Origin of the sequence: Halonatronum saccharophilum DSM 13868 (genome assembly GCF_000517025.1) — a bacterium.
Lineage (GTDB): Bacteria > Bacillota > Halanaerobiia > Halobacteroidales > Halobacteroidaceae > Halonatronum > Halonatronum saccharophilum.
The window spans coordinates 8,843-66,513 of sequence record NZ_KI912097.1 but is presented as its reverse complement, the minus strand read 5'-3'; the positions used below and the strand labels follow the sequence as shown (position 1 = coordinate 66,513).

At 33.5% G+C, this 57,671-nt stretch carries 52 protein-coding genes and 1 riboswitch (1 of these 53 cut by a window edge); of the genes, 9 read left to right on the top strand and 43 right to left on the bottom strand.

What is annotated here, in order from left to right; translation table 11 throughout:
• Together HALSAC_RS16600 and HALSAC_RS0111595 are read left to right on the top strand one after the other, a co-directional pair.
• Positions 1-515, top strand: the 3' end of a protein-coding gene (locus HALSAC_RS16600) for a restriction endonuclease (RefSeq protein ID WP_051412203.1). It extends 706 nt beyond the left edge of the window; only the last 515 of its 1,221 coding nucleotides appear in the window; the start codon falls outside the window, past its left edge; it ends in the stop codon at positions 513-515.
• A 173-nt stretch (positions 516-688) separates the two neighbouring features.
• The gene (locus tag HALSAC_RS0111595) at positions 689-1,951 is read left to right on the top strand and encodes a hypothetical protein (protein WP_027340390.1); all 1,263 of its coding nucleotides are present in this window, start codon (positions 689-691) and stop codon (positions 1,949-1,951) included.
• A gap of 43 nt (positions 1,952-1,994) precedes the next feature.
• Here the strand turns inward: HALSAC_RS0111595 and HALSAC_RS0111590 are convergent, their stop codons facing one another.
• A complete protein-coding gene (locus HALSAC_RS0111590) occupies positions 1,995-2,711 on the bottom strand; it encodes a class I SAM-dependent methyltransferase (RefSeq protein WP_027340389.1) in 717 nt (238 codons plus the stop codon).
• Positions 2,712-2,895: 184 nt separating this feature from the next.
• Between HALSAC_RS0111590 and HALSAC_RS17140 the strand changes: the two genes are divergently transcribed.
• Positions 2,896-3,054 (top strand): hypothetical protein, encoded by a 159-nt coding sequence (locus tag HALSAC_RS17140; protein WP_156924189.1) that lies wholly within the window; start codon positions 2,896-2,898, stop codon positions 3,052-3,054.
• A gap of 1,120 nt (positions 3,055-4,174) precedes the next feature.
• On the opposite strand, the gene HALSAC_RS0111555 is transcribed toward HALSAC_RS17140, so the two are convergent.
• Both HALSAC_RS0111555 and HALSAC_RS15845 read right to left on the bottom strand, forming a co-directional pair.
• Positions 4,175-5,410, bottom strand: a complete 1,236-nt coding sequence (locus HALSAC_RS0111555) for a divergent polysaccharide deacetylase family protein (protein WP_027340388.1) — start codon at positions 5,408-5,410, stop codon at positions 4,175-4,177.
• A complete protein-coding gene (locus tag HALSAC_RS15845; RefSeq protein WP_035571858.1) occupies positions 5,407-6,147 on the bottom strand; it encodes an N-acetylmuramoyl-L-alanine amidase family protein in 741 nt (246 codons plus the stop codon). The genes HALSAC_RS0111555 and HALSAC_RS15845 overlap by 4 nt, the downstream gene beginning before the upstream one ends.
• A gap of 179 nt (positions 6,148-6,326) precedes the next feature.
• Between HALSAC_RS15845 and HALSAC_RS0111545 the strand changes: the two genes are divergently transcribed.
• The gene (locus HALSAC_RS0111545) at positions 6,327-7,433 is read left to right on the top strand and encodes a tyrosine-protein phosphatase (protein ID WP_027340387.1); all 1,107 of its coding nucleotides are present in this window, start codon (positions 6,327-6,329) and stop codon (positions 7,431-7,433) included.
• Between the two features lie 169 nt (positions 7,434-7,602).
• Here the strand turns inward: HALSAC_RS0111545 and HALSAC_RS0111540 are convergent, their stop codons facing one another.
• The 4 genes from HALSAC_RS0111540 to nadA all read right to left on the bottom strand — a co-directional run bounded on the left by HALSAC_RS0111540 (position 7,603) and on the right by nadA (position 12,320).
• Positions 7,603-8,613, bottom strand: coding sequence for a PTS sugar transporter subunit IIC (locus HALSAC_RS0111540; RefSeq protein ID WP_027340386.1), 1,011 nt, complete (start codon positions 8,611-8,613; stop codon positions 7,603-7,605).
• A gap of 339 nt (positions 8,614-8,952) precedes the next feature.
• Positions 8,953-9,789 (bottom strand): carboxylating nicotinate-nucleotide diphosphorylase, encoded by an 837-nt coding sequence (nadC, locus tag HALSAC_RS0111535; protein WP_027340385.1) that lies wholly within the window; start codon positions 9,787-9,789, stop codon positions 8,953-8,955.
• Positions 9,776-11,395, bottom strand: coding sequence for an L-aspartate oxidase (nadB, locus tag HALSAC_RS0111530; protein WP_027340384.1), 1,620 nt, complete (start codon positions 11,393-11,395; stop codon positions 9,776-9,778). Before nadB ends, nadC begins: the two co-directional genes overlap by 14 nt.
• Before the next feature lie 13 nt (positions 11,396-11,408).
• A complete protein-coding gene (nadA, locus tag HALSAC_RS0111525) occupies positions 11,409-12,320 on the bottom strand; it encodes a quinolinate synthase NadA (RefSeq protein WP_027340383.1) in 912 nt (303 codons plus the stop codon).
• Between the two features lie 343 nt (positions 12,321-12,663).
• On the opposite strand from nadA, the gene HALSAC_RS0111520 reads away from it, so the two are divergent.
• Entirely contained in the window at positions 12,664-14,073 is a 1,410-nt protein-coding gene (locus tag HALSAC_RS0111520; protein WP_027340382.1) for an aspartate ammonia-lyase, read from the top strand.
• 152 nt (positions 14,074-14,225) lie between these two features.
• Here HALSAC_RS0111520 and HALSAC_RS0111515 read toward each other — a convergent pair whose 3' ends face one another.
• Positions 14,226-14,888, bottom strand: a complete 663-nt coding sequence (locus tag HALSAC_RS0111515) for a LiaF transmembrane domain-containing protein (RefSeq protein WP_027340381.1) — start codon at positions 14,886-14,888, stop codon at positions 14,226-14,228.
• A gap of 686 nt (positions 14,889-15,574) precedes the next feature.
• Between HALSAC_RS0111515 and HALSAC_RS0111510 the strand changes: the two genes are divergently transcribed.
• On the top strand, positions 15,575-16,057 hold the full coding sequence (locus HALSAC_RS0111510; protein WP_211231345.1) for a potassium channel family protein: 483 nt from the start codon (positions 15,575-15,577) through the stop codon (positions 16,055-16,057).
• 59 nt (positions 16,058-16,116) lie between these two features.
• Here the strand turns inward: HALSAC_RS0111510 and HALSAC_RS0111505 are convergent, their stop codons facing one another.
• The 8 genes from HALSAC_RS0111505 to HALSAC_RS0111465 form a co-directional block, all read right to left on the bottom strand.
• Positions 16,117-16,293, bottom strand: coding sequence for a small, acid-soluble spore protein, alpha/beta type (locus tag HALSAC_RS0111505; RefSeq protein WP_027340379.1), 177 nt, complete (start codon positions 16,291-16,293; stop codon positions 16,117-16,119).
• A 46-nt stretch (positions 16,294-16,339) separates the two neighbouring features.
• The gene (locus HALSAC_RS0111500) at positions 16,340-17,713 is read right to left on the bottom strand and encodes a CCA tRNA nucleotidyltransferase (RefSeq protein ID WP_027340378.1); all 1,374 of its coding nucleotides are present in this window, start codon (positions 17,711-17,713) and stop codon (positions 16,340-16,342) included.
• A gap of 96 nt (positions 17,714-17,809) precedes the next feature.
• Positions 17,810-18,463, bottom strand: a complete 654-nt coding sequence (locus HALSAC_RS0111495; protein ID WP_027340377.1) for a hypothetical protein — start codon at positions 18,461-18,463, stop codon at positions 17,810-17,812.
• Between the two features lie 326 nt (positions 18,464-18,789).
• On the bottom strand, positions 18,790-19,152 hold the full coding sequence (locus HALSAC_RS0111490) for a putative signal transducing protein (RefSeq protein ID WP_027340376.1): 363 nt from the start codon (positions 19,150-19,152) through the stop codon (positions 18,790-18,792).
• A 44-nt stretch (positions 19,153-19,196) separates the two neighbouring features.
• Positions 19,197-20,654 (bottom strand): hypothetical protein, encoded by a 1,458-nt coding sequence (locus HALSAC_RS0111485; RefSeq protein ID WP_156924188.1) that lies wholly within the window; start codon positions 20,652-20,654, stop codon positions 19,197-19,199.
• 201 nt (positions 20,655-20,855) lie between these two features.
• Positions 20,856-22,040: a DUF58 domain-containing protein gene (locus tag HALSAC_RS0111475; RefSeq protein WP_027340374.1), complete on the bottom strand. Its 1,185-nt coding sequence runs from the start codon at positions 22,038-22,040 to the stop codon at positions 20,856-20,858.
• Between the two features lies 1 nt (position 22,041).
• Complete coding sequence (locus HALSAC_RS0111470) at positions 22,042-22,989, bottom strand: AAA family ATPase (RefSeq protein ID WP_027340373.1); 948 nt, start codon at positions 22,987-22,989, stop codon at positions 22,042-22,044.
• Positions 22,990-23,334: 345 nt separating this feature from the next.
• A complete protein-coding gene (locus HALSAC_RS0111465; protein WP_027340372.1) occupies positions 23,335-23,514 on the bottom strand; it encodes a hypothetical protein in 180 nt (59 codons plus the stop codon).
• Positions 23,515-23,715: 201 nt separating this feature from the next.
• Between HALSAC_RS0111465 and HALSAC_RS0111460 the strand changes: the two genes are divergently transcribed.
• Positions 23,716-24,174 (top strand): flavodoxin family protein, encoded by a 459-nt coding sequence (locus HALSAC_RS0111460; RefSeq protein WP_027340371.1) that lies wholly within the window; start codon positions 23,716-23,718, stop codon positions 24,172-24,174.
• 142 nt (positions 24,175-24,316) lie between these two features.
• Here HALSAC_RS0111460 and HALSAC_RS0111455 read toward each other — a convergent pair whose 3' ends face one another.
• From HALSAC_RS0111455 to HALSAC_RS0111335, 24 genes are all read right to left on the bottom strand, one after another.
• Positions 24,317-24,763 (bottom strand): OmpH/Skp family outer membrane protein, encoded by a 447-nt coding sequence (locus tag HALSAC_RS0111455; protein ID WP_027340370.1) that lies wholly within the window; start codon positions 24,761-24,763, stop codon positions 24,317-24,319.
• A gap of 27 nt (positions 24,764-24,790) precedes the next feature.
• Positions 24,791-24,949 (bottom strand): hypothetical protein, encoded by a 159-nt coding sequence (locus HALSAC_RS17135; protein ID WP_156924187.1) that lies wholly within the window; start codon positions 24,947-24,949, stop codon positions 24,791-24,793.
• A gap of 436 nt (positions 24,950-25,385) precedes the next feature.
• A complete protein-coding gene (locus tag HALSAC_RS0111440) occupies positions 25,386-27,185 on the bottom strand; it encodes an ATP-binding protein (RefSeq protein ID WP_027340369.1) in 1,800 nt (599 codons plus the stop codon).
• Positions 27,160-27,849 carry a response regulator transcription factor gene (locus tag HALSAC_RS0111435; RefSeq protein ID WP_027340368.1) on the bottom strand — a complete coding sequence of 230 codons (690 nt, stop codon included), beginning with the start codon at positions 27,847-27,849 and terminating at the stop codon, positions 27,160-27,162. The genes HALSAC_RS0111440 and HALSAC_RS0111435 overlap by 26 nt, the downstream gene beginning before the upstream one ends.
• Positions 27,850-27,952: 103 nt before the next feature.
• Positions 27,953-28,513 carry a phosphodiesterase gene (gene yfcE, locus HALSAC_RS0111430; protein WP_027340367.1) on the bottom strand — a complete coding sequence of 187 codons (561 nt, stop codon included), beginning with the start codon at positions 28,511-28,513 and terminating at the stop codon, positions 27,953-27,955.
• Between the two features lie 24 nt (positions 28,514-28,537).
• The gene (locus HALSAC_RS0111425; RefSeq protein WP_027340366.1) at positions 28,538-30,592 is read right to left on the bottom strand and encodes a sensor domain-containing diguanylate cyclase; all 2,055 of its coding nucleotides are present in this window, start codon (positions 30,590-30,592) and stop codon (positions 28,538-28,540) included.
• A 216-nt stretch (positions 30,593-30,808) separates the two neighbouring features.
• Positions 30,809-30,943 carry a hypothetical protein gene (locus tag HALSAC_RS17695; protein WP_281172357.1) on the bottom strand — a complete coding sequence of 45 codons (135 nt, stop codon included), beginning with the start codon at positions 30,941-30,943 and terminating at the stop codon, positions 30,809-30,811.
• Positions 30,944-31,015: 72 nt separating this feature from the next.
• The gene (locus HALSAC_RS0111415; RefSeq protein WP_027340365.1) at positions 31,016-31,561 is read right to left on the bottom strand and encodes an NUDIX hydrolase; all 546 of its coding nucleotides are present in this window, start codon (positions 31,559-31,561) and stop codon (positions 31,016-31,018) included.
• Positions 31,562-31,703: 142 nt separating this feature from the next.
• On the bottom strand, positions 31,704-32,600 hold the full coding sequence (locus HALSAC_RS0111410) for a YegS/Rv2252/BmrU family lipid kinase (RefSeq protein ID WP_027340364.1): 897 nt from the start codon (positions 32,598-32,600) through the stop codon (positions 31,704-31,706).
• 180 nt (positions 32,601-32,780) lie between these two features.
• Positions 32,781-33,218, bottom strand: a complete 438-nt coding sequence (locus HALSAC_RS15840; RefSeq protein ID WP_051412202.1) for a pyridoxamine 5'-phosphate oxidase family protein — start codon at positions 33,216-33,218, stop codon at positions 32,781-32,783.
• Positions 33,219-33,311: 93 nt separating this feature from the next.
• Entirely contained in the window at positions 33,312-33,686 is a 375-nt protein-coding gene (locus tag HALSAC_RS0111400) for a hypothetical protein (RefSeq protein ID WP_027340363.1), read from the bottom strand.
• Between the two features lie 346 nt (positions 33,687-34,032).
• Positions 34,033-35,688, bottom strand: coding sequence for a hydroxylamine reductase (gene hcp / locus HALSAC_RS0111395; RefSeq protein ID WP_027340362.1), 1,656 nt, complete (start codon positions 35,686-35,688; stop codon positions 34,033-34,035).
• Between the two features lie 311 nt (positions 35,689-35,999).
• Positions 36,000-36,632 (bottom strand): hypothetical protein, encoded by a 633-nt coding sequence (locus HALSAC_RS0111390; RefSeq protein ID WP_027340361.1) that lies wholly within the window; start codon positions 36,630-36,632, stop codon positions 36,000-36,002.
• A 161-nt stretch (positions 36,633-36,793) separates the two neighbouring features.
• Positions 36,794-37,369, bottom strand: a complete 576-nt coding sequence (locus tag HALSAC_RS0111385; protein ID WP_245579470.1) for a hemerythrin domain-containing protein — start codon at positions 37,367-37,369, stop codon at positions 36,794-36,796.
• Positions 37,370-37,567: a DUF1858 domain-containing protein gene (locus tag HALSAC_RS0111380; protein ID WP_027340359.1), complete on the bottom strand. Its 198-nt coding sequence runs from the start codon at positions 37,565-37,567 to the stop codon at positions 37,370-37,372.
• A gap of 122 nt (positions 37,568-37,689) precedes the next feature.
• Positions 37,690-39,234 carry a Na+/H+ antiporter NhaC family protein gene (locus HALSAC_RS0111375; RefSeq protein WP_027340358.1) on the bottom strand — a complete coding sequence of 515 codons (1,545 nt, stop codon included), beginning with the start codon at positions 39,232-39,234 and terminating at the stop codon, positions 37,690-37,692.
• A gap of 90 nt (positions 39,235-39,324) precedes the next feature.
• Positions 39,325-39,501: riboswitch (Lysine riboswitch) on the bottom strand.
• A 76-nt stretch (positions 39,502-39,577) separates the two neighbouring features.
• Entirely contained in the window at positions 39,578-39,904 is a 327-nt protein-coding gene (locus HALSAC_RS0111370) for a rhodanese-like domain-containing protein (protein ID WP_051412201.1), read from the bottom strand.
• Between the two features lie 74 nt (positions 39,905-39,978).
• Complete coding sequence (locus tag HALSAC_RS15835; protein WP_035571857.1) at positions 39,979-41,640, bottom strand: FAD-dependent oxidoreductase; 1,662 nt, start codon at positions 41,638-41,640, stop codon at positions 39,979-39,981.
• Positions 41,641-41,771: 131 nt separating this feature from the next.
• On the bottom strand, positions 41,772-42,059 hold the full coding sequence (locus tag HALSAC_RS0111360) for an ArsR/SmtB family transcription factor (RefSeq protein WP_027340356.1): 288 nt from the start codon (positions 42,057-42,059) through the stop codon (positions 41,772-41,774).
• Positions 42,060-42,216: 157 nt separating this feature from the next.
• Positions 42,217-44,247: an EAL domain-containing protein gene (locus HALSAC_RS0111355; RefSeq protein ID WP_245579496.1), complete on the bottom strand. Its 2,031-nt coding sequence runs from the start codon at positions 44,245-44,247 to the stop codon at positions 42,217-42,219.
• Between the two features lie 203 nt (positions 44,248-44,450).
• A complete protein-coding gene (locus HALSAC_RS0111350; protein ID WP_027340354.1) occupies positions 44,451-45,140 on the bottom strand; it encodes an ABC transporter ATP-binding protein in 690 nt (229 codons plus the stop codon).
• Positions 45,133-46,350: an ABC transporter permease gene (locus HALSAC_RS0111345; RefSeq protein ID WP_027340353.1), complete on the bottom strand. Its 1,218-nt coding sequence runs from the start codon at positions 46,348-46,350 to the stop codon at positions 45,133-45,135. Before HALSAC_RS0111345 ends, HALSAC_RS0111350 begins: the two co-directional genes overlap by 8 nt.
• Positions 46,351-46,390: 40 nt before the next feature.
• Positions 46,391-47,662: an efflux RND transporter periplasmic adaptor subunit gene (locus HALSAC_RS0111340; protein WP_027340352.1), complete on the bottom strand. Its 1,272-nt coding sequence runs from the start codon at positions 47,660-47,662 to the stop codon at positions 46,391-46,393.
• A gap of 234 nt (positions 47,663-47,896) precedes the next feature.
• Positions 47,897-49,153, bottom strand: a complete 1,257-nt coding sequence (locus tag HALSAC_RS0111335) for a DNA/RNA helicase domain-containing protein (RefSeq protein WP_169730096.1) — start codon at positions 49,151-49,153, stop codon at positions 47,897-47,899.
• A 260-nt stretch (positions 49,154-49,413) separates the two neighbouring features.
• Here HALSAC_RS0111335 and HALSAC_RS0111330 point away from each other — a divergent pair, with 260 nt between their 5' ends.
• Both HALSAC_RS0111330 and HALSAC_RS0111325 read left to right on the top strand, forming a co-directional pair.
• Positions 49,414-50,544 (top strand): aldo/keto reductase, encoded by a 1,131-nt coding sequence (locus tag HALSAC_RS0111330; RefSeq protein WP_027340350.1) that lies wholly within the window; start codon positions 49,414-49,416, stop codon positions 50,542-50,544.
• A gap of 148 nt (positions 50,545-50,692) precedes the next feature.
• On the top strand, positions 50,693-51,559 hold the full coding sequence (locus tag HALSAC_RS0111325; RefSeq protein WP_051412199.1) for a DUF4349 domain-containing protein: 867 nt from the start codon (positions 50,693-50,695) through the stop codon (positions 51,557-51,559).
• Positions 51,560-51,615: 56 nt separating this feature from the next.
• On the opposite strand, the gene tkt is transcribed toward HALSAC_RS0111325, so the two are convergent.
• The 3 genes from tkt to HALSAC_RS17285 form a co-directional block, all read right to left on the bottom strand.
• Complete coding sequence (gene tkt, locus HALSAC_RS0111320; protein ID WP_027340348.1) at positions 51,616-53,586, bottom strand: transketolase; 1,971 nt, start codon at positions 53,584-53,586, stop codon at positions 51,616-51,618.
• A gap of 295 nt (positions 53,587-53,881) precedes the next feature.
• Positions 53,882-56,995, bottom strand: a complete 3,114-nt coding sequence (locus tag HALSAC_RS0111315; protein ID WP_027340347.1) for an efflux RND transporter permease subunit — start codon at positions 56,993-56,995, stop codon at positions 53,882-53,884.
• Positions 56,995-57,671: efflux RND transporter periplasmic adaptor subunit (locus tag HALSAC_RS17285; RefSeq protein ID WP_035571855.1), on the bottom strand; the 677-nt coding region annotated here is incomplete at its 5' end. The genes HALSAC_RS17285 and HALSAC_RS0111315, both read right to left, overlap by 1 nt.

Genomic DNA, 57,671 nt, shown 5'->3' with positions numbered 1-57,671 from the left:
TAGATGAAGAGGAGCTTGAAATAAAGATTGAAGAGGAAATTGAATATATATCCCTTACAAGAGAGGCTCAATCTATTTATAGAGCTATGGCAGAAGGAAGAACAAAGAAGGTGACTCCTATTACCCTCTCAACTATTGATCAACTTTCTGGGGAAGAATTTGAATTATTCCTTAAATTATTATTTACAAAACTAGGTTATAAAACAACCTTAATTGGGTGTCGTGGAGACCAAGGCGCAGATTTAATAATAGAAAAAGAAAATGATAAGATAGTAATTCAAGCTAAGAGGTATAAAGGTAATGTTGGAAATAAAGCAGTGCAAGAGGTTTTAAGTGCAAGAGCTTATTATGAATGTAACGGAGCTATGATAGTTACAAATAGTCACTTCAGCCCTGCTGCCATTGAGTTGGCCCGAAGCAAAGGAAATAAAGTTACCCTTTGGAATAGAGAAAATTTAAGCAAAGAGCTCTCCAAAGTATCCATCTTTCTTGAAGAGATAATAGATCCAATTTAATCAGACAAAATCAAGAACTACAGTTTCCAAATCTTTTAACTTATGACTGATTACCAGTAATAAAATCACACTTTATACTCTGTTATAATAAAGCCTCCATATTAAGAGTAATGTAGAGCTATAATAATGCATAAATATTATAGTAACTAAGATTTAATAAAGGAGGCTTTATTATGAACTTGCTAGAATATTTAGAGAGAAGCGATAAAAAGAATCTATCTCTTATCTCCAATAAGCATAATATTTGTTTTGATCCCAAATTCTCAAAAAGATGGATAAGTAAAAAGATAAGTCAAAAATTACTAAACCCTAATTATCTAGATTATATAATCAATGAAAACCTATCTTCTAAGTCAAAAGATTTAATCAAAAGGTTAACATTGACCCAATCAATTAATAAAAATAGTTTAGACCAAGAGGTATATGAAGAACTAAGGAAGACAGGGCTGATTTATGAAGATAAAGAATTCTGCCACCTCCCTTGGGATCTAAGAAATATCTTAAGCAAAAAATTCAAAGGCAAAGAAAAAAAATCTCTACCCTTTACTAAAAAAGTTAAAAAGATTAATTTGTCTACACAAAATAAAAGAGCAACAATTAAAGTTCCCTTCTCTACTTACTTAGTACTATCTTTTGCATACTTGGATAGATTAAATGAAAGTAATAAAAAAGCACGAAAAATAATGCTTTTGGATTATTTAAAAGATATCAACCAAAGTGAGATTTCATCTGAACAATTATTAAATTGTATCCTTTACTATAGTAATAAAAAAAGCTTATTGAGTGAAAATTTAATGTTAAATGATAGTTTTAAAAAATGGTTAACTAAGAAAGATCAAGAAATAATATTTGACCTTCTAGAAGTATTTTTCCCTAAAAAGTACCTACAATTAAAGAAAGTAATAGCTGTATTACTATATTACCCTCCAGGTAAAAGCATACCCTTAAGCTTTTTAAATAAAGAGTTTGGGATTTTATTTGCTAAAAAAGAAGGTAAAATGATACATATGTTGAATATTATTGATATAAGCAAGGATGAGCTAGCCTTGAATAATTTCATTTGGCACCTGTTCAATAAGAAGATTGACTCTTACTCTAAACCACTTCAAATCTTAAAAAATGAAGTTCTAATAGATCCAGAAATAAGAATAAAAACCTTGTGGACGATAGCCAAGTACTCCACCTTAACCGATATTAATAATCAACTTAAATTTAAAGTTAACGAAAGGAGCTTTCAGATGAGCCAAAACCTAGAGAAGAAATATCCTTCATTAAAAGAATTACGCCTTAAAAGAATTAAAGGGGAATACCAGTCAATGTCTGATGATAACTGGAAGAATCTCTTGAATCAATTTAAATTAGAACATAATATCGAGGGAAATGAAAGTCTAAGAATAGATTTGGCTTATCGTAGTTTGCCTCATACATTAAATTAAAGAGGAAATTAGACATATGTCTAATTTCCTCTTTAATTTAATGTTATCTTTTAGCTTTTATAACTAAAGGAAAAGATTCTAAAGGTTTATAGCTACTCCTATCAAAACCACCAAATAACTTTATATTATCAAAACCTATTTCACCTAAGATTTCCTTTAATTCTTTAGATCTTAAAGGAAGCAGAGCTACAGAATTTTCAAAATTGCCCTCTTTGCTCTTTAACTCCGTCTCAAATTCTACCTTTTCCACTCCTAGTTTATAATTTCTAATCAATTTAACCCCAGTTTCTTGATTACTTATTGTAGGTAGTTTATTTATTTCTAAATCCAATATTCTATCATAATTAACTATTTGTATTATCAAATTTCCATCCTGCTTCAAAAGAGAATATATACTCTTTAATACCTCTTTAATCTCCCTTCTGCTGTCTAAATGCACTAAAGAATTTCCGATACAGAAAATAAAATCAAATTTCTCTCCACTATAGAGAGTTGATATCTCCTTCATATCTCCCAATTTAAAGTCAATATCTAAACCTTCGGATTTACTTTTGGCTAAATTAATCATTCCAGAGCTTAAATCTATCCCCGATACCTTATACCCATCTTGGGCCAACGCTATCGAATAATTTCCGCTCCCAGTAGCGATATCTAATACCCTAGCATTTTCTTTTAGATCTTCTTTTAAAAAGTCATAGGTTTTCTCTTTAAAAGGGAATATATCATCATAATATTTAGTAAACTCTTGATAAAATTTCATTTGAACCCCTCCTAAATAAAATTAATTCAAATTTATTTTTACTAACTCTCACCTCATTATTCCATTAATAGTACCTCTTGTCTTTGATTTAAATCACATAAAATTAAAATTCTTCTCTTTAGTCATTGAATATTATGCTCTATTTTCGGTAATTATAATAATAGCTTGGAAGGGAGGATAAAAAATGAGACCTAGATCCGTCTTTGAAACAAAAAGGAGAATGGATGAAAGGCTTCTAAATACCGATCCTAGCAGATTCTATTCTAAGGTCGCAGCTGTAGCAGCTGGTGCCTTTATGTTAGGCAAATTGAGTCAAAAGATGATGGATTGGTATAAACACTAATCTGCTTTCAAGTCCAAAAGCCAAGGCAAAATTGCCTTGGCTTTTTTTAATAAAGAAGAAGATATGTAGGAGAGAAGAGTTAATACTTCTCTCCTTTTTAATATTATTACCAAACTCCTAATATTAATAATATTAAAATTAGGAAGAGAACAAAGGCAATCTGACCATGATATTTTTTAAGCACTCCTTGCAGATCTTCCATCATTCACCCCTCCTTTCTTCTTCTCTATAGTTTATGTGATTAAATAAATTCTGTTACATTTTTTATTGAATATAATTAAATATTAGAATCATTATCCTATAAAAAAGAAGAGGAATTTTTCCTCCTCTTTTCTCAATTTATTGCTCTTACCATACTCCTAATACTAATAATATCAAGATTAAAAAAAGAGTAAAAGCTATTTCACTACGATATCTTCTTATTAAACCTTGTAACTCTTCCACCTTCTAACTTCCCCCTTTCCTTATTTCGATATATATTATGCTTTAAAATCAGTTATGTTACAATATTTTAAAAAAGCCTCTGGTCCAATTTAAATAACCTAGAGGCTTTTAGAGAAGAAAAACGGATATGTAGAAGAGCAAAGCAGAGAAAAACTATCCTCCCCCTAACTTTGCTAAACGATTACTAAGCTCCTAATACCAATAGGATCAAAATTAAAAAGATAAAAAAAAGATTTTATTTAAGAGAGGGGAGACTTTTCCCCTCCTTAACGTAGATTAAAACATACCTAATATTAATAAAATTAAGATTAAGAAGAGCACAAAAGCAAGTTGATCATAAACTCCTACTCCACCTTTACATGTCATTTTTAATCACTCCTTTCCTCTTCTTTAATACAATTTATGCACAATTAATAGAGACTGTTACTAATTTTTCTTTCAAAAAATATAAAGATAAGAAGAGCCCCTAATAGAGCTCCTCCAGTTTATGACAATATACATTGTGAAAATTTACCATAAGCCTAGTACTAATAGAATCAAAATTAAAAAGATAACAAAGACATAGCTTCCTCCTAAGTAAGGCTGTGCTCCTGCTCCTTGATAATCTTCCACCTTTATCCCTCCTTTTAGCTCTTCTAATACAATCTATGTTTTAGGAAGGATTTTGTTACAAAATTCAATAACCTACCAGCTTACTTACCCCAACTACTTCGATTCCAATCTCCTCTAAAGAGGGTAGTAACTCCTTTAAGACCCTACTTGTTACATCGCCACCATGCGGGCCAACATGGCCAATCCCTATAGCACTTCCTCTTTTTATGGCCTGACCTGTCAATAAGAGTGTCGCATCTCTAACCTCACCATAATCTCTTCTACCATCTAAGAAGATATCCCTTTCTAGATACCTGACTCCAAGTTCTTTGCATACCTCTTCTACTACAGACTCTCCACTGGTCTTGCTATCTATAGCAATTAAATCATACTCCTTTGCCACCTCTAAAACAGCCCTCATCACTCTTCTATCTGCTGTAGCCTTAGAACCTGTATGATTATTAAACCCTATAGCTACTCCAAGATCCTCAATAGCAGCTTCCATCCTCTTCTTAATCTCATCATCAGATAAGGATGTTAATATAGGTTTACTCCCAAGCCAACTCATCTTCCCTTTATTTGGCTCCATAGGTAGATGAATTATCACATCAAAACCCTTCTCCTTAGCTATTAAGGCTTCCTCTCTAGACCGCTCCTTAAAGGGAATGACTGCTGCTGTAATCTGTTGGTCTAACTTAAACATATCCTCTGTCCCTTTAGCATGATTACCAAAGTCATCAATAATAATTGCTACCTTAGCACCTTTAGTCCTTCTTGCCTTAATTGGTTTTTTTAAATTTAGATAAGGTGATAGGTTACTCTCCACCCCATCAACTAAAAACTGAACCAACTCTACCTCATTAAAACTGGCTGTTAGCTTTAAAAGAGAATTGACAATAAAAAAATGTTCCATAACCTCAAATTTATCTACCTTAGGTGCAAGATTAAAATAAACGACCCCTTCTTTATAACCGATATTTTGAATTATTTCTTCAACATCATTTATTAATAAACCTTCTGGAACTGAAGTAGCAAATACCCTCTCTACCCCTTCTTCTACCTTCTTTTTAACCTTATAATCCTTAGTATTAAATATGTAATCTACTCCAGTGCTAAAAGGAGAGTATAATAAAAAATTTCTCAATCTAACGCTGCCTTTAGAGATATAACTATCATCCTCATAAAAGGAAGATACTACTTCCTCACAAAATAAAATATCATTGCCCTTTATAACCAAAGTAGCAAAAGAGGATCCTACTAATAATAAAAGAAAGACAGCAACTATAATTAACTTTATCTTAGTACTGGAAAAACAAATCAAAAACTCACCTCCTTAAAGAACTTAAATCCAGAAAAATACTCTTCAATTCCCCGATAGATTCCCTCTACTAAAGCTTGCTGGTAATGGGTCTTTTGAAGTAGCTCCCAATCTAAAGGATTTGTAATAAAACCTACTTCTACTAATACCCCAGGAGTATTTTGAGATTTGAGTATATAAAGATCATTGCGTCTCTTTATATTGTGCTTTGTATCCTCAACTCCTTGGTAACCTAAATTATTTAGATGCTTTTGTAATGTCTCTGCAATTGTCTTATTCTCCTTATGACGAGAGCTGTAAAGAACGACAGGGCCTCTCATAGATCGTTGGCCTAACCTATTATCTACATGAATACTTATAAATAGATCTACTTCTTTTTGGTTAATAATATCTATCCTTGCTCTAATATCACGAGTATGTCTACTTCTAGAGTAATTATTGAGATGGTCTAAGGAGATATCCTCTTCTCTAGTCATAATAACCTTAGTATCACTTTTTTCAAGAAGATAGTCTTTTAACTTTGAAGCTATCTTTAAGTTGATATCCTTTTCCAGTATCCCACCATAGGTGGTCCCACCATCTATACCTCCATGACCTGCATCAATAACGACTACTCGTTGGCCTAAAGGTGGTGTCTTTACTATAATATTACTTAAATTCAACTCTTTAGGTAGAAAAAAAATTAAATAAATAAAAAGTATACTTAGATATATCTTCCACTCAGAAATTTTTATAATCACTTTTCCACTTCCTTAAGATTATCAATCTTTAAATTAAATTTATTCAAGGCTATCTTTGATTATCACTTTTAAACTAATAAAGCATAGCGTTATTAGTAAAATTAAATAAAAGGACTTTTATCTTGTTATAGCTAATAACTATAATAATCACTTAAATTAAGGAGATGATTACTATAGTTATGGAAAATTTAATTTATAATGAAGAAGCTATAAAGCTAGGATATCTAAAGAACGAGGATGAAGTGATATTCTTATTTAATCCCCAAATCTATCAGGATAAATTGGGAGATAGGGAGATTAAGAGTGTAAAGTTAATTGGAAGTTTTACTGCTTGGAAGGTTAAATGGGACCTTAAAAAAGAGAACGATCAGCTTTGGACTTTAGAGAAAAAGTTTGAAGATATTAATATACCAGGAAATTCTGGGTACCCTGAATTTAGATTTGTAATTAATGATGAGACGTACTTAGGAGCTCCTAAAGAGTTATCTTTAGAAAACAAATTCTATGATAGCCATAGCGGAGGCTATAAACTCATATTATTAGAAGATAAAAATAAAGCAAAAAAGATAAAAGAAATTAATGAAAAAATCAAAGATTATAAGATAGAATACTCTTCAAGAGAAGAACTTGCCAATTTTCGCGAGATAAAAGGTGGTGATTTAGGAGAAGGCGTACTTTATAGGTCTTATCATCCTTACAAAAAATCTCGACCTGACCACCCTAAAGAAGATGAGAGACTAACAGCAGTTAGAGAATTAATTAAAAGAAAAGGGATAAAATCAATAATCAACTTATCTGATACTGATGAAGATATCCCTACTCATGCTAAGTACTATAAAGAATTATCTCATCTAGGAAATATTATCTTTACAAATAAAGGTTATAACTATGATGTCTTTTATTATCTAACTTCTAACAAAGAATTTGCCCAATTATTAGGAAGGATAATAAACTTTATAATAGATACTAATAATAAGGCACCTTTTTTAATCCATTGCCGAATTGGAACTGACAGAACAGGAGTTCTAGGTGCTATCTTGGCTGCAACCATGGGGGCTAGCTGGGAGGAAATCTTAAAAGATTACCAAGAATCTAACAGACTGGGTATTGGTGAATATAGAGATGAAAAGTTGTTGGCCTATGCCTTTAAAGGTCTTGTTGGTGATTCTTTTAAAGAGGATCTACCAAAGAAGGTTAATAGATATCTTTTACAAGAAGTTGGCTTAAGTGAATATGAACTCTTAAAATTAAAAGATAATTTAAGTGGAAAAAATACTAGGGGTTAACCCCTAGTATTTTTTAGTTCTCCTCAAAAAAATAAAAAAACTAGCAAAAGTTTGTTTTAACAAACCTTTGCTAGTTTAATCTGCTCTTAAAAGCAATGCGTTTTAAAGTTTTGGTCAATTACCTTTATTATTATAACCTCTTATTAATCTTATTTCAAGTCTTTTAAGGTTATAATTCTAATTTTAAGTCATTACCCTTAATTAAATTTGCCTTACGCATAATATTAGCTATAGAAAGAGTCAAAAGGGCAGGAAGAATAAAATGTAATAGTAAAATTGGAGTTAAAGCTCCTGTACCCATAACTTCAACAGTTCCAAATTGACCTACTAAACCTGCTGTTCCCATCCCTGAACCGATAGAACTATTCTCCATAGGGATTAATGTAGTGGCAATTGGCCCTAATATAGCTCCGGTTAAAGTTGGCGGTATCCAAATATAAGGATTCTTAACGATATTAGGTATCTGTAACATTGAAGTTCCTAAGCCTTGACTTATTAAACCACCAAATCCATTCTCCTTATATGACATAACTGCAAAACCAATCATTTGAGCACTACAACCAACAGTTGCTGCCCCAGCAGCTAAGCCACTTAAACCTAACATTATCCCAATTGCTGCACTACTAATTGGTAAAGTTAAAGCCATACCCATTAAAACTGAAACTATAATACCCATAGGGATTGGATGTAATTCAGTAGCTTGCATAATAACCTCTCCTAACCCAGTCATAAAAGCTCCAATAACCGGGCCAACAAATCTAGCAGTCAATAATCCAGTAATTATCACTGTAGCTGGGGTTAAGACTATATCAAGCTTTGTCTCCTTTGAGATTGCCTTACCAAACTCAGCACCTACTACAGCCGCTAAGAAAGCCCCTACAGGACCACCTAGGTCGGCTCCAGCCATACCAGTAACTACTGAAGTAAAGACTACCAAAGGTGGGGATTGGAGTCCATAAGCAATAGCTACACCAATAGCCGGCCCCATCATCCCCTTAGCTACATCACCAAATTCAACCAAGGCAGGTATACCTAACTCTCTACCTAAAACCTCTAAGATTAAACCAACAATTAAAGAAGCAAATAAACCTTGAGCCATAGCTCCTAAAGCCCTAATACCGTATCTATCTAAAGAGAACTCTATATTCTTTCTAGCTAAAAACCCTTTCTTCTCTTCCATTTTTCACACCTCCACAAAATTTCTATAATAAAATAACCTTTAAACTTTTAAAATCAAAGTCAAGAGCTAGTTGAAACCACGAATGTAGACGAATGGACACAAATAAAAAATTTAAAAATTAATCTTTAAAAATCATAAAATGCAGTTATCTAAGCAGTAATCCACACTAACTTTCTAAAGCATTTTATTTTAATCTGTATTAGTGCAAATTCCTGTTAATTAGCACCCCAAGAGTACTTCCTCAAGAAAAGCACTTTCGGGGCGTGGTAAAAAACGCCTTTAGGGTTTTGAATTTTAAACATCATCTTGAGATAAAATAACACTAGTTTCTGATGCGATTTAAAGAAGATTCAAACTTATATCCAAGGAATTTATCGTATGGGTTAGGGTTCCAAGGGAGATTATATCTACCCCTGTCTTTGCCACCTGGACTAGATCTTTTCTTTCAATTCCTCCAGAAGCTTCTATTATTGCACTATCTCCAATTAATCCTACAGCCTTCTCCATCTTCTTTGGAGACATATTGTCTAACATAATTATATCTGCCCTAGCCTCTAAAGCTTCCTTGACTTCTTCTAAAGATTCTACCTCAACCTCTATCTTTGTTGTATGGCTAACTCTCTTTCTAGCCAAGTTTATTGCTTCTTTAATACTACCTATGGCTTTAATATGATTATCTTTGATCATTACTGCATCACAAAGGCTAAAACGATGATTATAAGCTCCTCCTAAGGCCACACCATACTTCTCTAAAATTCTCAACCCAGGAGTGGTCTTGCGAGTATCAACAATTTTAACACCATATTCTTCAACCAAAGACTGGTATCTATTAGCTTTGGTAGCTATACCCGAAATTCTCTGTAAAAAGTTTAAAGCTACCCTCTCTCCAGTTAAAATTGAAGCCGTTGATCCCTTAATCTTTGCAATAACTGTACCTGCTTCTACCTTTACTCCTTCTTCTACTAAAGCAATAAACTCAATACTTTCATCAACAGATTCAAAGACCCATCTAGCAACATCTAAACCTCCAACAACTCCATCTTCCTTTACTAAAATAGATCCTTCTCCTCTTTGAGCAGGATCTATTAAAGTTTGAGTAGTTATATCTCCCCAACCTATATCTTCCTTTAAAGCACCTTCAATTACCTCTAATATCTTTCTTTTATTCAAATTCAACCTTTAACTCCTCCCATCTCTGCTCTAGCTTCATCACTATATGCCTTTTCCATCTTTCTTTGCTTTTATTAAAATCCAAACGATAATGTGCTCCTCTACTCTCTTCTCTCATTAAAGCCCCTTTAGTAATTAGATAAGCTAATGTAATTAAATTCTGTAATTCAAAACCTTCAACTTTCCTTAAATCCTTCTCTAGTATCGCAAGTAGATCCTCCAACTTATCTAGAGCTTCCTTAAGACCTTCTTTACTCCTTATTATACCTAATTTTTCCTCTGTCAATCCTTGTAACTCTTCTCTGATATCCTTAAAGCAAATATTATCCCCAATATCCTTTCTTAAGTTCAAATCCAACCTAGCCCACCTAATCTTAGCTTTCTTTGTATAATCTAGGGCTCCTTTAGCAACCCTCTCTCCATAGACTAAGGTCTCTAAAAGGGAGTTACTTGCCAATCGGTTGGCCCCATGCAAGCCAAAGGAGGCTGCCTCTCCGCAAGCAAATAAGCCCTTTAATGAACTTCTTCCGAATAAGTCTACCTTTATCCCCCCCATAAAATAATGAGCTGCTGGTGTAATTGGAATTTGATCTTTGCTAATATCTAAACCTAAGCTTAAACACTTATTATAGATAGTAGGAAACCTCCCCTTAATAAAATCATTATCTAAATGACTTAGATCCAAATAAAGATTTGAGCTCCCTTCTTTCTCCATCTGATGGTAGATGGCCCTAGCTACTATATCTCTAGGGGCCAACTCCTTTAAAGGATGATACCTATCCATAAAGATCTCTCCCTTAGAGTTTCTTAAGATTCCTCCTTCACCTCTAAGAGCTTCTGATAGTAAGAAGTTGTTGGCCCCTTCTAAGGCTAGAGTAGTAGGGTGAAACTGAATAAACTCCATATCCATAACCTCAGCCCCAGCTCGATAAGCCATAGCTACTCCATCACCAGTAGCTAATTGGGGGTTAGAAGTGTTTTTATACAGCTGACCAATACCTCCAGTAGCTAAGACAACAGCCTTAGCCAGATAAAGTAAGTACTCTCCTTTTAATTTATCATAAGCCAATAGCCCATAGACTCCATTTTCATCACTAATTAAATCTACTGCAAAGGTATTCTCAAAGATCTCAATGTTTTTATTATATAATGAATTATAAATTAAAAAATCACTTAACTCTCTTCCTGTAGCATCTCCACCAGCATGAAGAACTCGCCTATGGCTATGCCCACCTTCTTTAGTTAAAGCAACTTTACCTTTTTTTCTATCAAATTTTGCCCCTTCTTCTATTAACCTTTTAATAACTGTTGGCCCCTCTTCGACTAAAGTCTTAACTGCCTTAGGGTTACAGAGGCCATCACCAGCCAACAAAGTGTCTCTATAATGAAATCTAGTCCTATCCTCAGGGGAAAAGGTTGCTGCTACCCCACCTTGGGCATACTTGGTATTAGATTCTTTAACTTCTCCCTTAGTTAATAGAGCAACTTGCCCTTGTTGGCCCAATTCTAAAGCAGCAGTCAACCCTGCTGCTCCACTCCCGACAACTATAAAGTCAAAGCTCTTCTTCTTTATCTCATTTAAATCAAAGTTAATCAAATACCTTGGAACCATAACCTTACCTCCATTAATTATTCAATTCCAACATCCGACCTAAAGCCTTCTTGGCTTTAACTCTAACCTCTTCTTCAACACTTATCTGATACTTCATCTCTTCTAAAGCAGAGGCTACATCCTCTAAAGAGGTCATCTTCATATTCTGACAAATTAAACCTTGGCTTAATAAATAAAATGTTTTTGGGGGACTCTCTTCTTTTAACTTATATAAGATACCCATCTCAGTACCTATAATCAACTTCTCATCTTTACTATTACGAGCAAATTCTAATATCTGAGCCGTACTTCCTACAAAGTCAGCTTTCTCTACTACCTCTGGTCTACATTCAGGATGAACAACTATAGGTGTATTAGTATGGATTTTACTTACCTTCTCAATATCTGCTGCCCTTACCCGATGGTGAGTAATACAAAAACCTTCCCATAAAATGACCTCCTTATCAGTTCTCTTGCTTACATAATCGCCTAAATTCTGATCTGGAGTGAAGATAATCTGCTCTGCCTCAATATTGTTTACAATATCTACAGCATTTGATGAAGTACAACAGATATCACTTTCAGCCTTAACAGCAGCTGACGAATTGACATAACAGACAACCTTAGCTTTAGGGTGTTTTTTCTTTAACTCCCTTAACCCTTCTACATCAACCATATCTGCCATTGGACAGCCAGCATTTCTCTCAGGTAATAAAACTGTCTTTTGAGGAGATAGAATTGCTGCACTTTCAGCCATAAAGTCAACACCACAAAATACTATCACATCCTCCTTAGCATTAGCTGCTTTACGGCTTAAACCTAAAGAATCACCTGTATAATCAGCAACTGCTTGAACCTCATCATTTTGATAATAATGGGCTAATATAATAGCATTGCGTTCTTTTTTTAATCTCTTTATCTTATTTGCTAAACTTTCGTTAGTCATTTTATATCCTCCTATGTAAGATCTTCATAATATTTGAAAATATCACTCTTATTTTATAATTGTAATCTTGTAATGTCAAGTGTAAAGACACCCTTTCTTTTTGGTCATAAGTGACTATATTTGAAGTGAACCAACCTTCTGTCCCTTAAGTCTAATAACTTTTGTGAGGCTAAATTTTAATTTATTCTAACTATTTTTACCTTCTTTTTTAGATGAAATAGTACTTTTTATTTATTTTGCAATTTATAGGGATATGTCTACTGTTATTTTAGCAATTAATAAAGGATTTAATGATATTATCAATAATTATATTATATATAGGTAATTAAAGGAGGTTGTAATAATGCCAAGAATCGAAGAAGATCTTATCGGTAAGATGGAAATCTCTGATGCTGCTTATTATGGAGTACAAAGCTTAAGGGCTGCTAAAAATTTTAAGATAACAGGTATTAGAGTTAATACTAAGCTAATTAGGGCTATTGCTATGGTGAAGATAGCTGCTGCTAAAGCCAATTTGAGCTTAGGATACCTTGATAGAAAAAAAGGAACAGCAATTATACAAGCAGCAACTGAATTAATGGATGGTAAGTTAGACGATCATATCATTGTAGACTGCCTCCAAGGTGGAGCAGGAACTTCAACTAATATGAATGTAAATGAAGTCATTGCTAATAGGGCTTTAGAGATTTTAGGATATGAGAAGGGAGATTATACCAAGGTCCATCCAAATAATGATGTTAATATGGCTCAATCAACCAATGATGTAATACCAACAGCTATTAAAATAGCAGTTATAAAAGATATAGAGAATTTAACCCAATCACTTATACTGTTAAGGGATAGATTTAAAGAGAAGGAAGAAGAGTTTGATGATGTTATTAAGATGGGTAGAACCCAGCTACAGGATGCCGTTCCTATTAGATTAGGACAACAGTTTGGTGCCTATAAAGAGTTAATAGATCGAGATATAGAGAGAATAAGGCAAACCTTAGAAGAAGAGAAAGGAATTAATTTAGGAGGAACAGTTATAGGAACTGGTTTGAATGCCGACCCAGAATATATAAGGTTAGTAGTTAGAGAGATAAGAAGAATTACAGATTTGAATTTGAAATCAGCTGTAAATTTAATTGATGCTACTCAAAATGCAGATACTTTTGTTGAAATCTCTGGTAGCTTAAAGACTTTAGCAACTGGATTATCTAAGATATCCAATGACCTTCGTTTATTAAGCTCTGGGCCAAGGGCTGGGTTAAATGAGGTTAATCTGCCAGCAATCCAACCTGGCTCTTCTATTATTCCAGGAAAGGTAAACCCTGTAATGCCAGAAGCGGTTAATCAGGTGGCTTATCAGGTCTTGGGTAATGATCTAACTATTAGTATGGCTGTAGAAGCAGGACAGTTAGAGTTAAATGTTATGTTACCTGTTGTAGTATTTAATCTATTGCAATCAACGAGTATGCTAACTAATATTTGTAATTTGTTTGCCGAAAAATGTATTAAGGGAATTACCGTCAACCGTGAAGTCTGTGAAAGATCTGTTGACCAAAGTATTGGAATTATTACAGCTATTAATCCCCATATTGGATATTCTAAAGCAAGTCAAATTGCTAAAAAGGCTTTAAAAGAGAATAAATCAGTTAAGGAAGTTGCTTTAGAAGAAGGTATCTTAGACGAAAAGAAACTATCTCGAATATTAGACCCTTATGAGATGACTAAACCGGGTATCTCGGGGAAGGATTTACTGGAAGATTGAGCTTTAATTATAGCTATTAGCTAAAAGTTCAAAATCTTCTTGAGAGATAAAAATTTATGGCTATTTAGATTCAACCTTTTAAAAAATATACTTTTGTTAAATAAAAAAGAAGATATAAGCAACGGTGATTCTCTGCTTATATCTTCTTTAAATTAATCACTTATATCGAAGCCACCAAAGATAGCTAAACCGCTAACCTTTAATGTTGGCCCGTTAGGATCACCTTTTTTAGTGCTATTCTCCCAACCTCCAAATATAGGTAATCCACTTACAACTACATTCCACCCTTCTGGAACATATATATCTACTCCACCAAACATTGCTAAGACATCAATTCTAGCCACTTGATCTTCTGCTATATCTGCTTTTCTCAAATCTACTTCTGCCCCACCAAAGATAGCAATAATACTCCCACCTTTAAATTTCTTAGATACACTCTTAGTCTCAAAACCAGAGAATATAGCAATTATATTAAAAGAATCCTCAGACAGATGATTAATATTATCTCCTCTTTTAAATATTAGCCAAAACCCAACTAAAATTAATACAATTGGCCAGAAAAACTCAAAATCAAAAATATTAAAATATCCTAAAACCCTTAATTGCAATGATAACCCTATTAAAAAGACTATCAACCCACCTAGTTTCCCTACAGGATTACTAATTAGATTGAACAACCCACCTCCCACCAATAATAGTGGCCAATAATTTGATATCAAATCTCCTATACCTATGTCAGTTATTCCAGCCCCATTAAATAAAAGTAAAACCCCTAGTAAAATAATAATTATCCCCAAAAACCTTTTAGTATTCATCATTTTCCTCCTTATAAATCAATTCTTTTAATCAAGCTATTAAATAGTTATCCTTCAAGATAAAGCAATAAATAATATTAGCTCTAATTACAACAACTTGTAAATAAATTTAAAGCCATAATTTTTATCATTTCTATAAATTATTTCTTTCCCCTTCTTTTTTAACATATTTTTTATTATTAATATTTAGTTTTTTGAATTATTTCCTGAGTTATTTTTACTTTGTAGTCTTTTTTATATATTAATTATAAATGTGAAGATATAAAACAATATTTTGATTTTTAACAATCGTTTAATAGATTTCTGATTTTTCTTTATCTTTTTAAATGTATTAAAAAACCATTAACACCTCAAACTAATACAAAGAAAAATAAGATGGTGATATTTTTATGAAGATTACTAATCTATTTCTAATCTACTTGCTCCCTATCATCTCACCAACCCACTTAATAACATACTTAGTAAAAGGGGAAGAAAAAAATACTTATAAAAAAATAAAGGGCCAACGAATCAAAAGTTTAGTAAATACTTACCTAGGGTTATCCTGTCTCTTATTCTCCCTTCTACTCTTTTGGCCTTATTGGTCTGAAAATTTACCCCTCTTATCGAGAATTATTTTTTTGATAATTATTTATTTTTCTATCTCTAGGGTAATAGAGATATTTATATCTTTTCTCTTAGATAGTATGGACAAGCTAAAGAACAAACCACTAGAAGAAGATTTAAAATATTCAGATAGATGTATAATTACTTTAAAGAGTTATCTAGAGATAATATTGAATTATGGCATAATATATTATGGATTGAGTACTAGATATGCACAAAATATATTTTCATCTAAGGAACCTTTAATTTCACCACGCCTTGATAATGTCTTTGAAGGTGTCTATTTCAGTATAAATACCATCTCAATTTTAGGTTATGGTGATATCCAACCAAATCACTTTAGTTCACAGTTTTTCTCTTCACTAGAGGTTTTAAGTGGAGTCTTCTTATTTATAGTATCCTTTGCAACCTATTTAACTCTAAACTTCACCCCAGTTTCAAATCTAAAGACTAAGAAGAAGATTAAAAGTGCTAAAATAGATAAACAACTTCTCCTTCTTCAAATATCTATAATCTTTTTTATAATTATAAGAGAAGTCATAGAGATAAGTAGGTGGTTATAATAGTATTTAGGCATAGAAAATAAAATATTTCTCAGTTAAAAGAAAAAAAGAACGGGAGACTATCTCCCGTTCTCCTGCTGGGCTAACATCTCCTCGGCCTTCTCGACTGCTCGTCTAACTAAAGACCCAGCTTCTCTGGTGGTTATATTTCCCCAATCTCCGTCTTGAACCTTATGAGAGAATCCTAACTCCTCGGCTAACTCATACTTGGTCCTATCAGACATTATCTTTGCCATTGGGGTTTCTCACCTCCATTAATAATATCGCCATATTAAGCAGAATTTATTCTTCCAAAAAATCCCTTAAATATTCTATGGCTTCTTGACGATCCTTTATCTCTTCTAAAGCCTGCTTCTCTCTTAACTCATTGAGAAGCTTACCAATAGTTGGCCCTTCCTTTATGCCGAAGATATCGATTATATCCCTTCCACTTAAAAGTAAATCCTCTGTCTTAGTTTTTACTTTCTGATCCCTTCTAATCAAATCCTTAAGAAATTCCATAGCCCCAGGCAATTCATCCTTTCTATCATTTAACTCCCTACTACTCATAGCATCTGCAGCAGCTACTAAACAGATATCTAAAACCCAATCACCACCTGCATTAAAGAAGCGATACCTACCTTTATTTGTTAAATTATGGGCATAATAAAGGGCCAAAGGTCTCATATGGTATCTAACCAGCGCTTTAATATAGCTTATCTCCTCTCTACTAAAGCGCAGCCTTTTGAGAATTGGCCCAAGGTAGTTGGCCCCAGCCTTGTCGTGTCCATAAAAATGAACCTCGCCATCTATCTCCCTCTCTGTCGATAGCTTGCCTATATCATGAAGTAATACCCCTAACTTAAGCAAAGAAATCCTCTTATCATCTACCTTATTTCGCCAAAATTCCTCTTCCAAAAGCTCTTCTACCTTCTTAACACCATAAATAGAGTGTTCCCAAAGATCTTCACGATGGTATCGGCATTGGCCCGTCTCTTTAAACCTTTCAACTCCTGGTACTAACTGAGATAATAAGCCAAGCTTCTCTTCTAAGTAAGCTAGATGCTGATCTGCTCCATCACAAGACAATATCTTAAGCAACTCCTCTTTAATCCTCTCTTTAGCGATATCATCTATCCCCTTATTAAATTTTTTCATCAACTCTTCTGTACCTTTATCTATGTTAAAGTTCAATGCTGCCTTAAATCTAACAGCTCTAAATAACCTTAATGGATCTTCTGCAAAGACCCTCTCTTGAGTAGCTCGAATCAACCTTTTTTCCAAATCATCTATACCCCCATAAGGATCTATAACCTTATTTTTTAAAGAATCACCTTCTATATCTAAAACATCACTTAGCTCCAAAGCCATAGAATTTATAGTAAAGTCCCTGGCTCTTAGATCTTCTCTAATAGAATCTCCCTTTATTAGAGTAAAATCATAAACCAACTCTGCTTTTACTACCCGATATATTTCTCTCTTTTTATCTAATATAATAAAAGAACCTTTAATCCTATCAGCAAAGTTTCTAGCGATTTTCCCAACTTTTGCTTTCAGTCCAATATCAATATCCTCAACATCTCTTTGTAGAAGATAATCTCTTACTACTCCTCCAACTAAATATCCTTTACTATTATATTCTTCAATAATCTCTACTACAAAATTTAAATAATCCATACAATCCCCCTTCTCCACCTTATATAAGTCATTAAAACACCTCATAACTTTCAGCTATCAGTATACTTTAGAAAACTGATAGCTGACCACCAATAACTATATGTTACCAAAGGATCTTAATCTTGACCTTACCTTATATTCTTCTCCTTCACTTCCACTCATAACCAATCCAATATTCTTGGCATAGTACTCATAATTTGTATAATCTTTTCCTTCTTCTAAAGGAGTTATCTCCACCTTAATAACACCATAAAACCTTCCTGCAGGTAAATCAATAACCTTATCTACCTTTACTATCTCCCTTCTTCTTCCTCCACTTTCCCAACTATTCCCTTCTTCAATTGGCCTTTTTAATATTACTTCCTCTCTTTTATCTTCTCTATCTAAATCATCCAATAAAATAGTATCTTCATAAAATTCTGCTTCCTCTCTTAATATCCTAACTTCATCATCAGTAACTCTAAAAACCCTGGCGTTTACTGTTCCACCATTATCCTCATGGATTTGGGCCAACTCATCATCAACAAATTTAACCTCCCATTTAAAACTAGCAAACTCTATTCCTTCTCCAGCAAAGCGATATACCATCCCCTGCTTTAGTGGAAAGTAGGAAATTAAACTCTCCTCGACCTCTTCCTCCTCTAATAAATCATCCTCTTCCCTAACTTCTCTAGGTGAACAAGCAGCCAAAGCCAGAATAAGAATTACTAATAAAATCAGAACTTTATTATACCTTCTACCCTTTATCATAAATTACCTCCCCAAATTTACTTGTCTTTTTATATATTAGTCTTTCAATTAATTAGTTTTTTATGTATGTAGTAATGAGTAATACCTTAAAAACCCTTTATTCCTAGATCTTAATAAAAGATATTGAGATTTTGACATTACTCATTACTTATCACTCATTACTAATTACTGTACATAGTTGCTTTAATAAAAGGAAAGCTATATAATAAATTTTAAAAATACTTAAAAGGAGGTAATAATTGCTGAGGAGTACCATCAAAAATACTTAAAGAAGAAAGGAAAATCAAGCTGTCCAATTTAAAAAAGGCCCTTAAGGGCCTTTTGTTTTATTCTTCTTCATATTCCCCAAATTCTTCTTTCTCTACCTGACTACCTAAAATCTCTTTGGCTTCTTTTAGTTGGCCCTCTTTAACAAATAATTTAATTCCAAAGACACTACCACCCATATAAATATCAAGATATGCGCCGGCTTCATTAAATTGACTTCTTACTTCAATTCCATGAGCTTCTAAGAGAGATCTTATAACTTCACCTTCCCGTTGATTGATATCCATTAAAAGAACAAACTTTTTCTCTTCATTTTCTTTTTGACCTTTACCGTCAATGCTATCCACTAAAGACTCGCCACAATCGCTACATTGATCGTATCCATCCCTATACTCTAACTTACATTTAGGACACCATGGCATAACAAGAGTCCTCCTTTAATAAAATATTATCTGCCTTAACCTTACTAACCAGAAGAATTAAGTAGTTCATCTACTATCTCTTGAGCTTTGATTACCTCTCCCTCATCTATCTCATCATCATCATAGAAAGCAAACTCAAATATATCTCTTAAAGATAAAGCCTCTTTATCCAAGGTTAGCTTAGCTTTAACCTTAGAAAAGAACTCTCCTATAGTCTCTTCCTTAGTCTTAGTAACACCTTTTTTGGCCAAATAATCCAAAAGCTGATAGAAAGTTTTTACTACCTCTTTTCTATTCTTATCCTCTTTATACTTTTTATCTTTCTTAAAAGAATAACCTTTACTCTCTTTACTATTAACCTTAGCTTCTTTAATAGACTCCTGCTTATTCTTAACAGCAGAAAGAAGAGCTTTCAACCTAAAGAAAAATCTCTTTATTATATCTAATGACACCTGTGGCCATTTCTTTAAAGTAAATTTAATACCTTGAATAAAGCTGTCTAACCCATGTTTAAAGATATAAAGAGCTACTAGAATAGAAAAAATGGTAGCACCAATGGTACCTAAGATTATTGCGCCAACAAAAATTGATTTGCCAAGGCTTAATTCACCATCATCATCATCTACACCCTCTGTATTTATATTTAAATTACCACGTTCTTCTATCTCTTCTACGCTAAAGTCATAATCTCTATTTCCAAGCTCGACTCCTTGGCCCAATCTACTTATCCCTGCCCTTATAGATTGAAAGGGTAGTAAATTATACTGGGTTGGGATTATAAAACCAATAACTCCAACTATTAAAACTATAGCCACTATCCCTATTAAAATACTCTTAAGTAAATTAGAGTCTACCTTATATCCATAGCTAACCCAATAGGTTCTTTTCTTTTGATAAAAGGCTATGCCTAAGAAGACAAATTGTAATAAGAAGACTAAAGCTCCTAACAGAATAATTGATAGATCAATCTCATATCTTAAAATCCAGATTAACACTATTAAAGAGCTTAACTTGACAAATTGAAATCTCAAATTTCTAAATCCAATTACTGTTAATCTCCGATAATAATCAAGGTCCTGCTCTGAAATTTCCTGGCTCCAACTTATATCACGGCTCCAATAACCTATATTATAGCTTATATTATAAGACAGCCCAAGCCAAATTAATGACATTAAGTAACTGTCAATAGAATTCCCCCAATTTAAGAGGTAATTTCCTAAAAATATTATAGAAATTATCATTACCCTTATAGACTTCCTATTTACACTGGGGTTATCAGACCACTTAGACTCAAAAATTGCCAAGACCCCAATAAATAAAGCAAAAATACTCAAGGAGATTGGCCTAAACTCATAAAAATAGGCCTCCAACATTAAATAATAGGTCAATGCACTTAAAAATATTATAAGTACATTCATTATATTCAAAATTTTACTTAGACCTTGATCTTTTTCACCCCCTACTGTATCTGATCTACTAATATTATTCTTATCCTCTTCCAAAAAATCCCCCTCCTTTATAAACATTTTTCCTCCAGCTTGATATATAAAGGGCAGGCACAGGGAACTGCCCTATGGGAAAATACTATTCCCCTACTCCTTACTACTCACACTCACTACTCTCCCCACGAGCCTTTATAGCTTCAGGCTCAAAAACAGAACCCTTAGTGGGCAGAGTTGCTCTCTTTTTTAACTCGATACTTTTCAAATCACCCCACTAGCCAAGTTATATAGATCATTTCTTCTGTTGACCTTGTATATAACTAAAGATTCAGTATATGCTCTATTTAAATACTCTGGATGTAAAACCTCTCCTCCTACTAAAATTATTACTACATTTAAACCCTTATGACAGAGCTCTAAAGCTTTTTTGACCAATTCTTCTGTATCTATCTCACTTATAAGGATAACGGTAGAACCTGGAGAAAGATGCTTATATCCTTCATCGATTGTATCTAAGAAGGAGTCACCTTCACTAAAGTCTAAGCAAGCTAATAACTCCATTATCTTCATCAACTGTCCATCACCTTGAGCAGGCCTAACTAAATTAATCTCATTGACCAGATCTTTTCCATTAGTTCCAAAACCAATAATCTGATCTACCCTGGTCAAATAATGAGCTATAGATGCTACTACCTCTATAGCAAACTCTTTTTTAAGATCAACCTTTCTAATATCATAGTCTTGTAAATCTAAATTAAGAAATATCATATTCTGGATAGTTACTGTTGATTCATACTCCTTAACCATCATCTTACCACTACTTGCTGTAGCGGGCCAATAAACATCCTTTAAGGGATCCCCTAACTGATACTCTCTTAACCCTCTAAAGCTACTTGGATCTTGATATATCCTTTGAGGCCAAAGGGTATCACCAAAGGCTATCCTTGAAGGAAGCCCAAGACTATCTAAAGCAAATATATTAGGATAAACTATCAAAATAACCTCATCATCATATTTGGTTGTATTTACATTAAAATCTAAAGGATCTCCAATTTCTAAACTTAATTTACCTAATTTATAAAGACCACGCCTCTTCCCATCTAACTTATACTCAAAATCTATCTCTCCCTTTGGTAGCAAGGAAGTAATTCTAGTCTTTAAAGGTAAAGCTAGTTTAACAGGGACATCTACATTATAAGCCAACCAAAATATGGGCCAAATCCCCTTGTTTTTAATCTGAATTCTAATTAACGACTCCTCACCTCTAAAGATCCTATCCTTAGATAACTCCCTTTTGACCTCTAAATTTTCAAAGGCCTTCTTGTTTATATATTTAAATAATAATATTAAAGCTAAAGTTATATAAACAAGAGAAAATAGGTGAAGCAACCCTGATACTAAAGCAATAAGGGATACTACTGCAACAAAGATAATATATCCTCTCATCTTATCCCTCCTGTACTATTGGCACAGGAATCTTCTGCAAAATATCCTTTATGATACCTTCAGCCTTTTGCCCTCTTAGTCTACTGGCAGAATGTAAGATAATCCGATGGCTCAAAATAGAAGGAGCCAACTCCTTTACATCATCTGGTATAACAAAGTCCCTTCCTTTCAAAGCAGCCTTAGCTTGAGTACTATGATAAAGATCTATACTACCTCTAGGACTTACACCCAGCTTTAAATCAGAGTGATTACGAGTCTTAGCTACTATATCTACAATATATTGGGCAACCTTCTCCTCAACATGAACATCACGAACTTGACCTTTCATCTCCTTTAAGTCTTCAGGAGTAACTACAGACCCCAAATCCTCAATTGGGTGAGTTTTTCTTACTTTGTGTAAGATCTTGACTTCTTGACCTTCTCCAGGATAGCCAACACTAACCTTCATCATAAAACGATCTAATTGAGCCTCTGGTAGGGGGAAGGTACCATCAAAGTCTACTGGATTTTGAGTAGCAATTACAAAGAAAGGTCTAGGTAACTTTCTACTCTCACCATCTACAGTAACCTGACCTTCAGCCATACATTCTAAAAGTCCAGATTGAGTCCTTGGTGTTGCTCTGTTAATCTCATCTACCACTACGACCTGAGAAAAGATTGGCCCAGGTGAAAATTCAAATTCCCCCTTATCTTGATGATAAACTGTAACTCCTGTAACATCCTTTGGAAGCAAATCCGGTGTACACTGAATTCTTTTAAATTTGGCCCCACTACTGTGAGCTAGTGAACGGGCCAACATAGTCTTTCCTACCCCTGGTACATCCTCTAAAAGAAGATGCCCCCCCGCCAAAAAGCAGGTTAAGAGGTCTTCAATAACTTCCCTTTTTCCTACCATTACATTCTCCATATTATTAATAATTTGATTACACTGTTCTTTGAACTCTTTCATCTAATCATCCCTTCTGTATTTGTATAATATTATTAAACATCATTAACTAATAGTTAACAATTCCTACTACTTCTTTTAACATTCTTCATCATAAAGGTGAAATACCCTTCTCTACTTTACATTTTTATTAGATAAAAGCAATACTAGAATAAATTAGTTGCGATTATAATTAATTTAGTTCTTATACTGAATATTCTTTTCTTATATAGTAATTAATGAATTACTTATCTTTATAATATAATCTTTCCAAAAAAATAAAGTGACTGAAGTCGTATTAAAAATATGACTTCAGTCACTTTATTTTTGCTTAATTCTTAACCTGTTAACCTTTAAGAAAATATAATTTCATACCTTCTTATATAAGCCAGGACTTGTTTCCTTATAAAATTCAATACCTCCTTGAGGTCTTAATTCTTTATACAACCGCTGAGCTAATTCTATAAATTCTCCATAATTAATACCTAAATCATCATTAGCAGTCTTCATTAGCATTTTAATAGCATCCTTTTTTTGTTCTTCTTTCATACATTCCCCTCCTATTAATATTTTACCCTCTACTATTCTAAAATATTCTGTTTAAAAATAGATTGCTAATATTATTAAAAATTGAACTTTAATTACTATAATTTTAACTTTTAATAATCCAAATCAACTAAAGAAATCTTGCTATTAGAAAAGGAATATTTTATAATATAAGTAGCGTTAGTCCTTAGGAGGGAAGATTCTATGAAAAGATTAATAGTCTATAAATCAATTCACCACGGAAATACTAAAAAGCTTGCTTCAACTTTAGCAAAAGCATTAGATGCTGACCTTTTGTCAACAAGAGAAGCAACACCTAAAATAATTGGCAGATATAATTTAATTGGCTTTGGCTCAGGAATATACTTTGGAAAACACCACCAAAGAATACTTGACTTAGCAGCCGACTTGCCAAAGGTTAATGGGAAGAAAGCATTTATCTTCTCTACTAGTGGTATAGCAAGAATACCAATTATACATAATTTCAATAAAGAATTAAAAACTAAACTTCTAGATAAAGGTTATAAGGTAGTTGGAGAATTATCTTGTCGAGGCTTTGATACTTATGGACCTCTAAAATTTATTGGTGGTATTAAAAAAGGAAGACCTAATGAGGAAGATCTAGAAGAAGCAAAGAAGTTTGCACAAGAGCTATTAAAATAACAAAAAAGAAGAAGACCCATAAATGGGTCTTCTTCTTAAACTTATGGAATGAGTATTTAACATTTATACTTATAAGAAATCTATCCCCTTATCTTAATATTATAGAGTCTTATAGGTAAATCCCTTCTTATCACTTTTTAATTTATAAATTTTCAAAGTAATTGATTACCTCAACAGTAATATCTTCTCCTCCACTGAGTATGATTTCACTATTTAAAATCAAATCATAACCTAAATCCTCTCTTATTTTCTCTAAATCACTCTCTACTTTCTCCATTAAGCCTCCACTTATCTCAGTTCTAATTTCATTAACCTTCTGTTGAAACTCTTGTTCAACTTGATTAATCTCTTCCATATCATTTTCTTGATCTAAACCTGCCAATCTATCTTGAAATTCTGCTTGAACAACCTGAACCTCCTGTTGGAAATCCTGATTTGTTGCTACTACCTCTGGATGATTTTGATAAACCTCTTCAAAATTAACATATCCTATATCAGCCTCTGATGCTTGAGTAAAACTATTAAAACTAAATAGTAGAGCAAATACTAAAAGACCACTTATAACTAATAACTTCTTATTTTTATACAAAATTTAGCCTCCTAATTATAATAGTTATTAAAATTCTGAATCTTCTTCAAATGGGTTTAACTCTTCTTCTTGTTGCTGTTGTTGGAAATCTTCTTCTGTCATCTGTTCACCCTCTGGAAGAGAACAGCCTATCAATCCAAAAGCTACCACCAAAACCATTGCAAAAGTCAATATTTTTTTAATCATTATCCTTACCTCCTCATCATTTTCTTAATTATAATTATAGGAGATAAATGTGATAAAACTGTGAGATAAGGTTGAAACTTTAATGAAATCGTCTAATAACTTCATTTAATCCGCTTAAATCTCATCTTCTAAAACAAAAGGGCTCTGGAATCTCAAGATTCCAGAGCCCTTTTGTTTTAGAAGATTATATAAAACTATAGTTAGTTATAATTGACCTCTTTTCTTTCTCTTTTTAAAACCTCAAACACCCTTATCTCTTCTATCCTATCATAGTCTGGTAAATGGTTATGCTCTTTAAACTCTCTTCTTTTCATTAACCCTTCACCTCCTTTTAGGATTGTTCAATTAGTCTTTATCCTATCTTCACCTATAATTATAGGTGATAAATGTGATAAAATCGTGATGATTTTTTTAAATTTTAGTTAAATAAACTTTTCTAGTCATTAATACTATCTAATTCGAATCCAAAAGTTGAGCCAACACCTAATTGACTTTCTACAAAGACCTCTCCTCTATGTTCACTAATTATCTCTTTGACTATCGATAATCCTAAACCACTACCCTCATTGGCATTAGGGGTTCTAGCTCTATCCACCTTATAAAACCTTTCCCAAATTAATTTTAATTCTTCCTTACTTATACCTATACCTTGATCTTTAACCCAAAATCTCACCTTACTACCTTGCAATTCTACACCTATCTCTATCTGACCTTTGCCTTTAGAATACTTATCTGCATTATCTAAAAAGTTAAGTAAAACCTGCTTAAGCTTTTCTTTATTCCCTAAGATACAAATATCATTAACGCTTAAATTAACCTTTAACCTATCACTATCCATTATTACCTTCTCAAATATATCTTTTATATCTTTTAATAAGTTATTAGCTTCAATCTTCTCAAAATCAAAATTAAAATTATTTTGATTCAATTCTGATAAATCAAGGATCTGATCTACAAGATAAGTCAGCCTATTGACTTCTTCTAAAATTATCCTTAAGTAATTATCACGCCTTTTAGGAGTATCTACAACCTTATCTAATAAAACTTCAGCTGATCCTTTAATTGAAGATAAAGGAGTCTTTAATTCATGAGATACATTAGCAACAAAATCTCTTTGTAAACGTTCAAAATGCCACCTTTGACTTATATCCTGGAATAAACCTACTATCCCTAACATTTTCCCATTATTTATGTATATTGGTGTGCAATTTATTAAAATTCTAAACTCATCTCCCCCCCTTCTTATTGTAACCTCTTTCTTATAGCCTTTTCTCTCTTTTAAAGATTCTTTGAATATATTTTTAACTTGATCTTCTTTTAAAAGTTGATCTAACTTAAGGTGAACTACCTCCTCTTTATCTATATTAAATAACCTTTTGATAGAGTTATTTAATAAAATAACTCTAGACCGTTTATTTATAAATAAGACTCCTTCTTCCATACCACTTAAGACATATTGTAATTTGTTTTTTTCTCTTATTAAGTCATTTAGAGTTACTTTTAATTTTTCTGATAGATAGTTCATACTATCAGCCAACATTCCTACTTCAGTATTATCCTCTATAACTATCTGATGATCTAAGTTGCCCTTACTTATCTCAATTGCTGTATCACTAATCTCTTTTAGAGGAGCTGATAATGACTTAGACCACCTATAAGATATAAGTATAGCTAAAAATATAGCCAATATTGAGGAGTAGATCATCATCCTTCTGACCTGATTTATAGTCGAATTAATCCCTGCAACCGAAGTAAAGATCAATAAACTCTTGTTATCTAATTGGCCCTGTGAATCATAAATTGGTACACCTACTAGTAACATAGGCCTTTCAAAATATGGAGATTCAATCCTTTGAGATATAATATTCCCCTCTTGAATCTTTTCTACATCTTTAAATCTAATCTTATCTCTATTAAGAGCTATTGGTGATGGATAACTTAAGATTAGATAACCATCTTTATCTATTAACCATGTCTGCCCCTCATTTAATAAAGATATTAGTTCTAAACCCTTAATTGCCAATTCTAAATCACCATAAACAAAAGCATCGCCTAGATCATTAATTACTATATTTGTATTATTAACTATATCCTCTTCACTCTTATTAAAATAAAAACTTTTAAAAAAGTATATTAAAGATGTTCCTAAAACTACAACAATTATCAAAGAGATCACTATAAATCTAATTAGTAATCTAGTAAATAAACTGTCACTTCTTATTTTCTTTAGCTTCAAACTTATATCCTACCCCCCACACCGTTTTTATATAATCATCAACACCTTTGGATAACTTACTCCTTATGGACTTTATATGGGTATCAACAGTTCTAGTATCACCATAGTAATCATAGCCCCAAACATTATTGAGTAAATCTTCTCTTTTAAAGACTCGTTTACTTGAAGAAGCTAAAGTCCATAGAAGATCAAACTCTTTTGGAGTAAGATCAACCTTTTCACCATTAACCTCAACCCGCCTATAAACTTTATTTATTAAAAACTTCTTGAATTTTAACTCTTTACTAGTAGAAGATTCCTTGACTCGTCTTAAAACAGCCTTTACCCTAGCTACTAACTCCTTAGTATTAAAAGGTTTATTGACATAATCATCAGCCCCTAACTCTAGCCCTGTTATCCTATCAACATCTTTATTCTTTGCGCTTAACATAATAATAGGAGTGCTATTTTGGGGACGAAGTTTCTGACATATCTCCCACCCATTTAACTTCGGTAACATAATATCTAAAATTATTATATCTGGATTCGCTTCTTCTACCATTCTTAACCCTGACTCTCCATCATAAGCTACTATAACCTCAAATCCTTCAAACTCAAAATAATCCTTTAAAATCAAACCTATATTCTTATCATCGTCTATAACTAGAACCTTATTTTTTTCCATATTTTACTCTCCTTTTTTACTAATAAAGACTTAGCTTTATTAGTTTAAATATAACATATTAATAAAAAAAGACCAAGCCCTTAGCTGGTCTTTACTTAATATACTAGTCAGAAGTGTTTGTATAATCAAATAATACCTCTCCACTCTCTAAAGAGATTATATCTATTCTACCTCTCTTAATTATAGCCAAAGTAGGAAGCTTTGCTTCTTGCTTTGGCAAAGCAATACTACCAGGGTTCAATAAAGTAATACCATCTTTGTCTTTGACTATAGGCTGATGCGTATGACCAAAAACTAACATATCTGCTCCAAATCGTTTAGCAAATTTCACTCTATCTTCTTCTAATTTATGATGATGCCCGTGATAAAGAACAATTCTTAATCCATTCTCTTCTATTAAAGCATACTCAGGCAAAGGATAAGGAAGAACCCAATCATCAACTAAGGCATCTACATTTCCTTTAACAAAGATTATATTCTTGTTAGATTTATTTATTCTTTCTACTAATCCCTTTGTGTCATAACCTTCTGGCAAGGGATTTCGTGCACCGTGATAAAGAATATCACCTGCTACTAGTATAATATCTGTCTCCTCTAATAAACTAAGGGCCTTATCAAATGCAGTTAAACTCCCATGAATATCACTAATGACACCGATCTTCATATAATTCCCTCCTATTAATTTGTTTTAAGAAGATATACAAGTTCTATCTTTACCTTCTGCTTTTGCTTTATATAAGGCATTATCAGCTGCACTAATCAAATCCTTCTGTGACATTTCACTACTAAAGCTTGCAGCACCAATACTTATTGTAACCTTCAAATTAAGTTCATCATACCTGACAACCATATTTCTAACTTCCTTATTTATACGTTGGCCCATAACAAAGGCACCTTCTTTATTAGTCTCAGGTAAAATTATAACAAATTCTTCACCACCATAACGAGCAACTATATCAGAATTTCTAGCTTGATCTTCTAATAACCTAGCTAAATTCTTTAGTACCTCATCTCCAACCTGATGTCCATAAGTATCATTAAAGTCTTTAAAGTTATCGATGTCCATAATTATCAATGACAGATCCCGTTCATACCTTTGAGCTTTATCGATCTCTTGACTTAAAGACTCTTGGAAGTAACTATGATTATATAGTTTTGTCAAGCCATCTCTAGTAGCTAACTCCTCCATCTGCTTATACATACTGGCATTATCAATAGCAATAGCAATCTGATTTGCTAAAGTTTCTAAAAATTTCCTGTCTGCTTCTTTAAAGTTTCTCTTAAAACCGATTTGAGCTGCAGTAATAGCTCCTATTATTCTTCCTCTAACCTTTAAAGGAATAGATACTACAGACATTAAATTAATACTGTCAAATTTTTCTCTAATATTCTTATCTATATTATCAGTTATTAAAAACTCACCCTTGTTAATTGTATCTCCAGCAAGCCTCTTTGCCCCATATATTATCTTTCTCTTTTCTTCATTCATTGGAACCCCAGAAGAAGAAGCTAAAACTAACTTTTTATCTTTACCTTCTAACAGGAATAAACCTGCCATTGATACACCCATAGTACCCATAATCACATCTACAGTCATATCAATAACTTCATTTAAATCTAAAGTAGAATTAATTGTGTTACTTGTTCTTTGTAGTGTAGATAATCCAGCTACGTTTCTCTCCATCTTCTCAAATATCTTTGCTTTTTCTATCAATAAAGGAGCCTGCTCTGATATAGTATGGATCAAGACTATATCCTCATTTGAGAAAAAGTCAACCTTCTTAGATAAGAAAAAGATAATTCCTATAGGCTCTTCTTTAGATAATATAGGCACCGCTAATAAGGATTTAAAACCATCTTCAGTAAATAAATTCATATCTTGACAAGGACTATTTTTTATATCATTAATTATAAGACTCTCTTTACTTGTTATTATCTGACCTAATATATGTTGCCCTTTATTAACTTTCATCTTCTTAAGATATTTTCTATCTAACCCCTCAAAGGCTTTTATATCATAAAAATCAAAGTTATCTTCAACTTCTCCTAAAAATCCAGCCGCGTTAACCCCTAATTTCTGGCACCCTATCTTAATTAAAACTTCATAAGTATCCTCTAAATTAGAATCTGATTTAATCTCCTGGTTAATAACATGGAGGCTAATTAAACTATTACAGGTCAAATTAATATTATCTAATTCTTTCTCTTTTGCTTTTATCAAAGATACCTTGTTTTCAAAAGTACTTATAACTATAAAGATCATTAAAAAGGTTATTGTATCGAAAAATATTCCTAAAAACATACCTCTAGACATAATTAACAAGGCAAATACAGCAAGCAAGAAAGCCATTAAAAGATCTTTATAAGGATATTTAACCTTAGATAAAAAATTCAAATGATAACTATCACTAATTAATCCAAGCATTATTGACTCTATACCAAAAGGATAAAGGTTTAAACCATAATAAGTCGTATAAAAGGCTAATAAAATACCAGTTATCAATCCATTGGGAAAACCTAATAACCTACCACTTAATATTATCCCCAAAGCATATAACCACATACCACTAAACCTCAGCCAATATACTGACATTGCTGCCAGAATAATTAATACTACATTTACAAAAAGCTTTTTTCTCTGACTTTCATCAGTTTTTATAGTACTTGAAATAAAGAGATATACTGCTATTACAAATGTAGACACCCTAAAAAATAACTCTGAATCCATAAATATATCCTCCATTATCACTCCTCCATCCTTTTTTATTTTTACCAATAATTTTTCGATTATAATTATTTATTTAAAATATATGCCTGATTATATTATAAAATCTAAAAATTTGATATTTTTGCAAAGAAGATATTATTTATATGCAATTTTTTGTTTTAAAGATAATTATTATATAAACCTACTCTAAAAGAGTAGGTTTATATAATAATTATAAGATATAACTAAAGCTTAATCCTCTTCTACTGCTAAAACAATTACCTTATCATTTTCTTCCCTGTCTAAATTTAAAGCCAACTGCATATCCTCTATTTTCCTCTTCTGATGATCATCAAGCTTTGCGTATTTAATATCTTTTAAATTCATTCTTTCCCTCCTTAAATTATTATCTTAAATTATACTTATAGGATTGGGAATTTAAAAACTCTTTATGTATTATTATAATTTCAAATATTTTTGAGCATAAAGCAAAGCCAATATAGTTAATGAATGACTAATTTGCCCAGTGTCGATTAAATCATCTATTTGATCTAAAGGAACTACCTCTAATTCAATGTCTTCAGTTGAATCCAAATCCTGATCCCTAACAAACTTGGCTTCAGGAGCCAAATAAAAGAAGCAACTATTATTTTGAATAGCAGGATTAACATCAGCCTTGCCTAAAGAGATTAATTGGTTTGAGTTATATCCTGTCTCTTCTAGCAACTCTCTTCTTGCTGCCTTTATTGGATTAGCTTCTCCTTCATCTAAAGTTCCACCTGGAACTTCTAAGGTAACTTGATCTATTCCAAAACGATACTGCTTAACCATTACAACTTCTTTATTTTTTGTAACAGGGACTATATTCACCCAATTCAAAAACTCTAATTTAAAGAAGGAATGAGAGATATCCCTTTTAGTATGTTCACATAATTGCTCTTTAAAAGAAACTATTCCTCGTTTATATATTAAGTTAGTCTCTTTAACCTTCCAAAATTTTTTCATAAATTATCACCGCTTTCTATTAGCTATCAATTAATCCACAGTAAAAAACTTTGTACTTATTAGTGATTTAACTGATTTATATATAATAGCTTTCAACTTAATTCCACTATTATACCACTAATATATAACTTCAAAAGATATACTAAAGATTACTAAAAACTTTAAGTACTCCTTGATGTAACTTTATCTCCAAAGGTAATGCCGGACCAACCTCTCCATCTATATCAGAAGAGCCTATAATCTCTTCTTTACCTGTCATCTCAATTTTAAAGTAACTATCTCTTAAATAGATTACATTGTGATCATTTAAATGCTCACCTTGAACAATTTTAATAAATAACTTGGGCAATTCATGTAGAGGAAGTGCCTTTATCCCAATCAAATCAAAATAACCATCCTTAATTGAAGCCTTAGGAGCCAAACGATTAAATCCTCCTGCACTACTACCATTTAAGATTAAGAAAAGATATATATATTCTTCAATAACCTTAGATCTAGTTGTTATTCGAGCTGGAATAGGTTTGAAATTAGGCAACTCCTTTACTCCCTTTAAATAATAGCCAAGTTTCCCTAAGGTATTTTTTAAAGTTAAATCAATATCGTGGGCAACATTAGCAAGCAAACCACCTGCACAGACATTTATAAAGTACCTTCCATCAACTTCACCCACATCTACCTTCTCAAGCTTAGATCTACTAATTACATTAAAAGATTCTTCTATATCTAAGGGGATGTTTAGATGAGAAGCAAAATCATTTGCTGTCCCAGCAGGTATTACTCCTAAAGGAACATCTATTTTATACTTCATAATTCCATTTACAACTTCATTTATGGATCCATCTCCACCAGCTACAACTAAAACATCATAACTTTTAGCCGCTATAATCTTAAAAATAGATGATAAATCACCATCTGCTGTAGTTCTATAAAGACTTATATTATATCCTTCACTTTGAAACCTTTGAATGAACTTATCTAAATAATTTAAAAATCTCCTTTTGCCAGCTACTGGATTATAAATTAAGATCAACTCTCTCAAATTATCCCCCCCCTTTTTTCTTTTAATATAATTATTACTCTTAATAGACTTCTATCTCAAATTTATTTCTCCTTTTATTTTATAAGATTTAATAGTAAAATATTTAAGTGCTAAAAAATTAAAACACTAATCTTTAATAATTATATAAGAGGAGTGATTGCTTTAAAGCAATCACTCCTCTTAGTACCTCCACCTATGCTTTTCTCCATCTCCATCTACCCCATCTTTATAAACTATTTCCTTTGGAGTTATCTTTATGATCTTATCAACCTCTTCTCCATGCTCAAAGGGGCAATGCTTTTCCCCTTCTTTATATAAAGTTGAATTAAGATCTCCAATCTCAGCATTGCCAAAAATTTGAACCCCTTTAATGGTCTGGTAATCACCATAGAATTCTGTACTTGCTAAAAAGCAGACCTGATTATTAACTTCTAGGTTGTCGAATTTAGACCCTCCATCACTATGGATGTATATATCCATCCCTTCACCTAAAAAATATCTAACTGGGCTTACCCTCGTATCCCTACCTGAAGTAGCTAAAGCCCCTGTATCTTTTGCTTTTAAAAAGTCTATGATATCCATCTTTAAATCCTGCTCACTTATAACGGTTGTGGCCACCCTTATCCCTTCCTTTCTTATTATACTATCTTTAGTATGGCTAAATAAGAAGGGTTTTATGAAAAAATTACTCTTTATTTAAAATCACTTTAATTAACCCCCTAAACCCTTATAGCTTTTGTAAGTGATTATGCCAACGACCAACAATGAGATAGTGATTATTCCAAAACCTAAATCCATTCCTGATGCTTTATCTTCCATAAAGAAAGTAGAAATTAAAGCAACACCATATAATACTCCAAAGATAATAGTAACAATACCAATAAGCTTCCTCCATGATTTAGAATTAATCAATTTGATTCCTATTAATAAGGAGACCAAAGCTATCCCTAGTAGTTGGCCCGACAAAGTTATTACACCCATATTTATGTACCCATCTACTATCGCAATAAAGCTAACCAAAAACCCTGCTAAAATAGCCATAATTGCAAGGACGAATAAAATCACTGCTAAAGCTTTTTTAATCATAATTGACCTCCTAAAAGTTTCCATACAGTAAATTTATAAAAAGAAGTATATTTTATGCTAATTATTTCTATTCAGCCCCACTCCCTTTAATTCCTGCATAATATAGAAATAAAGCGTAGCTTTATTTCTAGGAATCTGGAATCAGTAAGGTCATAGGTCAAAGTCAAGACCTTTGTGGTTTTGAACTCACTGGTTCCATTAGTACTGGTTCCTGATTCCTGTAACTGAAAGTGCCACTATACTCCTATTAATCATCACTTTACCCCCATACAATACATTAACATACAAAAAAGCCAGGCTTAGAAAGCCTAACTTCTTTGCTCTATTCTTTATTCTTTATCCTTTATCAACTGCCCACTGCCATAAAAGCCTCTACATCCTCTTCTACTTCACCAATTCCAGCAATTCCAAAGTTCTCAACTAGAACTTTGGCCACATTCTGGGACAAGAAGGCTGGCAATGTTGGCCCTAGGTGGATATTCTTCACTCCTAGATAAAGTAGAGCTAGTAGAACAATTACAGCTTTCTGCTCATACCAAGCTATATTATAAGAAATAGGTAATTCATTAATATCCTCAAGTCCAAATACCTCTTGTAGTTTCATAGCAATTACTGCTAGAGAATAAGAGTCATTACATTGTCCTGAATCTAGGACTCTTGGAATTCCTCCAATATCACCTAAATCAAGTTTATTATATCTATACTTTGCACAACCTGCAGTTAAGATTACTGTATCATCAGGTAACTCTTGAGCAAATTTAGTATAGTAATCTCTACTATTCATTCTACCATCACAACCTGCCATTACGAAGAACCTCTTAATAGCTCCAGATTTAACTGCATCTACTACCTTATCTGCTAAGGCTAGAACCTGATTATGAGCAAATCCTCCAACAATAGTTCCTTTCTCTATCTCTTCTGGAGCTTCACACTCCTTAGCCAATTCGATTATTTGGCTAAAGTCCTTCTTACCATTATGGTCTGCTTCAATATGAGTAGCACCATCTAACCCTGCTGCACCAGTAGTGAAAATTCTATCTCTGTAGCTAGCATCTTTCTTAGGTGGTACTATACAGTTGGTTGTAAAGAGGATTGGCCCGTTAAAGGATTCAAACTCCTCTTTTTGTTGCCACCAAGCATTACCATAATTACCTACAAAGTGATCATATTTCTTAAAGGCTGGATAGTAATTAGCTGGTAACATTTCAGAGTGAGTATAAACATCTACACCTGTACCTTCAGTCTGCTCTAATAACATCTCCATATCCTTTAGATCATGTCCACTGATTAGAATAGCTGGATTATCTTCAGTTCCTATATTAACCTCAGTAATCTCTGGATTACCATAAGCCTCTGTATTTGCCTTATCCAAAGTAGCCATAGCAGTTACACCATATTTACCTGTCTCCATAGTTAGAGCTACTAAATCATCAGCAGTTAAAGAATCATCTGTTGTTGCAGCTAAAGCTTTTTGCATAAAGTCATAGACCTCTTGATCTCCATTTTCTAAGTTATAAGAGTGTTCAGCATAAGCTGCCATTCCTTTAACGCCATAAGTAATTAACTCTCTTAAAGATCTAACATCTTCATCTTCAGTCTCTAAAACTCCAATTTCCTCTGCTTTAGCAAAGAATTCTTCCTCACTTTCACCACTCCAATTAGCACCATCATATAGATCCTCAAAGCTTGCTCCTGTTTTCTCAGCTTTGGCCCTTACTTCATCTCTTAAAGAGATTGCTTCTTTAACTCTCTCTATAAAAGCATCGTTATCGAAATTTGCATTTGTAATAGTCATAAATAAAGATTCCATAACAAAGTGATCTACTTTAGGTAATTTAAGACCTAACTCTTTAGCTTCAACACTATAAATAGATATTCCCTTTAATATGTGTATTAATAGGTCTTGTAAATTTGCTGTACTATCTTCCTTTCCACAGACACCTCTTATTGTACAACCTTTTCCTCCTGCTGCTTCTTGACATTGATAACAGAACATTGACATTAACTATCCCCTCCTATTTTTTACTTTGTATCTTTATTATAAACTTTTAAAAATTTTATGTCTGTGACATCTATCACAGCTTAGAAAATTTTAATTATTTAAAGAGATAGATTATCTATTATTTATTTTTTTTAATAATATTTTAATATTCATAATTGACTATGCAATAAGTAAACTTTAAAGTAAAGAAATTAAGAGATGATGACTCAAGTGAGCCATCATCTCTTAGAGAGAACCTTCCTTACAGACATAGTGAAAAAATTATTCTATATCTTTTATAAAAGCGATTAATTTATTACAGCTAGAAATTTTTATTCTTCAAATATATCTATATAATATTCTTCTTCAAAAACTCGCTCATAAGTAATATTAGGATTAAGTTCTTTGATAAACCCTTCAATCCAAATAGTATAAAGATGATGCATCAAATCTATTTCTACTCCTACTTCTTCCCAAAATTCTTGGTGTAACTTATTATTATGACGCCAAATAATTTTATTATCTTCTTTTTCAACCACAGACAATCTATCACATGGCATACGTTCGACTAAAGTATCTTTAAGAAATTTGAATACTTCTTCTAATTGAAGGGCTCTCTCTTTGTTTAAGCTTTGAGCAAGGCTTTGCCCATCTTCAAAATATACCTTATGTAATAAATCTTTATCCTCATATTCCTCTACCAGTTCCTTAACTAAAGCACTCTCTCTACTTTGAACAGTAGTTATTGCTCCTTCTAACCAAGGATGGATATGGGTATCACCAATTAATTCTTCTAGGGGAGTATCCCCTTTCAACTGGCCATACTTTTCTCTTAAGGGCTTGACTATCTCCTCTCCCCCTCCATACTTATCTGTAAATTCTCTTACTATCTTCTCTTCTCTACCTTCGATAACTTTTATCTGATTATATAACCAATTGTGAATTGGCCCTAAACGAAGACTCATCATATCACTCCCTTTTAATAGCTGTCAGCTTTCAGCCTTCAGCCATCAGCTAAAATCAAATGCTAAGAACATTAAGATCTTTAGATGAAAGTTGATCCTACAAGTTTTAAAGAACAAAAACTCTCCGTAATAAAAACCATTCGCTGACGACTGATAGCTAATTATAAATATTTCTTCTCTAAACTAACTAAGATATCAATATACTTCTTCTGTACACCTTTGCTTTCGGCATCTTGCTCTAGCCTCTGCATCTTCTCCTCTGCCTCTGCTAGAGATTCTTTGGATAAGTTATTCTCTCCATAAGGATAGATAGTATTATCCTCCTTATCGATATGGCGATTTAAAAGATCGGTATAGGCAATTAGGTTGGCTATTACATCAACCTTGGCATCATTATTACCTGCCTTGACCTCTTCTAGAGCTTCTTCTAAATTCCTTACAAATAGTCTACCAAGATCATGTTCAGAGAACATGGCTAGGATTGGTCCGCTAACCATTGGCTCTCCTAACTCCTCTTTCATCTTCTTAAAAAAGACCTCTTCCTCTTTGTTATGGTGGTGGTCATCAGCATAATTTCTAATAAAATCGATTATTAAAGCAAAATCATCATAATCAATGTTGGCCCCATTCATAATATCTATTGCTATCTGTCGTCCTACCTTCAACATTCTTTTTATGTTCTTATGTTCTTCTACCAATAAATCAACTGTCTTCATAGCTTTCACCTGCCTTTTCAATTATTCTTGGGCTACTTTATTTAAAGCTTCCATTAGCTGGTCTAAATCTATTCCATGTACACCTGCAGCTTGATCTATAGATTCATTTGTTGCAGTTGGGCAACCTAAGCAGTGCATCCCAAAGCTTTGAAAGACCTTTGCTGTCTCTGGATATTTTTTTAGAACCTTAGAAATAGTATCTTCTTTTTTTATTGACATATATACCACACTCCTTAATTTTCTTATACTATATACATAGTATAGTCCTTTTTTACCATCTCTACTATGATTTAAATCACATTAAATAAAAAAAGAGACCAATTTGGTCTCTTTTTCAATAATTACTCTGCATCTACTCTTTTACCATAATAATTTAAAATTAAATAAAGTGTTGTAAACCCTAATAACAACAACGGGAATGCCATCCAATATGGCAGACCAAAACCGGCTGGAACAAACCCAAAGATTATCGATACTATACCTACAACAACTGCATAAGGAAGCTGGGTTCTTACATGATCGATATGATCAGCTGCTGATGAGGTAGAGGACATTATTGTAGTATCTGATATAGGACTACAATGATCTCCTAATACACAACCTGTCAAAACAGCACCTATAGTTGGTATCATTGGTGCCCCTAATTGATAAGCCAGAGGTATAGCCAAAGGCATCATAATTGCGTTGGCCCCCCAGGAAGTCCCTGTAGCAAAGGCAATTATAGCAGGAATTAAGAACATCATTGTCGGAACCATAAAAGGAGGGATAATCCCTTCGCTTATCTGAACAATATAATTTGCTGTTCCCAATTCACCCGTAACACTACCCAATGACCAAGCCAGAACCAAGATTCCACAAGCTACCATAAGTGATTTGGCCCCGCTCATCCAACTCTCAATAACCTCAGAAGTTGATAATTTACCCTTAAAGATAGAGATCACAGCTGCAACTATACTTCCACCAAAAGCAGCCCATAATAAAACGATGCTAGAATCAGCATCACTAAAGGCTTCTCTTAATGTTGCACCTTCTAATCCTCCACCGTTATACCATAAACCAAGCATAGCAATTACAATTACTGATACCATTGGTATAAAAGCGTGATACCAATTAATATTCCCTTTATTATTAACCTCCATATCTGTAAGCTCTTTAGAAGACATAGGTGTAGCACCATCTCTTAGAACCTTCCCAGTCTTTCTTGCCCTTCTTTCAGCTTCGTACATCGGACCAAAGTCCTTACCGGTCCATCCAACTATAAAGACCATAAATAAGGCCAACCAACCATAAAAACGATATGGAATAGTTCTAATAAAGGTAGAATAAATATTCCACTCAATACCTAAAGAACTAAAGGAATCTTGAATTAACCCCATCTCATAACCAACCCAAGTAGAAATCAAAGCCATACTTGCTACTGGTGCAGCCGTAGAGTCTACTATATAAGATAGCTTCTCACGAGATATCTTCATCTTATCTGTAATCGATCTCATTGTTGTACCTACAATTAAACTGTTAGCATAGTCATCAAAGAATATTAGAATCCCCATAAACCAAGTAGCCAACTGTGCTTTACGTGCTGTTTTTGCTTTTTGAGCAACAAAATCAGCAACTGCATTTGTGGCCCCAGACTTTGTAATTATACCAACCATTCCTGCCAAAGCAATTAGAAATAGTAATATAGCTGCATTCCATGAGTCTGCTAAAGCTTCTACCATATAAGTATCTAAAGTTCTCATAAGGGCTATTATAGGATTATAATCAGCCAAGATTACCGCCCCTACAAAGACCCCTGTAAATAAAGAGATTAAGACCTCCTTACTCTTCCAAGCCAAGATTATTGCCAAAAACGGTGGTATTACTGATATCAAACCATAGTTATCCATTCTTTCTCCTCCTAAATTATTTTAATTGTCATAATAATAGAAAAAACCTCAGCACTATTTGCTGAGGGTACTTATATAAGTAACCATAATAAGCAAGATAGTACTCCACTAAACTTAGTGACAACCCTATACCTATTAGGCATAGGGCCAACGATAATAGTGATAAAGAAGATTATCATTTCGGCGATTACTCCTTTCCCTTTAGCTCATTAGGCCCTTATCGCCTTCACTAAAGATACTGATAACAATCGCACCCCTACTCTATTATTAAATTTAGACTTTTTTCGACACTTGAGCATTATAGCATAGATTTTATTTTAATTCAACCCTTTTATAAATCAATTTACTCTACTTTTCCCTGCCAGGATATCATCCCACCAGACATATTCTTGACCTTATCATAACCAGCACTCATCAACTCCTGAGTTGCTCTCTTGCTTCTAGCACCTGAAGCACAGATAGCGATTATATCTTTATCCTTATCAATCCTATTCAAATTACCCTTAAGCTCTGCTAGGGGGATATTTAAAGAATTGGGTATATGACCCTCCTTATACTCTCTTCTTGTTCTTACATCAAGCAGGAGTACATCTTCCTTCTTTAACCTTGACTCTACCTCTCTAGCCGAGATATTTTCTACATTACTCTTACCGAATAAAAAATCTAACATTAATTTCACCACCTCTCTTAAAAGCAGATAGTAGATAATAGATATATTGTTAACAAAACATTAGACTCCATCCCTTACCCCTTATCTTTGCTAACTTCTTGATATAAATCAAACCCTCCCGCTAGATTCTTGACCTTATCAAATCCTCTTTCCATTAAGATTCTTGCTCCAATATAACCACGTAGTCCAACTGCACAGTAAATGACTATTTCTTTATCAGAATCTAATCTATCTAAATTACTTCTTAGATCATTTAGTGGAATATTTATAGCACCATCTATCCCCCCAAATTCTAACTCATTTGGATCTCTAACATCTAGGATTATACTTTCATCTCCAAGGTCTTCAACCTGATTCCAATGGATGATATCCATTCTCTCTTTTAGTATATTACCTGCTGTAAAACCTGCCATATTGACAGGGTCCTTGGCTGAACCAAAGGGTGGTGCATAGGCCAACTCTAACTCCTGTAGATCAAAGACACTTCTCTCAAATCTTATTGCTGTAGCTAGAACATCTATCCTCTTATCCACACCATCCTCTCCAACAATCTGTGCACCAAGTAACCTTCCGTCTTCTGGGCCAAAGATTAATTTTATCATCATAGAGACTGCACCTGGATAATAACCGGCATGGTTATTGGCCCTTGTATAAGAGGCTATATAATCTATTCCTTTATCCTTAAGCTGCTTTTCATTATTACCCGTTCCTGCAACTGTCAGATCAAAGACCTTAGCAATTGCTGTACCTTGACTTCCCTCGAACTTGCTCTTATTCCCTTCAACTATATTATCTGCAACTATCCTTCCTTGCTTATTGGCCGGACCTGCTAAAGGTATATGGGAATTATCCTTTGTCACAAAGTCCTCTACCTCTATAGCATCACCAATAGCATAGATGGAAGAATCTGATGTTCTTAGATACTTATCGACCCTGATTGCTCCTCTTACACCCAGCTCCAAGCCTGCCTCTTTGGCCAAGTAATTATTCGGCGTAACCCCAATAGAAGTGACTACAAGATCAACTACTATCTCTTTTCCACTATTCAACTTAACTACCTTCTTATTACCTTCATCTCCAAAAGCTTGAACACCGTCAGATAGATAGAGCTTTACCCCCTTATCCCTCATATGGTTATGGAGGTGAGATGCCATCTCATAATCTATAGGACCAAGAACCTGCGGGGCCAACTCAACTAAAGATACTTCTACCCCTCTCTCGTGTAGGTTCTCCACCATCTCCACACCTATATATCCTCCACCGATAACTACCGCTTCCTTTGGCTTATTCTGGTCTACAAAGCCTTTGATCCTATCAGTATCTGGAATATCCCTTAGAGTAAAGATATTCTTCCCATCTATACCCTCAATAGGTGGTTTAATAGGCTTGGCTCCAGGAGAAAGAACTAAGTAATCATAATCTTCAAAGTACTCTTCACCACTTCTTAAATCCTTTACTTTAACCTTCTTTTCTTCTCTATCTATAGCTAAAACCTCATTCTTTACCCTGACATCTATATTAAACCTAGACTTCATCTTCTGAGGAGTCTGCAGTAATAGCTTACTTCTCTTTTGGATAACCTCACCTATATGATAAGGGAGACCACAATTTGCAAAGGAAATATACTCCCCCTTCTCAAAGACTATAATCTCCGCTTTTTCATCCATCCTTCTCAACCTGGCAGCAGTACTAGCTCCACCAGCCACCCCGCCGACGATTAATACTTTTTTACTCATTTTATATCACCCTTTCTTATTTTTATAATTAAAGAATTGATAATAACCCATAGTTTTTAAAAAATAAAAAGTTCAAAAGATTTTAATCTTTTATTTTTAACCACTTTGAATCTTTATTAATACAGATACCATTAGCGATATAGTGCTTCTACAACTCTCTTCGCTTCTTCGCTGATGACGTAATAATTTATCTCTAGCCCATTTCTCTCCCCACTTACTATACCCAAATTCCTAAGCTTCGCTAGGTGTTGTGATAACGTAGATTGAGGAATCTCTAAACAACTTTGCATCTTAGAAACATTAGAGCCCTCATCCTCAATCAATCCTTTGACAATACATAGTCTAATAGGATGGGCCAACGCCTTTAAAACCTGAGACTTCTCCTTTAATTTTTCTAAATTTTTCTGAGCACCCTCCATCTTAAACCCTCCAAATTAATCATTATATCTATATATTACGATATAATGATATAGAAGTCAAATCTTATTCTTATTATTAATACCCAACTCCGCTTAAAAATAAAAGATCAGAAACCAATCTCCATTATATGAAGAATTGATTCCTGATTCTTATTTATCAATTATGGTCTTCTAAAAATTCAACAACCTCTTCTTCTCCCATTGGCTTAGCAAAAAGATATCCTTGAGACATCGAACATTGATTCTCTAATAAAAACTCTAATTGTTCTTCAGTCTCTACACCCTCTGCTATTACCTCTAAATTCAAATTATTACTCATCATAATGATTACCTTTACAATTTCTTGATTATCTTTACTTTGAATAAAACTTTTATCAATCTTTAGTGTGTCAATAGAGAACTTATTCAAATAAGCCAAAGAAGAATAGCCTGTACCAAAATCATCTATAGCAATCTTCAAACCTAAACTCCTTAATTTATTAAGCATCTCTATAGTATATTCAACATCTTCAATTGTAGTTCTTTCTGTCATCTCTAGCTTTAAATTATTTGGATCTATCCCTGTCTCTTCTGTTATTAGCTCTACCTTCTCTAAAAAGTCTGGGTGTTGAAATTCCTTTGGCGAAATATTAACTGATATAAACATATCACTATAACCCTTTTCTTCAAGGCTTTTTAATTTTTCACAAGATTTCTCTAAAACCCAACTTCCTAAGGAGATAATAAGACCTGTGCTTTCAGCTACAGGAATAAACTTACCTGGAGAAATTAATCCATACCCAGGTGATTCCCATCTAATCAGAGCTTCTAAACCAACTACTTTATTGGTCTTTATATTAATAATAGGCTGGTAATATAACAGAAACTCTTCCCTTTTCATAGCCTGCCTCATTTTAGACTCTAAATCAACCCTATCTGATAGCTTCCCCTCCATATAAGCCTTGTGGATTAATAGATCATTTTTATCTGCATAAACAAAATGTAAAGCCACTTTTGACTTGTTTATTAATTCATCAAAAGAAATATCACTTCTCTTTGTATAAGAAATCCCCAGCTGAGGTTCTAAGTATATGTGATTATTGTCAATATCATAAGGAACTCTCAATTTTTCAAGTACTTTATTGCCAAAGATTAGGATATCCTCTTCTTTTAACTCTGTCTTATAGTAGAATATGAATTCAATATCATTACGTGCTATCAATATATCTTCATCTAGAATATCTATTAATCTATCTGATACTTTCTTTAATAACTCATTTCCAACCTTATATCCGTAATTGCTATTTATAATATCAAAATTATTTAAACCTAAAGTAAAGATATATTTAAAACATTTACAACTCTCATAATCTGCTTTAAATCTATTGTGTAAAAATTTTATATTAGGCAGACCAGTCAAAGAATCATTATAGGTTAAATAATTTATCTGTTTTAACATATTATTAAAACCTGAAAATAACTGCTGAAACTCATCATTAGATTTATTCTTTAACTTAAATTCTATATTCCCTCTTCCTACCTCTTTAAAGCCTTCGATAATAACATTTATATTCTTCTTTATATAATTTGAAATATCAATTATTATTATCATCATAATAGTACTAATTATAAAAAATAATACTAGGATAGAATAGATTATACCTCGTCTAATCTCTACTATCTTTAATTTAATCTTATCTAAAATAGTATAAAAGCTAGATTCATATCCTCCAGATCCAATAAAGTAATCTGTATCTCTAATAGGTTCTATGTACCCAAACTTCATCTCTATTTCTCCAGTAACTGGATTTGTATAGGGGTACTCTATTTCTCCACCACCGTTATGAGCTAATTTTGACATCTCTTGAAGCAAATTCCTTCCTTCAACTTCTAAATCCCACCTGTTAGTTCCTTCTAAATGTGGAGTTGGTGGTAAAGATACTGTCTTGCCATCTAAATCATAAATAAAGAAATAATTATCTTCCAAATTTGATTCTTCATTAAATCTAGCAAATATAGATTCTATATCTTCTTTAAAGATATCACCACCATTTTGCTGGTAAAGCTGAGCAAGAAGTTCTGCACGAGTTTGAACTAATAACTTATACTTATCTTTTTTTTGATTTAGTAATTCCTCAGATAATACCTGATGACTATCTGCTCTTAAATTCTCAAACTGATATATAACCATTACTAAAATCAATAACATTGACACTATAAAGCTCATTCCTATTCCCAAAAGTATCCTTTGTTTAATACTAAACTTTTTAATATTTAATATATCAGCTCACCCTCTTTCTACATAATTATAAGCTAGCCTTCATTTACAATAACCTACCACATAGGAGCTTTCATAGATTAAAAATCAAGTACTTAAATATTAACTTCTCCATTCTACAATATATCCCTTGTTTAGATAAAAAAATCCCTCTTTATATTTCCATCAACTATTTCAATAACCCTATCAGTTCTATTAGCAATATCTTTATCATGGGTAACGATAATAAAAGTAGTTCCTAATTCTTTATTTATGTTACGCAATAACTTATATACTTTATCTGTACTCTCTGTATCAAGGTTTCCTGTTGGCTCATCTGCAAATAAGATAGGCGGATTATTCATCAATGATCTAGCAATAGCCACCCTCTGTTTCTGACCTCCAGACAGCTGTGTGGCTAAATTGTCTTCATATTCCTTTAACCCTACTAAATCTAATAATTTAATAGCTCGCTGCTTTACTTCATCACTTGGAGACCCTTTGGCAATCCAATTAGGAATCATCACATTCTCTAAAGCAGTAAATTCAGGTAAAAGGTGATGAAACTGAAATACAAAACCCATATTACTGTTACGAAATAAGGCCAACTGCTTATCATCCATCTTGTCTATTTCTTGACCATTAACATTTACTCTACCAGATGTAGGTCTATCCAATGCCGCTAAAATATTCAAAAGCGTACTTTTACCAGACCCCGAAGGGCCAATAATCGAGACAAACTCCCCTTCTTCAATCTTTAAAGATATCCCATGTAATACCTCATTTTTAATATCTTTTCCATAGACCTTAACCAATTTATTAGTATCAACTATTATCCTAGCCATTATTTATCACCTCAACGGGATTCAATTTTGCAGAATTTCTAGCAGGTATTAAGGCTGCTATCATTCCTGCCAGTATTGCAATAGAGATAGATATCAAAATAAAAGCAATGTCTATGTCAATAGGAAAAAGAGGATTACCCATTTCATCTCTAACTAAATTCACAAAGAGCTGACTAAGGCCAATACCACCAGCAGTTCCAATAATTGACCCTATAGTTCCTAAAATTCCTCCCTGAATCAAAAAGATCAATCCAACACGAGATGATGTTATCCCCATAGCTTTTAATATCCCAATCTGCCTTGATTTTTGTAATACTGATACTGCTAATACACTAGCTATACCTAAAGTCACAGCTATAATCACAAAAATTTGAATAATCAAACTAGAACTTCCTTGACTCCGTAACGCTGTTAAAAGTTGCTGATTATTTTTTTGCCAACTTTCTGCATTAATATTAGTATTTTCACTCATTATTATATTGGCTATATCATTGGCTGTAAAGACATCTTTAATCTGTAATTCAATATTAGAAACCTGATCTGGAAGATCAAAAAGGGTCTGGGCCCGATCACGAGATATTATAATCCAACTTTTATTTAAATCTTTAGATCTCAAATCAAAGATACCAGCAATTATAAAATTATCATCTATTCCCATTGACGTATTTATATTTAGATTATCCCCAACACTTAAATTCAGTTCCTTAGCCAATTCATTACCGATCAATATATTATTTCCACCTAAAGTTGGGTCTCCTGCTTCTATTCTATCACTTATATCATAAATTTGGTCTGCAGCATTAATATCAACCCCTCTGATAATTACAGAAAGGGACTTCTGCCCTCTTAAAGCAAAAGCAGATCCATCTATAGTAGGAGATACAGCTTTAATACCATCTACTTTCTTTAAGTATTCTTCTAAACTACGCCAACGACCTATCCCACCTCTATTACTATCAAAAGTGATTATTCTAAAACCTTCTTCACCCCGAGGCGAAATAAGATTTTCTGGCCCCTTCTCTTGAGGTATAATTGTAATATGAGGGGCATTTCCTACTGTTTGGTTCACAAGGCTCTTTTGCAACCCTTGGATTAAAGATCCCAAAAAAACCTGTACCATAACACCAATTGTAATTCCCAATAAAATTAATAAAGTCTGGGTCTTACCAGACTTCAAGAAACGAACTGCAACCTTAAACTCAAACCACACTTACCTCACCCCACCATCTTTTTAAATTTATACTACTATATCAAGGTAAAATAACTTTATCCCTATCCTTTAAACCGCTAATAACTCTAGCCATCCCGTTATTTATAAACCCTATTTCAACCTCTTTCTTTACTTTTTCTCCCTCTTGGTAAAGGTAAATATAGGGTTGGCCATCTTGGACTATATACTCTTCTGGAATAATTATCTCTTCTTTAGAACTTTCATTAGTTAGTTCAAGGAAGACAGACATATTAACAATTAAATTTTCTTCCCCTTCTAAGGGTTTTAGATAGATATCTATTGTGCCACGATTAGGATCAACTTCTGGTGAAATACGAACAACTTTAACTTTAAACCTCTGATCTGGATAAGCCCTTGGAGTGGCAACACCTTCCTGACCTACCTCCAAAAGACCCAACTCTTTCTCATCTGGACGAATACGAATAAGTAACTCCTTAGAGCCGATCTTTAGCATTTGAACACCTGGTTTTATATATTCTCCACTTTCAACCTCTTTATTAAGTACCATTCCGTTAATAGGAGAATAAACTTTATGTTCTTTAAGGTTCGCTTTGGCCCTTTGATAGTCTGACTTGTAGATATCAATTCTATTACTTAAATTCCTATAGCTTTCTTTGACCCTACTATGATCTTTTTGAGCTATTTCTAAATTAATCTCACCTTCTTTAAGTCTATCATCTCTACGTCTATATAATTCTTCAAGCTGAGTAGATAGTAATCTCTTATTAGACTCTAAGAGTTTAAGCCTATGTTCCTCTTCTTTCAACCTAATCTCTTCAATAACGCCATCTTCATAAAGCTTCTTTACCCTCTTTAGGTCATCTTTTGCTTTATTTATCTCGATATCTACTCTATTAATCTCCTCTTTTAGCGAAGCATCCTCTACTCTTTTAGAGATTTCTTGCCTTCTTTTGACCAACTCTACTCCTAATTTAGCTTCTTTGACTCTAATCTCTGCAAGCAATAAATCTCCTTCTAACTCCCTTAATGTAGCAGCAGCTTTGTTAAGCTCTTCTTCTGCTATAGAAGATCTATAATAAAGTAATGGGTCTCCTTTTTTTACTTCTTGTCCCGCTTCTACTTTTACTTGCTTAACCTTCTCTGCTAAGGTTGAGTTTATATTTATAGTTTTAGCTGGTTTAACAATGCCAGTCGCTCTTAAGGAGTTATTTACTTCTTTGCTCTTAACTTCAAAGTATCCCTCTCCACTTTCACCTCTCCAAATATAATTACTAAATATAATTACTAAAGCTATTATTATTACTAGAAATAAAATTCTCTTTTTACTCATCTCTAACCCTCCTTACTATAATTTAACTTTCAAGATAATTTAAAGATGAAATTTTAGCATATAAAAGTAATTAATAACAATAATCCTTATTAGTATTATAAACTAATTCTTTTCTAGAATCAAATCTCTTTTAAAAAATAGACTATCCCTTATTTAAAATATCAAACAAAAATAAAGAAGACCAACGGTAAAAGCACTTATACCTCTTCGTTAGTCCTCTTCTATTCAATCTGATTATATCTCTTCAACTCCAATTGAAAGCAGAGCTTTGTAAGTCCTATCTAACCTAGAAATCTTGGGTATATAAAGAAGCATTTCTCTACTAGCTCTAGATAACAAGACCCGATATATGTTCTCCATAATTTTAGGAAATTTCTTATACTTACTTCTGTGATACCTACTTATACTCTCTTCTATTTCCCAACTTTCACCATTATAGTAGTAATCTCCACCAAAACAGACTATTGGGTAATCTATCTCTAAACCACGACAAGAGAATTCAGAACAGCCTTTTTTAAAGCTCTTAGCCTCTTCTTCAAACCATAACCCAACCTCTTTAGGCTCGATAAAACTTCCATAGTATCTACGATCATTTATATACTCTTTGATCTCTTTATCCCAGACTTTAGATGAAATCAAAAGACCACAAGTTAGATTCTCATCTTCTTTAACTTTTCTTTCAACAAAGCTCTTAGCTTTAATAAAACTACGTGTCACCTTTAATGGATAACCTTGATTATTCATTCTAGCCAAAGCCGCCTTAGCTTTAACAAAATCTCCACCTAAAAAACTTTCTATCCAAGGGCTTGTATCGACACCATTAGCTCTTAGGGATTTATTAAGGGCCAACCTCTCATCCACTATTATATCATCTACTATCGGCTCTAAATCTTTAAACTCTTCTTTATACCTTGGTGGTAAATAAAGATTCCACCCCTTAAGATACCCTCTCTTTAAAGCCTTGGTCCACAAACCTACCCCTTCTTCCTCACCACTATTAATACCTGCATCACCCATAAAACAAATAATTGTTATATTTTCTTTATCCTTATAAACCTTCTCTCCAATTCTTAAAAGAATCTCTCCATCTGAATGGCGCGCCTTTAACTTCTTCGCATCCCAAAGTCGCTCGCCTTCATCTATAATAATTAAATTTTCAAAGGGAACCTTAGGATTACCCCTATACTCAAACTTAAAGTCCCTTAAGGTCCTAAGATACTCTTTTTTCTTTAATTTCTCCTCTAAAAATCCTATTAGAGCTTCATTTCTAGATAAATAAATAGCCGACAATGGATTATTATCCTCTTTTAATCTATAATCATTATAATTACAAAGAAGATTTAAAGCTAGATTAGTTTTTCCAGCCCCTCCTACACCCCAGACAAAGACTAACCTTTTTTCTTTGGCCCTTACCTGATTGAAATATACTAACCCCTTTAAATAGTCTAAATTCTCTTTATTACTATTACACTTATGTAATTTAAATGCCATCATTTACTCTCCCCTGTTAAAATTATTCCCTCTATCTTAATATACTATATACTATTAAATAAATAATTTTAAACTCCTCTTTTTTTGCAGCGCCCTGAGAACTATGTGAACATACCTTTTATCCTAATCTTCTTAAAAGGCTGAATTGAAAAATACTGATACTGACATAGTTAAATAGAATCTATATCTTGATTGCTCTTATCTGCTAATAAATGTTATAATAATAAACAAGGATAATAAAACTAAGGAGGTTATATATAATGAAGTACAGAAAGTTTGGCAAGTTAGATTGGAAACCTTCAGCCTTAGGCTTTGGTGCCATGAGATTTCCAACTGACAAAGATGGTAATATAAAAGAAGAAGAAGCAATTGAAATGATCCGCTACTCTATCGATAATGGAGTCAATTATGTAGATACGGCTTGGCCTTATCATAATGGAGAAAGTGAACCTTTGGTAGCCAAAGCTTTAAAAGATGGTTACCGGAAAAAAGTAAAGGTGGCTACTAAATTACCTTCCTGGCTAATTAATAATAAAGATGATATGGAGAAATACTTAGACAAGCAATTAAAAAAATTAGGGTTAGATTCTATAGACTTCTATCTATTACATGCTCTAAACCGTAAATATTGGGATAATTATAAGAAGCTTGGAGTCTTTGAGTGGATTAAAAAAGTAAAAAAAGAAGGCAAAATCAAATATATAGGCTTCTCCTTCCATGATGACTATAAATTATTTGAAGAGATTATAAACGATTATGCTGGGTGGGACTTCTGTCAGATCCAATACAATTACTTAGATATAGATTTTCAAGCTGGTAAGAAAGGACTTGACTACGCAGCTCAAAGGGATATTGGAGTAATAATTATGGAGCCTCTTAAAGGTGGAAAACTTGCTAACACTCCACCACCTTCTATAGATAATATCTATCAAAAGAGCAATACAGAAAGAAGCTATGTTGATTTAGCTTTACAATGGCTATGGAATCAAGGAGATGTTGGATTCTTATTAAGTGGGATGAGTAATCTACAGCAAGTAAAGGAGAATGTTGAAAGCGCTTCAAACTCAGGAGTAAATAATTTAAGTTCAGAAGAAATCGAATTAGTAGAGGAGATTTCTAAAAGATATAGGGAGTTAGCCCCCATTGGATGTACAAGGTGTGAGTACTGTATCCCTTGTCCTGTTGGCGTAAATATCCCTAATATCTTTAATCTTTATAACGAAGGCAAAATTTATGATAAAGAAGAAGAGAATACAAAGGAGTATAATAATATAAAGCCTGATGAAAGAGCATCAGCTTGTGTAGAGTGTGGATCCTGTGAAGATATCTGTCCCCAAAATCTACAGATAATTAAACTTCTCAAAAAAATTGACAATTACTTTAATAAGTAAATTGTCTAATAACTAATCTTCTTATAATCAGCTTAAATTAGTAAAATTTACATCAATCTAATCTACTAATAACTTGTCTTTAACCAAAAAAAATAGTATTATAAAGATTAGAGGGCTTCCCCTCAATAACATAAAAAGGAGCAATCTTATGAAAACAACTAAATTAAAGTTATTATTATCTCTTTTCTTGGTAATGACACTTACTTCAGCTTGTAATTCGATTTCAGGGTTAACTAAACCCTCTAGTAGTACTATAGCTACAGATCAGCCTGCACCTCAGATGGCAATGCTAGCTTCGCCTGAATCTTCTAGTAGGATATCAACTGGAAAAATTTCTAATGACAGCCTAAATAGAGAAGAAAAAAAATTAATTAAACGGGCCAACATCCAACTAGAGGTTAAAGACCTGGATAATGCCTCTGAAGAATTAAGTGCTCTACTAGATAACTATAATGGTCATATCTCTAGCTCAAGAGAGTGGGAGGATCATAATCAAAGAAAGCATTATCATTATACCCTTAGAATACCCCAGGATAACTTTGATACTACTTTAGCAGAGTTAAGAGATTTAGGCAAAGTTAAGAGCAAAGAGATAAGTGGAGAGGATATTACTAGAGAATATGTAGATATTCAAGCTCGATTAAGAAACTTTAAACACCAAGAAGAGAGATACCTTGAACTCTTAGATGAAGCAGAAAAGGTAGAGGATATCTTAAAAGTAGAAAATGAGCTCAACCGGATAAGAAGAAGCATTGAACAGTTAGAAGGTCAGATTAGATTTTATGACAATAGAGTAGATATGTCTAAAATCAATTTAAATATCAGCCCACCTCAGCCAATTATCAATGACGGGCTAGGTAGTGGATTACTTAATAGTTTTAAATATTCAGTAGACGGATTTATTAGAAGTATTCATTTGATAATAATCTTCATCGGCTTTATAATACCTTGGTTACTATTAACTGTTGTAATAGGTACTATAATTTATAAGATACTAAAAAAGCGAAGAAAATAAATTATATACTAAAAAGGAGAAGTTCACAATTGTGAACTTCTCTTTTTAGTACTCTATTAAAATTTCTCTAATATGTCCTTAATTATAGCTTCTGCTTCAAATCCAAAGCGCTTAGCAACATCTTGCCCTGGCCCGCTAGCACCGAAGGTATCGATACTTACTAAAGAATCGCCTTCTCTTAAGAATTGGTACCACCCTTGACCAACACCAATCTCCATAGCTACCCTTAGAGCATCCTTTGAACCTAAAACTTCATTTACATACTCTAAACCTTGGCTTACAAACTTTCTTCTATCAGGAACTGAGACTACCCTAGCACTCTTTCCTTCACTTTCTAGACCTTTAGCAACTTCAACAGCTAAAGAAGTTTCGCTACCACTAGCAATCAAGACAACATCTGAATCTGCCTCTCCACTTACTACATAACCACCTTTGTAGATTCCTTCTTTATCTTCTTTTTCGATATGTGGTAGTCCTTGTCTAGTCAGGATAAGAGCTGTTGGTCCATCAGTTCTCTCCATAGCTTGAATCCAAGCAGCTTTTGTCTCCTCTTCATCAGCAGGTCTGATAACGCTTAAGTTAGGGATTAATCTTAAAGATTCAGTATGTTCAATCGGTTGGTGAGTTGGCCCGTCTTCACCTACATAAACTGAGTCATGAGTTAAAACATAAACTACTGGTTGATTCATTAGAGCAGACATTCTAATAGCAGATCTCATATAATCTGAGAATACCAAAAAGGTAGATGCAAAGACTCTCAATCCACCATAAATGGATATCCCATTAACCATTGCTCCCATAGCATGCTCTCTAACTCCAAAGCGGAAATTTCTCCCTCCATATTCATCTTTTTGAATCTCTCCATACTTATCAAGATAAGTCTTATTAGAAGGAGCCAAATCAGCAGATCCACCTACTAAATAAGGAACTATATCAGCAATTTTTTGTAATGATGCTCCAGAAGAGTTTCTAGATGCAACTGGAGTTTCTATATCTAACCCTTCAATTACCTCTCTAAAGTTATCAGGTAATTCAAGGTTATGTGCACTATCCCATTCTTTTTTCAATTCTGGGTTGGCTTTGGCCCATTGATTAAACTTATCTTCCCAAGCTTTTCTCTTCTCTTGAAGATCTTTTTGCTTTTGAGCAAAGAACTCCTTAACCTCATCAGATACATAGAACCTCTCTTCGGCAGGAAGACCTATATTCTCCTTCATCTTCTTAAGCTCTTCTTCTCCTAAAGGAGCACCATGAGCTTTAGCTGATCCTTCCATGTTAGGAGAACCAAATCCAATCTTAGTTTCAGCAACGATTAAAGTAGGTTTATCACTAACCTTCTTTCCTTCTTCAATGGCAGCTTTAATACTATCTATATTATGTCCATCTACACCATCTACTACATGCCATCCGTAGGCTTTAAACCTAGCAGGTACATCCTCTGTAAAGGTAATATCTGTACTTCCTTCAATAGAGATTTCATTATCATCATAGATAGCAATTAATCTTCCTAAACCTAAATGTCCAGCTAAAGAGGCAGCTTCACCAACGATACCTTCCATCATACCTCCATCACCAGTTAATGTATATGTATAGTGATCAACAACCTCATGTTCTTTAGTATTATACTTCTCAGCCATCATTCTCTCAGCAACGGCCATACCAACTGCATTGGCAAACCCTTGGCCCAATGGACCAGTAGTAGTCTCTACCCCTACAGTATGTCCAAATTCAGGATGACCTGGAGTCTTAGAATCTAATTGTCTAAAGTTCTTTAACTCCTCTAAACTTAAATCATAACCTGATAAATGTAATAAAGAATAAACCAACATGGAACCATGTCCAGCTGATAAGATAAAACGATCTCTATTTGGCCAATTTGGCTCCTTAGGATCATAATTCATTACCTCACCATATAAAGTAGCACCTATCTCTGCACAACCTAAAGGTAAACCAGGATGACCAGAATTAGCTTCCTGTACACCATCAGCTGATAAACCTCTAACTACATTAGCAACATCTTTTAACATTTTATATCCTCCTTTATGTTTTTTAACACCTTTTGGATAATAATTCCCCTTTATTATAACACATCTCAACAAAATTGTAAGACTTTATTTAAATAAATTAGAAATGAAAGCCTATGTACTTATTATTACCACAAATTTAGATCTATAATCAAAGTTTTTAGAAATTAATAGATCTCTCTTACAAAATACCGTTCTCAAACTCTTTTATATTTTACCAGAAGTGGGTAAAGAGTCAAGTTAGTTATTTAATTATCAAAGAATAAGAGAAGGGCCAACGCCCTCCCCTTATTTAACCCTATTTAACTGATAAACCATCTTCACTCTTATAAAGCACCCTCTTAACTTTACCTTTAATCCAGCTTGTAATATCATCAAGTATTGAATAGATAACTGGAATAACAATCAAAGTCAAGATTGTCGAGAATAATAGACCTCCAATAACTACTACTGCCATTGGTTGTTGAGCCTCAGCTCCATCTCCAATTCCTAGAGATAAAGGAAGCAAACCTAATACAGTTGTTAACGTAGTCATCATAATCGGTCTTAAACGGATTGGCCCTGCATTTAAGATGGCCTCTTGACGTTCTTCCTTCTTCCGACGAATATTTATATAATCGACCATTACAATGGCATTATTAACTACAATACCAGCTAACATAATTACCCCAATTATAGCAGGTACACTCAAAGGAGCACCAGTTATAGCCAAGCCTAATAATGCTCCAACTAAGGCTAATGGTACTGTAAACATAATGGTAAATGGGTGGATTAATGATTCAAACTGAGCAGCCATAATCATATAAACCAATACTATGGCCATGATTAAAGCAAAGAATAGATCACTAAAGGAATCTTGCATCTCTTGAACCTCTCCACCATATTCTATTGTATAACCATCAGGAAGATTTAAATCGCTAAGGATTTTTCTAATATCACTTTCTACCTCACTTAGGCTCCTTCCATAAAGATCAGTAGAAACACTTACCAACCTTTGTTGGCTCATTCTATCAATTCCTGTTGGCCCTTCTACAACCTCAACATCTGCAACCTGGGCTAAAGGAACAGTAATCCCTTCAGGCGAAGTAATCTTAAGGTCATTTAACCTATTAATCGTTCTAACATCATCCTCATCTAACCTTAATCTAATATCAAACTCTTCTCCACCTTCTTTGTAATTACCGATAACCCTACCACTAACTGAGTTATTTACAGCATTAGCAATCTGGGCTTCACTAAATCCTAACTGTCTAGCAATACCTCTTCTAATATTTACTTGAACCTCTGGTCGACCCTCACCTATACCTGTATCTACATTTCTTGTTCCTTCAACTTCCCTTACTCGATTAGCTATCTGGTCTGAAAGGTCTGCTAGAACTTCTAAATCTGGGCCTTGGATGTGTAGCATAATTGGTGCTCCATCCATACCTCCGCCACCACCAAACATATCTGTCTGTGGATTTACTCTAATTTGGGGTCCAGCTATATTTCTTACCTCTTCTCTAATCTCTTCTGCAATATCTACAGTACTTCTATCTCTTTGACTTAAATGGACTAGGTTAACTGCTATTCTAGAGGTGTTAGATTCAGAACTAGACCCTAAGAATCCTCCCCCTCCAATTCTACTATCATAGGAGTTGATTTCGACTATATTATCCAAATATCCCTCTACTTCTTGGGTTGCTTTAAGAGTCTCTTCTAGATTTGTACCCTGAGGCATCTCTATATTCACCCTCAAAGCACCTTGATCAGTTGCAGGAATAAACTCAGCATTTAAAGGAATTATTTCTAAACTTAATCCTACCCCAAATAAAATCAACCCTAAAACCAAAGATGCTGCTATTAAATATCTAAACCTCAAAGATGACTTTAGAACTCTCTGGTACCCCTTAGTAATTGGGCCAAAGTCCAATTCATCCTTTATATCTGCAACTTTATTCTTTACCACTAATAGCTTTGAAGATAACATAGGTATCAAAGTCAAAGCTACCAATAAAGAAGCAACTAAAGCAAAGGTAACTGTTAAAGCTAAGGCTCCAAAGATCCTAGAAGCAAAACCATCAACATAAGCAATTGGCAAGAATACTGCAGCTGTAGTTAAGGTAGAAGCAAAGATGGCCGTACCTACTTCACTAGTCCCTTTCTTAGCTGCTTCAATTCTACCCATCCCCTCTTGGCGATGCCGGTAAATATTCTCTAACACAACTATAGCATTATCCACAAGCATTCCTATACCCAAGGCAATTCCACCTAAGGTCATCAAGTTTAAACTTAAATCTGCAAAGTACATTAGAACAAAGGCTGCCATAACTGAAACTGGAATAGCTGTACCTATAACTATTGTACTTCTAAAGTTCTTTAAGAATAAGAATAATATCAACATGGCCAATAGAGCACCGATAATTCCATTCCTAGTTACATTATCAATAGAATCCTGGATAAACTCGGCTTGATTCATAACTACCTCTAAGTTAAGGTCTTGACCAAAGTTCTCCTCTAATCTATTTAACTCTCTCTCTACTTCATTAGCTACCTGTACAGTATTGGCTCCACTTTGCTTTTGAATCGATAGACCAATACTCTCCTTCCCATTTAGAAAGGTATATTGATTTACATCTTTAAAGCTATCCTCAATAGAAGCTACATCTTCTAAGGCCACCTTATTTCCTCTTGGCCCAATAATCTCTAGATCTCTAATCTGGTCTACACTTTGGAATTCTCCAACAGTCTTTAATAAAAACTCCTTGTCACCTTCATTAATTGAACCACCAGAAAGATTTAAATTGGCCTGGCTAATAGCTCCAGCAATTGTATCTAAATCAAGACCATAAGCATTCATTCTTTGTTGATTTACATTTATCTGAATTTCTCTTTCCAAACCACCTACTACATCTACAGAAGCAACCCCAGCAATTCTCTCTAAAGATGGTTTGAAATTATCTTCACCTATTGACTTCAATCTATCTAAGCCCATATCTCCTGAAATTGCTATCTCCATAATAGGCATCTGACTTGGATCAAACTTTACAACCATTGGCTTATTTGATTCATCAGGGAGAAAATCTTCAATTAAAGATATACTCTCTCTCATATCCAAGGTAGCAAAATCTACATCCACACTCCAATCAAGCTCTATTAAAACCAAAGAAGTTCCTGGGCTGGTCATAGAGTATATGTCCTTAACCCCATCAACAGTACCTACTCGCTCTTCTATTGGTCTAGTTATCGAATTTTCAATCTCTTCCGGGCCAACACCTTCATAGTTGGTTATAACGGCTACATAAGGAAGATCCAAATCTGGAAATAAATCTAAAGGTAAGCGATTTAATGACACAATACCTACCACTACTACCAATAAGACCATCATCAAAATGGTTACTGGTCTATCAACTGAAAAGTCAGACATCTTCATTAATTACCACCCCGACTTACTATCTCTACCTTATCACCTTCATCAATATTTTCTTGACCTCTAACTATCAAAAGATCACCAACTTCTAACCCCTCTTCAATCACTATATAATCACCTGTTGAAAATCCTGTCTTAACTTCTTTTCTTATAGCATCACCATCATTATAAGAGTATACATACCTATCTTTTCCATTTCTTAAAACTCCACTTTGTGGTACTACAACTACATCTTCATACTTACCTGTAATAAATTCTACTTCTCCAAACATCCCTGCTTTAATCAAATTATCCTCGTTATCAATAGTGATCTCTACTGGGAAGTTCCCTCGTTGCCTATCTGCAACTGGACTAATACTTCTAATATTTCCTTCAAAACTCTTCTCTAAAGCTCTAAAGAAGATCTCAACTTCATCGCCAGCACTTAATTTATTTATATTTCTTTCACTTACATAAGTCATAACTTTTATATTATCAATATCTGCAATAAAAAGAGCTGGACCCATACCACCTATCTCTCCAACCTCTACTTCTACACCAACTACAACCCCGCTAATTGGAGCTTTAACCTCTGACCTATCAAGCATCAACTCTGCACTTTCTAACCCAGCTTGGGCCTGAGAAACTTGAGCTCTAAGCCCTCTAATCTCCTCATCTGTAGCTCCTTCTTCAGCTATAT

What these genes read in the sequence shown, in the direction of transcription:
- HALSAC_RS17140 (WP_156924189.1), top strand. Translation starts at nt 2,896, where the DNA reads ATGAGACCTAGATCCGTCTTTGAAACAAAAAGGAGAATGGATGAAAGG.
- HALSAC_RS0111545 (WP_027340387.1), top strand. Translation starts at nt 6,327, where the DNA reads ATGGAAAATTTAATTTATAATGAAGAAGCTATAAAGCTAGGATATCTA.
- HALSAC_RS0111475 (WP_027340374.1), bottom strand. Translation starts at nt 22,040, where the DNA reads ATGAGAGGATATATTATCTTTGTTGCAGTAGTATCCCTTATTGCTTTA.
- HALSAC_RS0111335 (WP_169730096.1), bottom strand. Translation starts at nt 49,153, where the DNA reads ATGGCATTTAAATTACATAAGTGTAATAGTAATAAAGAGAATTTAGAC.
- HALSAC_RS0111495 (WP_027340377.1), bottom strand. Translation starts at nt 18,463, where the DNA reads ATGATAAAGGGTAGAAGGTATAATAAAGTTCTGATTTTATTAGTAATT.
- HALSAC_RS0111540 (WP_027340386.1), bottom strand. Translation starts at nt 8,613, where the DNA reads ATGGAAGAGAAGAAAGGGTTTTTAGCTAGAAAGAATATAGAGTTCTCT.
- HALSAC_RS0111325 (WP_051412199.1), top strand. Translation starts at nt 50,693, where the DNA reads ATGAAAACAACTAAATTAAAGTTATTATTATCTCTTTTCTTGGTAATG.
- HALSAC_RS0111330 (WP_027340350.1), top strand. Translation starts at nt 49,414, where the DNA reads ATGAAGTACAGAAAGTTTGGCAAGTTAGATTGGAAACCTTCAGCCTTA.
- HALSAC_RS0111505 (WP_027340379.1), bottom strand. Translation starts at nt 16,293, where the DNA reads ATGGCAAAGATAATGTCTGATAGGACCAAGTATGAGTTAGCCGAGGAG.
- HALSAC_RS0111390 (WP_027340361.1), bottom strand. Translation starts at nt 36,632, where the DNA reads ATGAGTCTTCGTTTAGGGCCAATTCACAATTGGTTATATAATCAGATA.
- HALSAC_RS0111340 (WP_027340352.1), bottom strand. Translation starts at nt 47,662, where the DNA reads ATGAGTAAAAAGAGAATTTTATTTCTAGTAATAATAATAGCTTTAGTA.
- HALSAC_RS15835 (WP_035571857.1), bottom strand. Translation starts at nt 41,640, where the DNA reads ATGAGTAAAAAAGTATTAATCGTCGGCGGGGTGGCTGGTGGAGCTAGT.
- HALSAC_RS0111465 (WP_027340372.1), bottom strand. Translation starts at nt 23,514, where the DNA reads ATGAAAGAAGAACAAAAAAAGGATGCTATTAAAATGCTAATGAAGACT.
- HALSAC_RS0111515 (WP_027340381.1), bottom strand. Translation starts at nt 14,888, where the DNA reads ATGAATACTAAAAGGTTTTTGGGGATAATTATTATTTTACTAGGGGTT.
- HALSAC_RS0111435 (WP_027340368.1), bottom strand. Translation starts at nt 27,849, where the DNA reads ATGGAAAAAAATAAGGTTCTAGTTATAGACGATGATAAGAATATAGGT.
- HALSAC_RS0111375 (WP_027340358.1), bottom strand. Translation starts at nt 39,234, where the DNA reads ATGGATAACTATGGTTTGATATCAGTAATACCACCGTTTTTGGCAATA.
- HALSAC_RS17695 (WP_281172357.1), bottom strand. Translation starts at nt 30,943, where the DNA reads ATGAATTTAAAAGATATTAAATACGCAAAGCTTGATGATCATCAGAAG.
- HALSAC_RS0111350 (WP_027340354.1), bottom strand. Translation starts at nt 45,140, where the DNA reads ATGGCTAGGATAATAGTTGATACTAATAAATTGGTTAAGGTCTATGGA.
- HALSAC_RS0111510 (WP_211231345.1), top strand. Translation starts at nt 15,575, where the DNA reads ATGGACAAGCTAAAGAACAAACCACTAGAAGAAGATTTAAAATATTCA.
- HALSAC_RS0111355 (WP_245579496.1), bottom strand. Translation starts at nt 44,247, where the DNA reads ATGTTATTGATTTTAGTAATGGTTATATATCAGTTTGAGAATTTAAGA.
- HALSAC_RS0111315 (WP_027340347.1), bottom strand. Translation starts at nt 56,995, where the DNA reads ATGAAGATGTCTGACTTTTCAGTTGATAGACCAGTAACCATTTTGATG.
- HALSAC_RS0111500 (WP_027340378.1), bottom strand. Translation starts at nt 17,713, where the DNA reads ATGGATTATTTAAATTTTGTAGTAGAGATTATTGAAGAATATAATAGT.
- HALSAC_RS0111360 (WP_027340356.1), bottom strand. Translation starts at nt 42,059, where the DNA reads ATGGAGGGTGCTCAGAAAAATTTAGAAAAATTAAAGGAGAAGTCTCAG.
- HALSAC_RS0111370 (WP_051412201.1), bottom strand. Translation starts at nt 39,904, where the DNA reads ATGTTAGATTTTTTATTCGGTAAGAGTAATGTAGAAAATATCTCGGCT.
- HALSAC_RS0111425 (WP_027340366.1), bottom strand. Translation starts at nt 30,592, where the DNA reads ATGGAGGATATATTTATGGATTCAGAGTTATTTTTTAGGGTGTCTACA.
- HALSAC_RS0111400 (WP_027340363.1), bottom strand. Translation starts at nt 33,686, where the DNA reads ATGATTAAAAAAGCTTTAGCAGTGATTTTATTCGTCCTTGCAATTATG.
- HALSAC_RS0111595 (WP_027340390.1), top strand. Translation starts at nt 689, where the DNA reads ATGAACTTGCTAGAATATTTAGAGAGAAGCGATAAAAAGAATCTATCT.
- HALSAC_RS0111460 (WP_027340371.1), top strand. Translation starts at nt 23,716, where the DNA reads ATGAAAAGATTAATAGTCTATAAATCAATTCACCACGGAAATACTAAA.
- HALSAC_RS0111380 (WP_027340359.1), bottom strand. Translation starts at nt 37,567, where the DNA reads ATGTCAATAAAAAAAGAAGATACTATTTCTAAGGTTCTAAAAAAATAT.
- HALSAC_RS0111415 (WP_027340365.1), bottom strand. Translation starts at nt 31,561, where the DNA reads ATGAAAAAATTTTGGAAGGTTAAAGAGACTAACTTAATATATAAACGA.
- nadB (WP_027340384.1), bottom strand. Translation starts at nt 11,395, where the DNA reads ATGGTTCCAAGGTATTTGATTAACTTTGATTTAAATGAGATAAAGAAG.
- HALSAC_RS0111470 (WP_027340373.1), bottom strand. Translation starts at nt 22,989, where the DNA reads ATGAAAGAGTTCAAAGAACAGTGTAATCAAATTATTAATAATATGGAG.
- HALSAC_RS0111590 (WP_027340389.1), bottom strand. Translation starts at nt 2,711, where the DNA reads ATGAAATTTTATCAAGAGTTTACTAAATATTATGATGATATATTCCCT.
- HALSAC_RS17135 (WP_156924187.1), bottom strand. Translation starts at nt 24,949, where the DNA reads ATGATTAAAAAAATATTGACTTTTGCAATGGTTTTGGTGGTAGCTTTT.
- HALSAC_RS0111490 (WP_027340376.1), bottom strand. Translation starts at nt 19,152, where the DNA reads ATGCCATGGTGTCCTAAATGTAAGTTAGAGTATAGGGATGGATACGAT.
- yfcE (WP_027340367.1), bottom strand. Translation starts at nt 28,513, where the DNA reads ATGAAGATCGGTGTCATTAGTGATATTCATGGGAGTTTAACTGCATTT.
- hcp (WP_027340362.1), bottom strand. Translation starts at nt 35,688, where the DNA reads ATGTCAATGTTCTGTTATCAATGTCAAGAAGCAGCAGGAGGAAAAGGT.
- nadA (WP_027340383.1), bottom strand. Translation starts at nt 12,320, where the DNA reads ATGACTAACGAAAGTTTAGCAAATAAGATAAAGAGATTAAAAAAAGAA.
- HALSAC_RS0111520 (WP_027340382.1), top strand. Translation starts at nt 12,664, where the DNA reads ATGCCAAGAATCGAAGAAGATCTTATCGGTAAGATGGAAATCTCTGAT.
- tkt (WP_027340348.1), bottom strand. Translation starts at nt 53,586, where the DNA reads ATGTTAAAAGATGTTGCTAATGTAGTTAGAGGTTTATCAGCTGATGGT.